This is a genomic window from Legionella dresdenensis (assembly GCF_042649825.1).
GTDB lineage: Bacteria > Pseudomonadota > Gammaproteobacteria > Legionellales > Legionellaceae > Legionella_C > Legionella_C dresdenensis.
Genome location: NZ_JBHSAB010000029.1, coordinates 1 through 57671 on the forward strand (window position 1 = coordinate 1; position 57671 = coordinate 57671).

The following is a 57671-nucleotide window of genomic DNA, read 5'->3' on the forward strand; positions in this document are numbered from 1 at the left end:
CTTAAATAAATTTAATCTGTAAATACATTAGACAATGCTACATGTCAAAATTAAATGGAAATAGTACTAGTTAGTTTGGCAAAAAACTTATAAATTCCTTCTGTTTGACGATGTTCACTTACTAAAAAATAATTAGTGGATATGCCATCTGATTTTTTATTTTTCCATTCATTAATAATTTCTTGTGGAGATTTTTTACCATACTGGTCCATTAGCATACTATTCAAATCGCAAAGTGCTCTAATTTTTTTATCTTTAAGATTATCCCGATCAAAATTGCTCTCTTTAAGCCTACTCATGTGCTCAGTTATATCATGAAGTTTTTGAGTATAATTCATAGGTACTTGAGTGTCAGATATAAAGTTTATTTGATTGTCACTTACCCGTTTAAACAAGTCCTCGGTAGATAATACACTGTTTATCTTAGAACATGTTTTGTGGATTTCTGAGGTTGTAAGATTTAGCTTATAAAATTGATAAGCTTGACACAAGACACTAACATAGTACTCTTCTATTCTAGAAATATAAGTATTTTTGTTGCTTAAACTAAGCTTGGGTAAATCCAATTCTTTAATTATTTGATGAGCTAATTGCTGAATTTGTTCGGGAGCTGTAATGTTATCTGGAAAACGAACCTCCCTAAAAGCTAATACTAAATCTGCAATATTTTTATCTGACAATGCTTGAAGATAGGTGCTCTTAAGTTTGTCGGCTAGATTTTTAATTGATTCATTTAAACTCATAATATTTTCTATAATAAAGTCAAGATAACATTATTGTACTATATTAATGCATAAAGAGTTAAACGTGGTCAGATAGATTAATTTTCACTAAAATATTTATTTGTTTATTATTTAGGGGTCCTGTGGAAGAACCCCTATTAGGAATCATTGTTTATACCTTATGATTTAAGCACCATTGTCAGACTGCAGTATACCCTAACCTGACGTCAGGCAAAGGCTTCAAAACACTGTCAGAAAAATATGCTTTTATCATTTGTTGACAATTTATCACAAACGTCATAGAGTTCAACCTGACATTTTTCATAAAGGAAGCACCGTGAGTGGAAAACGCGTAGGCTATATTCGGGTTAGTAGCTTTGATCAAAATCCGGAACGTCAGCTAGATGGTATTAAACTTGATAAAACCTTTATTGATAAAGCCTCTGGAAAAGATGTTAATCGACCCCAGCTTGAAGCCCTACTTGCCTATGTTCGTGATGGCGATACCGTTGTTGTCCATAGTATGGACCGGCTTGCCCGCAATCTCATTGATTTACGCAATTTAGTCAATGATTTAACAGCTAAAGATGTCAGCGTTGAATTTATCAAAGAGAATTTAACTTTTAGTAGTGATAATTCACCAATGGCTATTTTACTTCTCTCGGTTATGGGTGCTTTTGCCGAATTTGAACGTGCCCTGCTGAAAGAGCGGCAACGCGAAGGGATTGAGCTCGCGAAAAAACGTGGCGCTTATCCCGGACGGAAAAAGATTCTGTCTGATGAACAGGTTCAAGTATTAAAAGATAAGATTGCTAGTGGTGCCAAAAAAGCACATGTGGCCAGTGAGTTGGGTATTAGCCGGGAAACATTATATCAATACTTAAGAGCCGGTACTATTTAAATGAAATGGGAAGAGTTAAAAGCTGCTGGTGTTATTGAAATCGACAATCAATCATTTTCGTTAATCCATTTACAGGACAAGGTGTATCGATACACTATCGATGCTATTGGTAGCCATTCTCAATTATTTTTTGAAGTCCTTGTGCAATACAGTAGCCATTGCATCACGGAGGGGCAAAAGCGACATGAACCGCCTATAGAAAAACCTGATTTATATGATGATCGTCATGTACCGCGTGTATTTTCTCCTGAACGTTATAAACTTTCACTGCTTTTGCCCGATGTATTTACTACTTTTTTAATGAGAACCTGTTATTTTACGGGTTATGATAATTGGTTAACCATTGAAATTATTGATGAGCAAGGAGTGAACCGTGATTATGAAATTTATTTTAGAGTTCACCAGGAAACAAGCCGATTCCTTAGGCTTTATGTAGAAAGCGCCTATGTTCGTTCTGAGGAAAATATGAGCCGAAAACCTAAGCATTTTACTCGTCGTGAGAAAGTTAAGGCAAAAACTTTATTAACGAAAAAATTAAGGAAGGAGTCGTTGTTTGCACCGAGGCGGAAGTAAATATAGAAAAAGCCCAATAGGGCTTTTTCTCTCGGGTACGCTTAAATATTTCAGCACGGCTGAAACCGGCTAAGCCGGCGGTCAATGGACATCACTTTAAAAGCAACCCCGCACATATCCATCTATATATAGTTTAATAGGTTTGTATTAATTTGTAAAATATTTCTCCAAAAAAAATTTAACAATAATTCAGCCTAATATTTATAATTAATAAAAACCGCCCTTTTGTCTCCTAAATCGATTAATAGAAACGGTTGCCTACTAACTATTGTTTAGCGATTTAAAAGACGCTCTAAAGGGGGTTAAAATGAATGTCTATCAATTTATAAATTAATAGACATCCAACTTGGCTATAATTAACATAAGGAGTTGAGAATAGGACAGATGAAATGGATTTATTTGAGAATGCTATTGCCGCTATCCAAGTTGGAATAGAGGACTTTGAGTCTACGGATGAGAGAAGAGCCTTATCGTCAGTAAGAAATATTTTTTCAGGACTTGTGTTGTTGTATAAATCAAAATTATGGGAACTATCTCCACAAAATGATGAATATCTTCTAATTAAAACCGATCTGTTATATCAAATTCAAGATGATCGTGTTTTTGTTTCATCAAAGAAGCCGAAAGACAGGCCAGGAAAAACGGTAACTATTCATCAAATACAAGAGAGATTTGATTCTTTATGTATAGATGTAAACTGGGAGTTGTTTGATAAACTAAAAAAAGAACGAGATAATATCGAGCATTTCTATAGTTCTCGCGATAATTTGTTGTTACGCAATACTGTTAACGATGCTTTTTCCCTAATATCCAGTTTTATTGAAAGTCACCTTGAACTAGATGTTAAAGAAACTTTGGGGCAAGAATATTGGCAAGCTCTCATAACAAATAAAAATGTATATAATGCCGAAAAAGAAAAGTGCGATAGATCAATAGAGAGCATTGAATGTAGCTTTGATTGGGTAAAGCCTTATTTAAATAAGATTACTTGTGAATTCTGTGGTTCTGATCTGGTTTCTATTTCAGAAGGTAGTCTATATGAGTTCAACTGCGTTGAGTTGAAATGCAGAAATTGCGATAAGTCTATCACAGACATACCTGGGTATGTTGTGAATATGATTGCTAGAGAGCGTTTTGATTTTGAAGCTTCAAAATTAGGTTTGAGCGATATTGCTATTTGTCCTTCTTGCAGTGAAGAATGTTTTGTAAAAGGCGAAAATGTATGCATAGCCTGCGATTATGAACCTGATAACTTAGTCTGTCGATATTGTGAAGCGGAAACAGATATTGAAGATTTAGATGATAGCTCGATTTGTGGCTACTGCAACCACCAACTCTCCAAAGACTAGGCGTTACAAAATTCAAGGAGTAAAGATATCCATTAAGTATATAAATTGCTCAACACTGATAAATTAACTCGATTTCTTAACGAATTTCTTGTTGATCTTTCGTTGCTCAAGGAAGCAGGGTAAGGAGTAATAAAAACCCTCGTTTATTTAACCGTGCCTCGAATCCCGGAATATTATGAAATTAAACTATACTTAAATTTAAATGTCTAAATGAAAAGGAATTGATATGACTAAATACCAAACCGTATATGAAGACGAGTTAGACACTTTCATAAAGATATGCCATGAAGAAGGATATGATCCAAACGAATTCAATTTTAATGAACATAATGTTCAAAATCCTAGTAGCATTGGTTCGGTTTATGGAAAGGTAACAATATCGAGAAATGGAAAATCTAAAACCTACAATACAGGAAATGGAAGTAGTTGGAACGCTGACTTTGAAAATGATCTAAAAAACAAATCATTTGATTGATGATTCAAATCAGATCATAAGGAAACTATTGTGGGTAATAGTAAGTTCAAAATTTTTCTAAAAGAAAGCTCTAACCAGAATCATGACTTATCTTGGTGGTTACAAGAAGAAAATCAAGAGAATAAAGCTGATGTTTTTGTTCCTTCGAAAGAGTATTTAGCCTTTACGCTTAAAGAACTTCAACTTATTGATGGTTTAGAGATAAGCACCTACTTTGATGAAGAAAATAAAAATGACAGAGATGTAACCAAAAGACAAGGTGTTATTCTTGCAATAATGAATATTAAAAAGGATTATAATAATCGCCAAATTATAATGTTTGGAAGTGGTGGTGAAATAAATGAATATAATCTTTATATCAATAAAATTGAAAACCCAAATGAAAATCCGATATGTACTGTAAAAGATAATTATACGGGAAATGGCTTAAATATTCGCCTTACTTTAATGCCTGCACAATTTGATTATATTGCTGGTCTAATAAAAATTAATCGGTTGGAAAGGTTAGAACTAGAACTATTAGAGCCACCAGGATTTTATTCATCACCTAATTCAGATTTCATTAAGGTGTTACCTAATTCAAAAGAGCTTGAAGTAGTTACACCAGAGAATTGCAAAATAAAACCTCCACGTTTAGGAAAATCATATTTTACTATATACGCCTATCGTCATGACAACCTAACTAAAGTTACCGAGGAAAACGCTTCCTTAGAAAAGGAATATGAGAAATTCCCTGAATACAAGGAAATTCTCGAAAAAATATTGAATCGGCTTGATAGTCTTGAAAAATATGTAGGTCTTCCGCTATGGCTATTCGTGGGTGCATTTTTTGGGGCATTCATTATGCCATGGATAATAAAAGTTGGTTCTGTTATAAAAGAAATCATTTTCAATTTTTTTTCTTAATTACCTCATCATTTAAGCCCAGCTACAATGTCCTATCATGAGTTATGGCTTGGTCAAAAAGGGAATTTGCTTTTTAACGAAATCTTATACATCTCAAACTATTTATTTTTATCTACGCATCAAAACTAAAAAATCATAATAATTTAAGTAATATGCAAACTGTTTAGGTTAGATAAGAGACGTTATCTAGCTCAAAGTAGAAGCCCTTCCTAATTACGGGTAAATGTGTATAGTAAAGAAATAAATTAGAATGAAAAATAATAATATTTTTTTACCAAAGTCGGTTGGCCGTTCCATTACTTCCCTAGCCCCTCTTATTTTAAAAAATAAGAGGAACTTTTCAGCCTGCGCTGCATCAAGGCTTGCATCTACGTCGGCTGTCTTAAGCTGGAATAAAACTAAACTCCAAATTTTCTAGTTTCTGGCTCATCTTGTGTAATTCCTGTGAGAGGAGTATTACCTTTTTGTTTTCCCTGTGAAGGAGTAAGAATAGGAGGAAAATGTGTATTATCGAGCATCATCTCATTCAATGAGTCTTGCGGGTTCCCAAGCATTTGCATTGACGCTAGAGGCCTAACTTGCGCTACATTTTCAGCTGATGGGTTAAACTCTAAACCTGAACACCATTGAATGATATTTTGTATAAATTGAGGAAGGGAATGTAAAAATTTCCAGATTAAGCTTGTTTTTCTATATGTATTTACAGCTGCAAAAAGATGAGCTTGTGCGCTAGTGCGTTGTTCATTGTTTCCAGCTGTAGTTTTTTTTAACATTGCCTTTATTTCATTTAATGACGCTTTTTGCACAATGTCTTTGGCAAGCTGAGTCGGGTTATCACACCCTTCTACTAATACTTTGATACCTGTATGTAAGCATATTTCTTTATAGGACTTTATTAATACTACTCTCCGTAGCTTGTCATATATTCCTTCACTAACCCCGTTTGGTAGCATAAGCCCTATTCCAGGACTGTTAAAAAAGCCTCTTGGAGAAAGGAGGTTTCGATAAGATGGAATCCCTATATCAGATATATCTAAAAATAAGCTACTATTATTGCGGATCACTCTTTCAATAACTGGTATAATGATATTTTTATTTTTAGTAAGGCACGCGAGCAAAATAGTGCTGGCTTCAAAATGAGTATGTACCGTGATAGGCATTCTAGCATCTTGAATCGGCGGAGTACTGTCTCGGCCAAGCTTCGCAGCTTTTTTAACTGACTCTACATTTTGTGTGTATATAGCTTGTAAATAAGCTTCCCTTTGAGGTGTGCTCATAATAATCTCCAACATTGAGTATTCTATAGGATCGTTTAAAAATGTACTTACTTGTTAGGCTGTTATTTTGTACTGCGCATATATGTTTAAATATTGTACCATGTGATCTGTATTTTGCATATAGCAGGTATTGATTAGCTATAGATATTTCTCTTTGAAATATCTCTGCCCATTACCACCGGCCTTTTCTTTAGTATTAAAATATTTAATCCTATGTTTTGACAAGAATAGGATGATGACCAACTCACTACATTCTTAAATATCTATCTTTTAATGGCTTTATAATAATTTGATTTGAATATGAGTTTTTAATAAATAAGACTTTTAAAAAGATGTTTATTATTAAGGATGTATTAAAATTAATCTAAATCAGTTTTCTAGTATCAAAAACGGTCGTTTTCTAATAATTTCAATTATTGAATTATTTCTGGCCAATAGCATTGTCGGATTTAAGGCTATTAAATAATCCCTTAAATCGATTGCCCCTTTTAATTTCGCTTTATGCCATCAATTCCTCTATAGAGTCTAGAGATTATTATGAACCCAAAGTCTTTCCAGTATTATTAATGTTTAATTCTTCAAGGAAAGGTTTTATGTTTTTATAAACCTCTTTTAATTTTCCTTGTCCAAGTGCTTTAGCATGTTTTTCTTCAAGCTCTAATATTGACATATCACCATTTAGTGCTTTCTTTATATCATTAACCGCCGCCTCTTTCTGGTTTAGCGAGCATCCACCAAAAAACCTATCTAAACGGCCGATATATTGTTCTGGAGTAATGGATTTACGAGCAATTAAATAATTATCGACCCAACTATTATACTCTTCTCGCTTAGAAGTAATTGCTTTATTAACTTCCTTGGAAATTAATGGCTTAAGCGGATGCGTAAATATATCATCTACATTTGTTCCTTCTTTAGCACTGGTTTCAAGATAAGAAAAACCCTTGCTCTCAGCAAAAGCTTGTGCTCTTTTTGCTGCAACCACTCTTCGGTTTTCAATATCGATTTTAGCCCCCACCACTATTATTTGGCACCCTTCAGAAATTAAGTATGCTTCTTCGGCATATATCTCTTCTATCATTTCAAAACTTTTAGCATTGTTAACATCAAATACTAAGAAGATTGCATCTGCTTTTCTCATTATCGCATTTTTGGCGCTTCCCCATTTGGAATTTACATAACCAAAATCATAAATATTTAAATTTGCAATGCTTCCCTGGCAGGGTATTTTATGTTTGACTGGGTCGAAATTAAATTGAGTATGCTTATTTTGATTAGAAAAAGATTTTTTTGTAAATCGCTCAATTATCGAACTTATTCCCGTGCCTGCTTGGCCTAAAATAGCATAATTAAATGTGTAAGAACTTGAATTTGATGGTAGCTCAGGCTCTTTAATATTAGTTTCATTCTCCCTTTTCCAATTATTGAGTTTTTCTTCAAATTGCTTGACTGGGCTAAATTTTTCGCCTGGTAAAAGCGCTGATTCATCAATAATCACCGAGCTATTATTAACAACAACGTTTACTGGATTATTAATAAGTTGTCCCGTACGAAAACATTTAAACTCTTCAGGAATTGTCTTTTTGGTCATCGCTATTGTCAAAAAGTAATTATGGTGTAATTATAACACAATTAGATTGATGTGTAATCTTGTATTGCTTTAAAATTAACAAGCTCAACATATTTATGCAAAATGCTCATTAAATATGATTTAATCCGAATTAGTTTTATTGCCGATAAGTGGGTTAACCAGGCTTAATCGTAGGATTTTGCGTCAGGGCGCGAGTTCCGGAGCGCAAGCCCATCGAAGACAGATACCGCACAAAAAATGGATGATGTATAGTAATTACGCCATCTCAGGCAGTAACCGCTGCAGAAAACGTGCGCCCAAAATCATAACGAATGCGAATGCTAAGGTAATCAGTCCTATCCCGAGAAATACTTTGGTGTACAACATCAATGATTCCATTCCAGGCTGCGTATTACTGGGCAACGCCGTAAGCGAGGCAACCCAGGCGCCTATAAAACCGGCAATAGCGGTAGTCAGTAACCACATGCCCATTACAAAGCCAGCAATATGCCTGGGCACCAATTCTGCAACCATCGCCAAACCTAAAGCCGAAACCAAAAGCTCGCCTGCGCTCTGAAACAAATAACTGGCAACCAGCCACCAGGGTGAAACCAGCCAGTTTTCATTATGATAAAAACGAGCGAAATACAACAGGGTAAAACTGATGCCGCAACACAACATGCCGGCAGCAAATTTGTAGGCAATAGGAAAACGTATACCATTTTGGTCAAGCTTTTTATAAAACCAGGCCAGTACCGGACTTAAGGTGATTATCCAGATAGGATTAAATGCCTGGTAGCTCTGAGGATCAAGCGAAATACCTAATATTTCGGGATGGACATTATTAACCGCAAATAAATTGAGTGACGTGGGCATTTGCTGATAAAGGGTAAAAAAAGCCACACCTTCTACCATCAATACCAGTGCAACAATCATTTTAGCAACGTCTGCCCTGTTTTCAAAACGCATGTAATTAATATACATCAACAAAATGGACACACTAATCAACCACAGCAAGAGCCGGGCTATGGTGATATGGGACAGCAAATAAGCAGCTGCCACGGTAGCGGCAGCGATTCCCAGAAATACAATGATCCAACCGGCTGCTGAAATGGATTTATGATCGCTGGCAGTAGGAATAGCGCGTGCATATTCGCGCTGGAACCAGTAATTGGCAATTCCAAGAACCAAGCCAACGAAACTCAGAAAAAAAGCATAGAAATAGCCATAATTTGCCGCGAGCGCAGGCCCCGCTAATAGCGCGCATGTGGAACCAAGATTAATAGCCATGTAATAAAGAGTAAAACCACTATGCAAGCGCGGATCATTTTCCTGATAGCATTTGGCAAGCAAGCTTGAGGGATTGGCTTTAAATAAGCCATTGCCGACACAGATTAATCCGAGGGCATAATACACTTCACTTTTACCGGCAAGAGCCAAGGACAAATAGCCTGCAGCCAGGGTAAACAACCCCAATACCAGCGTCCGCCGTGTTCCCAGCACTTTATCGCCCAGATAACCGCCCACGGCAATCAAACCATATACCAGAGCAAAAAACGCACCGGAGGCATAATAAGCCTCGGCTTCACTCATCCCGATGAAACGAACAAAGTAAAGCACCAGAATGCCTTGCACGGTGTAATATCCAAACCGCTCCCAGATTTCCAGCATAAAAATCATCTGAAAAGCACGTGGCTGATCTTTAAACAAGGCCAACATACGATATTCCATTTTCAGTAGGGATTTTATCAGGTTATCCAAGTTGCGGCTGGAATTCAATATGTTGTTTATTAATGGAAAAATGCGGAGGTTGGGTCGTTTGATCCAACATGGTCCTATTCATCATCTTTTGTTGGGTTAAACGACCCAACCTACGGGCATGGCCATTAAATGAAGGAATCCGTCTCTCAGGTCGGCGCTTTACCTTATTTGATGGATGGATCCCCGCCTTCGCGGGGATGACAAATTTTCTCGGAGTACTGCCGGGCGTTTTCAATACTCTTGTCATCCGCGGTGCCTGGTGAAGAGAACAAAGGCCGCGAACTTATGCCTTGTGGTTCTTGCCTGTATTTCATATCAGTTCCTTGCTTGTTTTGTAAGCTATTCATAATAAGAGGTACTGATTCACCGCCGTCAAAGCCGGGTTCCTCCGGTATCTCGTCATCTACATTTTCAGATTGTATTCCCTCTTTTCTTTTAAATTTCTCGATAAAATAAGGCACAGAGAAGGCCAGCACGCCATATATAATGCCGGCTGCGGCACTGCCGGCCAGCATGCCAAGCCCAACCGGAGGCATGAAAAATATTAACACCAACGAAGTCAGCGCCAGCGTAGACAGCAATATTCCAGCACTGCGATTAATTAATTGCCCAAGGCCTCGCTTATCGATTTTTTGCTCATAAATATATTTTTGATCATGCAAAGTTTGCAGGGTAGCAAGCTGTTGCTGATAATTTTTGTGCAACTGCTCTATTTTTTCTATAAGCGCAGGATCTTTTGTCGTTGCGAACTCATTCTCCAGATCTAAAGCCTTTTGCCTTAATTCATCAAGACGCGCCTCCTCCTCTTGAAGCTGCTGTTCTACTTTCTTGAGACCATGCCGATTTTGCCGGCGGAGATAAAAAAAGCGCCCGAGCGTATACAGGTTAACAGCTAAAGCAAGAGCGGCTCCAGTGACGGCAAGCGGTAACGATACCGCTGGCACCGCAATAGAAACAGCTCCCAAGGCCAGCAACACGCCGGCATAGAGCCATTGTGCGTTTTTTGATAAAGAAACCGGCGATTTTTTTCCAAGCACAAAAGAGGCGATATAAATTGCCGGAATACGGAGGAAATCCAAAGCAGCGAGAGCAATAGAGCCAAACTGAAAACCACGTACCGCTTCTTTCATGGGGGCCGTGGGAACCCCTTGCAACTCATACAATTTGCCTATTGCTGTCCCGGTACCATCCATTCCATGCAGCAATGAACTGACAAAAGGAATTTGTTTAAGAGCACTAAGTATTGCGGTATCTTTGGTTTTTTTATTCGGCTTAAAAGTTACAGGGCGCTGAATATCTTTAAGCATTTGCAGAAGACTCTGCTCATGTGCAGATGCAGCCTCAGGTATTACAGAGTGGTTCTGCTTTGGTTCATGCGCCATTTCGTCTCGCCTTTTGTACTCTTTGCTTCTTTATATAGCAAGTATAGCTTACAAAGCAGGTTGGGTAGTTTGCTCCAACATTTCTTTTTTCTACCAGCTTTTGTTGGGTCAAACGACCCAACCTACTCTGAATTTTCTTGCCATGGCTTCCCTGATCCGGCTATAGTCAAATAATCTTTTCTAACTTGCTGAATTAATGACGAAAAAAGCGCTTTATCTCGCTGGCGGTGGTGCTCGTGGTGCTTATCAGGCTGGAGTGCTGAAAGCTATCAGTAATCTGCTTGGAACAAAAAATATACCGTTTGCAATGATCAGCGGTGTCAGCGTCGGCTGCATTAATGCCGCGATTCTTGCTGAAAATGCCCATGACTTTGCGTCAGGAACGGATAAATTGGAAGCCTTGTGGAGCGAAATTCATTGCCAGCAGGTTTTCAACTCCAGCAATACAGCCTTAAGCGCATCGGTGTTGCGAAATGTAGGCTCGATATTGATGAAGCAACGGCAATCCGGGCATTTGCTGGATACATCGCCGTTGAAAAAACTGATCGGCCAGGCTATTGATTTTCAGGCTATTAGCAAGAACATCAAAGAAGGCTATCTGGAAACAGTGGAAGTGCTCAGCAATTGCTATGAAACCCAGCAGACGATCTCGTTTTATCAGCATCATGAGCCGCATTTTGAAGACTGGAGTTATCCTCGTCACATCAGCAAGCGGGTCGATCTGGAGGAAGATCACATACTGGCCTCAAGCGCCCTGCCATTATTCTTTCCGACGGTGGCTATCGATGGCCTGCATTATGGTGATGGCAGTATGGGACTGGTATCGCCTTTGCGAGGCGCTATCCGGTTTCAGGTGGAGAAAGTACTGATTCTGGGAACCCGGCATTTACCTGTTTTTGCTGATCCGGCAACGTTACGCAACGGCGAAATCGGATTTGCCCATATTTTGGGTAATATGCTTAATGGATTATTCCTGGATAACCTGGACCGCGACATTGAAATGGTTAACCGGATGAATGAAATTTCTCATTTAATTTCACTGTGGAAAAAACGCCGCTCGCCATGGCGGCCTGTGGAAACGTTATATTTACGCCCCAGTATGGATATGGGCGCGATTGCTCAGGCACAATATAAAAGCATGCCAGCCCTGCTGCGCTTTTTACTCAATGCCCTTGGCGCCAAAAGCCGTTCTGGCGATCTGGTGAGCTTCCTGTTATTTGAAAAAGAATTTACCCGCGAACTTTTTCAACTCGGCATCAGCGACACCATTGCCAATCGTGAGGCCATCCTTCAGTTTTTTGATGATTGATTCAGAAAAGCAAGCACAGGCCGGGTATCTGGTTTGAAGCCATGCCAGATATAAAATGCTTCCGCCGCCTGTTCTACCAACATCCCCAAGCCATCATAAACCTGACAGCCATGACGTTTGCCTAAAGTAACAAAAGGCGTTGGCTGGCCAATACGGTATGCCAGATCATAACAAAACGGTTGTTGCTCAAACACCGTTTCCGGCAACGCCAAATCTTGTTCATCAAGGCTTGCGGAAGTCGCATTAATAATTAACTGATAGCGTGCCAGGCTGTTAAATTCAACGCTTTCAGCGCTGGCAAATTCTACGGCAAGTTGTTCAGCCTTATGGTAAGTACGGTTGGTGATTGTCAATTTCGCCAGTTGCATGTCCAATAATGCCGGAATAATCCCCCTTGCCGCTCCGCCCGCACCAATAATTAACACGTGTTTATTTTTAAGATCAATATATTGCGTCAGATCACGTATCAGGCCGACTCCATCGGTATTATCGCCATGAAGCAGGCCATCTTTCAGCCATAACGTATTGACAGCCTTTGCTTTCAGGCAGCGTTCCGTTTTTATGTCAGCCGTGGCATATGCACGTTGTTTAAAAGGCAAAGTTATATTTAATCCCTTGCCTTGGCGGTTAAAAAAATCCGATACTATAGTTTCGAAAGCCGAATCATCGCTAAGAATCTTGTCATAAGTTAACTGGATCGCCGCCTGTTCAGCAAAACGTTGATGAATAAAGGGAGATAAACTATGGGCAACCGGATTACCCACCACAGCAAATTGATTAGTCATTTTCTACTGGTTTCCGTTATCGCGTTAATGATGATGCTGAACGGTGCTTGTTTTGCCCAGACCTTGCCGATTAACGTTTATTTAAAACTGTCGCCGCATAATCGCATAAGCGAACAGATTACACAATTTGGCCGGAAACTTGAACAAACATATGGCGATGCAATTACGCCTTATATCAACCGTTATCCAGTCCATATTACTCTTTATCTTACCAGATACGATGCCAGAAACCTTACAAAAATCATTGCAAGGGTAAAAAATCTGGCCGGACAACAACCACGTTTTACTATTACCACAACAGGTATTGAATTAAACTCACATCTTTACGCCAGTCTGGCTGTCAAAAAAAACCCGGTTTTACAGCACTTGAGCAATCGAATTGTCATGTCGCTTTCGCAATTACGTGATCATAAGACTCAACTGCCATCGTGGACACGAGGCAATCCTGAAAAAACGGCTTCATTTTCCCGTTATGGCAGTCCTAATACCTTTGATTGTTTTGAACCTCATATTTCCCTGTTTGATGGTAATCGAGCAGATAAAGCGATGTTTCAGAAACTTACTGCGTTTATCGCGCAGTATAATATGCAAAATGAGAGTGTTCAGGTTACGGGTATTGGTGTAGGGATTGTAAACAGGGAGGGGCAGATTGTTAAAGAGTTGTTGAGTGTTGAACTGGGAAAGAATTAGAAGAGTGTTGGGCTTTACAGCCCAACCTACGCTAAAATCATATAAACCCCTGTAGGTCAATACCCAGTTCGCGCGCCCAAATAGTCGCCAGGGCCTTGGAATTCCGAATCAAATGACGCTTCTCGTGCAGGCTCTGCTTTTACTCTTTGATTAATCTGATAAATATTTAATTTTCTCAGAGCCTGAAGGGTATTTTCATCTACACTGCGGGCGCGATAAGGAGTTGCATCTGGGGCGCAAAACTGGAGATCATATTTTCCATCCTTTTTAACAGCATTTACCATCATATTTTCGTAATCCTGATGATGCAGCTTTCTAAATTTCTGACACGTCATTTTTTTCTGGGAATCAAGCTCTGATTCTAATTCCAGCTTGTTAATATCCGCCATTGTTTCTTCAGCTTTTTTATGAGCCATGGCATATACACCATAGGTAACCGGTAATGTAATTAAAACGGTAGCCAGGGATAAAACATAACGTAAAGGGGTAAACAATACTTTACTGAATGGAATTAGCGATTCCAGGGTAAACGGAATAAACAAAGTGATATAGTCATAAATACCCATACGCCAGAGTTTAGGTTGTGCCTGCTTTTCCATTTGCAAGTCATCACCAGCTTCTGAAGATTCCCAACCACCTTTAATAACACTGAAAGCATCCTTTATTTTCGTCCAAAAACCGGTACGCAAAGTCCGTGCATGCGGATAATCTGTCGGTTCAGGAATATTTTTAAAGGAATTGAAAATTAAACGCGGAAATTTGGAAGACGCCACTTTGCACTCCACTGCAAATAAGTTTGCTGTATTATAAAGCAACCCGACAGGGATGAAAAGAACATTAAAATCTAGTATTCTGCAAGATTAATATGGCTGCCGCCATCAACAAACATAATATCACCGGTAATATAATCTGCCTCGGCCAGATATAAAACAGCTTTTGCAACATCTCCCGGTGTTCCCCAGCGTTTTAACAGGGTACGGTTAGCCGATTTTAGCTGTTGTTCTGCAGAATATCGCTCAGGCGGAAGCACCGGACCGGGCGCGATGGCATTCACCCGGATTGTCGGACCAAGCTCAACGGCCAGGTATTGGGTCATGGAGGCCAGCGCGGCTTTTGATATGCCATGAAACATCATGTTTTTTTGCGGATAAAAAGCAAATAAATCAATGATGTTAACAATTGCGCCACCGCCATGCTCTAACATCCTTTTTGCTGCCTCATTAGCACAATACAGGCTGCCGTATACGGCGACACCCAACACATCGTGAAATAATTGAAAATCTTCACAAGGAAATGGATTGCTTGGATAAAGAGAAGCGCTGTTAACCAGTAAATCGAGTTTGCCAAATCTGGCATCAATTTCGCGGAACATGGCTTGAACGGCTTGTTGGGATTGAATATCCGCCTTGATAACCAGACAACGGCGGCCTGTTTGTTCGACCATTTGTTTTACTTCATCAGCTTGCTCGTCAGACGCATGGTGGTTAATCACAACATCATAGCCGTTTTGCGCCAGTTTCTCGACAATACTTCGGCCAACCCGCTTTGCGCCGCCAGTTATTAATGCGATTTTATTATCTGCTTGCATTGTACTTTCCTTGCTACAGGGAATATTCCATTTTATTTTCGTTGCCGATCTGATACTGCTTCAGGAAAAAAGAGCAATTCAAACAGGCAACGGGTTTCACGTTTACTGGCATCAAGCCCTAATTGTTGTTCAAACTGTTTAATATGCTGCAGCGCCTGTTTTTTTCGGGCTTTGCAACTTTCTATTTCCATTACATAAACTTCACGATCCTCACAGGCTGCCTGATATAAAACGACCTCAGCCTCAGCAAAATTAAATACTTTCAGGTGTTTGGTCAGTCTGTATTCTTCATAATCGCCAAAGACAGCCAGAAATTTTTCCACAGCCGGCAACTGATCGCCTTTCTCCTGTGCGAGCGGGATATCAATTTCCATCCGCGTTTCGGCATCCTTACCTAACTCAAACGCTTTAAGGGTTAAGGATTGTTTGTCGTCATCCACTTTATGGCGAACGACAAAATTTCTGAGGCCATCGATTATAAAATAGCGTTCAGCCACATCAACTTCATAGTCTTGCAGCGGATGCAGCTGCATAATAGCAGCCTCCTGACTTTTAAGGCTTTGTTCGTCGCTGAAACAAAATTTATGTTCAACTTCAACAAATTTAACCATTTTAATCTCGGCTCTCGTTTTGATTAAACGCTGGGAATGTGCAACTTACTCCAGGTAGCCCGGGTGCAGGTCCCTAGGACCGTAACCCGGGTTTCACTTATGCTTATAAATAAGTATTGATAGAACACAGCCATTTTGCAAGGCAAACAATAAGATTGAATATTATTCAATAAGCTTTACTTTAAACCACAACAGAATGATTGGGTTGTGGTTCAACTGGCGGCGCAGTATCCGCCTGCGAGGCAGCTATATATTCAGATGTTCCCGACTGGCTGCGCTGACCAAGCTCCCCGAGAGCCCATACGAATAAGTTAGTGCCTGTATACACCTGATTCACCAGATTCTGACTCAGACAAAACCAGAGTTTAAGAGTTTCACCACTGTTTTCGCATTTTTCATCTTTAACCGCCGTAATAATTTCAAAGGTCAGTAATGAAAGCAGTAGTCCGAACTGAAAACTATGAAACAATTTTTCACTATAACTGGTATCGGTACGAAATAACACATGAATCAAAGCCAGCAATTGCGCCGATCGGATCGTGATATTAGTGCCAGTCTGATTTTCAATATTTGTTAACAGGTTATTAATCAGCGTCAGCCCGGCCTGTAATTTTTGGACATTTAGATTACTTTGTGTCGAGGTATAAGGGATAGTCTTGCAAAATTCCCGCGCTCGTTGAAAAAAACCGGGCATAATTCCTCCTGAATTGTTATTCCATGTACCGAGCTTGTAAAATACCACATTTTTTTAAACAACACAGGGAATGTTAATCTATTCAGAGTAAAATAACACTTAGCCAGTTTGTGAATAAGAAATCCCGTATTAATACGGTAAAAAAAATACAAAAATATTCTTATAATGCACAAAATGATAAATTTTTTTATGAGGATATTATGTATAATATCAATGATTTTACTATTTTAGACTGTAAAACTGCGATTGATCTTTCCGAAATTAATCATTTAGCAGCTAGCGTAGGATGGGGAAAAGAGTTTTATAGAACGGAAGAACAATGGCAAACAACTCTCGCATCATCTTCCCATATAGCCTATATCAAAAAAATGGGCCAGTTAATCTGTTTTGGCCGGCTTGTCGAAGATGGGCAAATGTGTATGTTTTATGATATCTGCGTGCATCCTGACTATCAAAAACGATATCTCGGCACCAACCTGATGAACCATCTAATCGATAAAATCAAACATAAAAACTATGTTTCAATCGGCTTATTTGTATGGCAGGGCAATTCAACAGCCGCGGAATTTTATCGTAAATTTGGTTTTGAAATATCGCCCGCCATGGAACTTAAAAAATACATGAAACAGGTATAATCTGGAGGTTATTATGAACAACTTATTTCACAACCATCCTTCTTTTATTGAAGCCGATAATATCAAACAATTATGTGAGCCGCTCCATTTACTGGATATTACTACATTTTCTCATCTTCGCGTTTCCAACACTAACCAATTGACCGTACAATGTAATAACCCGGTATTTCTGGCGAATTATTTAACAAAAAATACTACACGGCCGATCCATGCGTTAATCTGAAGCCGGAATCAACAGATTTGGGCGACTATCTGATCTGGGATGCGATCGATTGCTCAGGCAAAACCGCTCAAATGTTGGCTGACTCGGCTGCTTTTGATTTCAAGCACGTCTTTACCCTGATAAAAAAGCAGAATGAACACACTAATTTTTATCATTTTGGCACTCACCTGACTGATCCGGCTATTCATCAAACCTATATTAATAACCTTGATCTGCTGGATCGGTTCATTACATTTTTTAATGCAAAAGTCGGGCAATCAAAAGCCTTGTCACGCGCCTATGATACTATTCTTAATGCGGATCAGACCACTTCAAAGGTTGAATTAAATAATCGCTCAGCAGCCTTATTTAATAACCAGCCCAATCGAGAGATCATTTTGCAAACTTTGCTCTCCCCTGCTCACCAGCTTTTGACCGCTAGTGAAATTCAATGCGCTGAATTGATCTTGCAGGGTAAAACTGCCAAGGAAATTGCCAAAGAGATGTGTTTATCTTATCGGACTATTGAGGACCGAATTGATTCGTTAAAAAACAAATTTAATGCGAAAAATAAAGCGGAATTAATTGTTAAGTTACTGGGAACTGAATTGTAGTTTGGGTCAAACGACCCAACCTACCTGCTCACACGGTGTAACAGGAGATATAGCATGCCCAGCAATACGCTTATTACTAACATAGTCAAAGCCAGCGGCAATTGTGTGGTGTTGGCAAAATTGGCAATACATTGGCTGACAATTCCGACAATAATCATCTGACAACTGGTTAATACTGAAGAAGAGAGGCCAAAATACTGTTTTACACTATCCATAGCCAGACCAATTGCATTGGGAAAGACAAACCCCTGACCAAAGACAATTAAAAAAACCGGTATAATCACTGCCAGGCCAGTAAAAACCTTCATTACCGCCAGATAAACCATCGCCAGTGCTGATAAAAATGTAAGCAGCAAGCCGCCCGAGATAATACGGTTAACGGAAAAGTGATTTAATAAGTAGCTATTACCGGCAACACCCAGCAGATAACTGCCCGAGACAATAAACATTAACCAGCCAAAACGAATTTCACTGAAACCCAACTGTTTCTGAAATAAGAACGGCGCTGCGGTGCAAAAAGCGATTGTTAAGGAGAAGCTTAGACCGGTTGCGATTACATAAAAAATAAAACGGCCGTTATGGAATAAATAATTGAAACGGGTAAAAGCCTCATAAACAGATAAACGTTCGCAGCGGCGGTTGGTTTCGGGCAGATACCTGGCAACAAAATAAAACACCGGCACCGCCCAGACCAGAATAAAATAGAAATTGCCGCGCCAGCCTAAATAATTTTCGATATAACCGCCAATTGCCGGAGCAAGTATGGGAATAACAGACCAGACCAGCGACATATAGGACGATAGCAGCAGCAACGATTTACCAGTAGTAATATCACGCGCCATTGCAGAAGTAGTAATCTGCAAACCGCCGCTGGCGAAACCTTGTATGGCCCGGAATACTAATAACCAAAGCATGGAATTGGTTATAGCGCAGGCAACTCCGGCAATGACGTAGCCCACAAGGCAAGCCATTAGAATTTTCCGCCTGCCGAAACGGTCAGATAAAATTCCCAGGAAAATCGGCGACGCGCCAAAGCCCAACAGATAAACCGTCAGGCTTGATTGAATTATTCGGGGGGTAACATCAAAATGATCTGCCATTTCGGGGAAAGAAGGCAAATAAATATCAACAGGAAGCTGTTGCAGTACAATGAGCAGAAAAATGCTGATTATTATTACAAATCGCCCCATCCCTGGCTCCTTAATGGCGCTCAATAACAGCCGGCAGCAAATGTAGCCTGGGTGCAGATCCGCAGGACCGGAACCCGGGTTTTCCTTATACCCAATTCCTAAGTTCTATAATGTCGCGACATTAACTGTTCAGTAAATTCTTTTCTCTTAGCCTCATCGGTTTCGAGCAGCCCTTTAAAGTGCGCTGTGACCATATAGGGATTCTGCTTATTAACTCCGCGCGCAACCATACACAGATGCTGGCATTCAATCATAACACCCACTCCTTTAGGATTTAAATGCGTCTGGATAGCATCAGCAATTTGTACTGTTAAGTGCTCCTGAATCTGAAGGCGGCGCGAAAAACAATCAACCAGTCTGGCGAGTTTGGATAACCCAACCACTTTAGTATCTGGAATGTAACCAATGTGCACACGGCCAAAAAATGGCAACATATGGTGTTCACACATGGAAAACATTTCAATATCCCTAAGCAGGACAAACTGATTATAATTACCTTCATTAGTAAACGATGTGCTTAACACTTTGGCTGGATCAATTGAATAGCCTTCAAATAATTCCGACCAGCTATCGACTACCCGCCTTGGCGTATCTGCTAACCCCTCTCGCTGGGGATTTTCGCCAATTAAGGTCAACATATGCCGGATAGTATCCAGAGCATCTTTCCTTGAGGTTGGCTGTTCTTCAAGTTTGTCGATCTGATATTTTTTTATGGCTTGCATAGCGGCTCTCCTTGCTAGGTCTATTATTAATCATAGACCATATTTTTTTGCAGATGCCGGAGCAAGCAGAGGGTTGGGCTTTGCAGCCCAATCTACATGGTTTAATTCAGGCTTTTGGAAACAATTTCGTTTAAATCCCTTGACAATTTCTGACTTGCCAGGCGTTGCAACTCATTTTTCATTAGCTGCTGCCGATTGTGGTCATAACGTTGCCAGCGGGTGAAGGGCGTTGCCAGTCTGGCGGCAATTTGGGGATTAATCTTATCCATGGTAATCAATAGTTCGGTCAAAAATTGATAACCGCTGCCATCCAGTGCATGAAAATTACGTGCATTGGCCTGACAGAACGCGCCGATGAGCGAACGGACTTTGTTAGGGTTCTTTAATGAAAACGCTGGATGCTGCATTAATTCCCGAACCTGATTTAAGGCCGTTGGCAATTCGGTGGTCGCCTGGATAGCAAACCATTTATCCAATACCAAATCATCCTGAGCCCATTGTTGATAGAAACTGTCTAAAGCCTGCTGGCGTTTAGCCTGATCTTTTATATTGTTAAGCAGCGATAAACCCGCAATCTGATCGGTCATGGTTCTAGCCTGCTGATATTGCTGTTCACAAATTGGCAGCGCTTGCTGCTCATTGGCCTTCATCATTAACCACAAACAGGTATTGCGTAATTTCCGCCGCCCGTATGCTGTTCCATTCATCTGATGATCTTCTGCCTGCCATAATTGCTGATAGAGAGCTTGAGCCTGTTCAAATAATGCCTTCCCTAGTTCCTGGCGGTAAAAATCACGCGCCGCCTCGACCAAATCAACATCGATTTCGGACAGATTATTCGCGATCTCTTCAAAGCCGGGCGGTGTCAGCAAATCTGCTTTTAAGGATTGATCAAGCGTTTTATCCATTAATATATGGCGATAAGCCTCAATTAACGCGGATGAAATTGACCAGTCACTACGTGGAATAGCAAGTAACCCCGTTAAACTGGCAAGCGTCAGACGCTGGGCTGCATCCCATTTGGCATAGCCATTGGTTTCATAACGCATTAGCGCGATTAGCTCTTCCTGCTCAACATCACGCACCAGTTTAATCGGGGCAGAAAAATCCCTGAGCAGTGAAATGATAGGCTTGCAGGGCAAATTATTAAATACAAACCGCTGTTCTGGTTCTTTCAACTCCAGCACTTCGTTTTGCAGCGCAATTTGCGTGCCATTGGGATCAAAAAGCGCAATCCGGATTGGAATCAGGAATGGCTGTTTCTGCTTACATTCCGGTGTTGGCGGGCAACTTTGCTTCATAGTCAACGTCAGACAATTATTAGCGTAATCGCTACTGACTTCTACTTCTGGCGTTCCAGCCTGACTGTACCAACGCTTTAACTGGCTGAAATCGACCTGATTGGCATCTTCCATGGCAGCGACAAAATCATCGATAGTCACGGCCTGCCCGTCATGACGCTCAAAATAAAGATCCATTCCCTTTCTGAATCCCGCAGCCCCTAACAGGGTGTGCTGCATCCTGATTACTTCCGCACCTTTATTATATATTGTCGCGGTATAGAAATTATTGATTTCCTGATAAGACTCCGGGCGCACGGGATGAGCCATGCTGCCAGCATCTTCAGGAAACTGGGTTGCCTTTAGCGCTTTCACATCGGCAATCCGGTTAACGTCGCGTGAATTCATATCACGGGAAAATTCCTGATCCCGGAATACCGTAAGCCCTTCTTTCAGGCTCAACTGGAACCAGTCGCGGCAGGTAACCCGATTGCCAGTCCAATTGTGGAAATATTCATGGCCGACTACCCCTTCAATATCGGCAAAATCCTGATCGGTAGCGGTATCCGGACGGCCAAGGATGTATTTGGAGTTAAAGATATTCAGTCCCTTGTTTTCCATTGCGCCCATGTTGAAATCGCTTACCGCTACAATCATAAAAATCGACAAATCATATTCACGGCCATATACCTGCTCATCCCACCGCATGGAATTTTTCAACGACTCCATGGCATGGCCGCATTTATCTTCATTGCCAGGCTCTACATAAATGCGCAAATCAACTTCTTTGCCGGAGTTGGTAACGAATTGATCTTTGACACAGGCCAGATTACCTGCCACCAATGCAAACAGGTAGGATGGTTTTTTAAATGGATCCTGCCAGATAACCCAGTGCCTGCCATTTCCGGCATCGCCTGAATCAATCAGGTTACCGTTTGACAGCAAAATTGGATATTTGGCTTTATCCGCTGAAATGCGGGTAGTAAATATCGACAGAACATCCGGCCGGTCCGGATAAAAGGTAATCCTGCGAAATCCCTCCGCTTCGCACTGGGTGCAAAATAATTGATTGGACCGATATAAACCCGATAATTTGGTATTATCCTGCGGTTTAATCCGGGTCGTGATGGTAAGGGTAAAATGCTCCGGGCAATTATCCAGCCATAAATCAGCGTCAACTAACCGATACTCGGATGCCGAAAGCGGAGTATCATCAAGCTCGATACTGACCAGTTCGAGTTCATCGCCGTTTAACTGTAACGCTCCAGGGCGTATCCGATTAATTTTCATCCTGTTTTTGACCAGGGCATGATCATCATACAACTCGAAATCCAGCTCGACCTGCGCTATCTCAAACGCAAGCGGTTGATAGTCTTTTAAGTAAATTGTCTTGTCTGTCATACTGCCTACTCCGGTTAAAATCGGTTTTGAACCAATCAGTTACGATTAGAAGATTGATTCTAAGGAATTTTTTTTTAAATTATTAGTTCTAATTCGTGGTCATTTGGTTCTATACTAAATTTAAAAGTAGCCTAAGTGTCTCGCTTTTACGAGCGAAATGCAAAAGTGTGTTTAATAATAAGAAAAAGCGTCTGCCCGGCAGGGATTAGTAAAAGGGGATAGAGATGAGTACGCAAGAATTTTTAAGCAGTTACACCAAACGATTTGTCGATAACAAAGAAGAGGAAATGTCGCTTGATGAGTACCTTGATCTTTGCCGACAGGACCCTTCTGCGTACGCAAATCCGGCTGAACGGTTGCTGATGGCCATTGGCGAGCCGGAAGCCATCGATACTCGCCATGACCCGGTATTATCGCGGATCTTCTCAAACAAAGTCATTCACCAATACCCGGTGTTTAAAGATTTTTATGGCATGGAAGAACCGATAGAGCAAATTGTCGGTTTTTTAAAACATGCAGCCCAAGGCCTGGAAGAAACCAAACAGGTTCTTTATCTGCTTGGCCCGGTAGGCGGCGGTAAATCCTCATTGGCCGAGAAACTCAAAGATTTAATGGAAAAAACGCCTTTTTATGCCATTAAGGGTTCGCCGGTATTTGATTCGCCTTTATCCTTGTTTAATCCCGATGAAGACGGCGATTTGCTCCAGGAGCGGTTCAATATCCCAAAACGCTACCTGCGCTATGTCATGTCGCCTTGGGCAGTTAAACGCCTGCAGGAATTTAACGGCGATATCAGCAAATTCCGGGTAGTGAAAGTCAAACCATCACGCCTGAAACAGATTGCCGTTGCCAAAACCGAGCCGGGCGATGACAATAATCAGGATATTTCTTCTCTGGTTGGTAAAGTTGATATCCGTAAACTGGAAGAATTCTCTCAGGATGATCCGGATGCATACAGCTACTCTGGCGGCTTATGCCGTGCAAACCGCGGTATGCTTGAGTTTGTTGAAATGTTCAAGGCCCCGATCAAAGTCCTGCATCCGCTGTTAACAGCTACTCAGGAAGGCAATTACAATGCTACTGAAGGTTTGTCGGCAATTCCGTTTGAAGGACTTATTCTTGCCCACTCGAACGAATCGGAATGGCAATCTTTCCGCAATAATAAAAATAACGAAGCGTTTATTGACCGGATTAATATTGTCAAAGTTCCTTATTGTCTGCGGGTTTCAGAGGAATTAAAAATTTATCAGAAATTGATTGATAACAGTTCGCTGAAAAACGCACCCTGCGCACCCGGCACCATCAATATGCTTGCGCAGTTCTCGGTACTAACCCGGCTGAAAGAACCACAAAACTCAAGCATTTATTCAAAAATGCGGGTCTATAATGGTGAAAGCCTGAAAGATACTGATCCGAAAGCAAAATCCTATCAGGAATATCGTGATTTTGCTGGTGTTGATGAAGGGATGAGCGGTATTTCGACTCGTTTCGCATTCAAGATATTATCCAAGGTATTTAACTTTGATCATTCGGAAGTCGCCGCCAATCCGGTTCATTTACTGTATGTACTGGAACGCCAGATTGAACAGGAACAACTGCCGCAGGAAATGCATGAAAAATACCTGACTTTTATTAAAGAGCACCTGACGCCCAAGTATGTCGAATTTATCGGTAAGGAAATTCAAACTGCTTATCTGGAGTCTTACGCGGAATATGGCCAGAACATATTTGATCGCTATATTACCTATGCCGATTTCTGGATTCAGGATCAGGATTACCGCGATCCCGATACCGGTGAAATATTCGATCGCGCTTCATTAAACCTGGAACTGGAAAAAATCGAGAAACCAGCGGGCATTTCCAATCCGAAAGACTTCCGTAATGAAGTGGTTAATTTTGTCTTGCGCGCCCGTGCGAATAATCACGGTAAAAATCCAATATGGAACAGTTATGAAAAACTGAAAACCGTGATTGAAAAGAAAATGTTTACCAATACCGAAGACTTGTTACCGGTGATTTCATTCAATGCCAAAGCCTCGGAAGATGATAAGAAGAAACATGAGGAATTCATCGCCCGTATGGTTGATAAAGGCTATACCAGGAAACAGGTGAGATTGCTTTGTGAATGGTATTTGCGGGTTCGCAAATCTCAATAAGGATGATTTATGTCGCAATTGATTGATCGCAGACAAAACGCCGGCAAAAAAAACACGGTAAACCGCCAGCGTTTTCTGCGGCGTTATAAAAACCAGATAAAGCAAGCGGTTTCTGACGCTGTTGGCAAACGCAGCATTACTGAAATTGATCAGGGCGAGAAAATCAGCATTCCTGCAAAGGATATTTCTGAACCACGTTTTCACCGCGGCCAGGGCGGCCGCGTTGATCGGATATTGCCTGGAAATGATCAATTTATCACTGGCGATAAAGTAAAGCGGCCGGACAGTAATGGCGGCTCAGGCAGCGGCAGCGGCGAAGCGAGCAATACGGGTGAAGGGGAAGATGAATTTGTCTTTTCTTTATCGCGTGAAGAATTTCTTGAGTTGTATTTCGAAGATCTGGAATTGCCGGATCTGATTAAAAAAGAATTAAGCCGCTTAAACACGCTTAAAACGGTACGCGCCGGAATTTCAACAAGCGGTATTCCAACCAATATCAATGTTCTCCGCTCCATGCGGCAGGCAACCGGGCGCAGAGTAGCGCTGGCCTCGCCCTATAAACGGCAATTACGGGAAGCCGAAGACGAGTTGGCACAACTTGAAAGCAGCGAAAATCCCAAGCGCTCAGAAATTAACAAGCTGAAAAAACAAATTGAATTTCTGCAACGCAAAATCAAGGCTGTACCATTTATTGATACCATCGATTTGCGTTACAACAACAGAATCAGGATCCCGGCCCCTTCAACCCAGGCGGTGATGTTCTGCGTTATGGACGTTTCCGGTTCCATGGATGAGGCTAAAAAGGACATTGCCAAGCGCTTTTTTATTCTTCTATACCTGTTTTTGACTAAAAACTACGAAAAAATTGAACTGGTTTTTATTCGTCATCACACCTCAGCGAAAGAAGTCAATGAAGAAGAGTTCTTTTACTCACGGGAAACCGGGGGTACTGTTGTTTCGAGCGCCCTGGAATTGTTGAATACCATTATTGAAGCCCGGTACCCGGCATCAGCCTGGAATATTTATGTGGCTCAGGCATCAGACGGCGATAACTGGAATGCTGATTCCCCTTATTGTCAGGAACTGCTGATGGACAAAATTATGCCGCAATTACAATATTTTGCCTATATTGAGATTATGCCCAGACACCATCAGAGTCTGTGGGAAGTGTACCAACAGGTTGCAGAAATCTATTCTAATTTTGCAATGGAAAATATTGATACGGTTGCTGATATTTATCCCGTATTTCGCGAGTTGTTTAAGAGGAAGACTACGGCATGAAGAAGAGAAAACCTATTTCCACCGGAGCAGAATGGACTCCTGAGTTAATTCAGGCTTATGATGCCGAATTCGCCAGGTTGGCAAAAGATTTTCGCCTTGACACTTACCCTAACCAGATTGAAATTATTACCGCTGAACAAATGATGGATGCCTATGCGTCCGTCGGTATGCCGATTGGCTACCACCACTGGTCTTTTGGCAAGCATTTTGTCAACGTTGAAAAAAGCTATAAGCGCGGCCAGATGGGGCTGGCGTATGAAATGGTCATTAATTCCGATCCCTGTATTTCCTATCTGATGGAAGAAAATACCATGACCATGCAGGCGCTGGTAATTGCCCATGCCTGTTATGGCCATAACTCTTTTTTCAAAAACAATTATCTGTTTAAAATGTGGACTTCGGCTGATGCCATCATCGATTACCTGGTTTTTGCCCGAAACTACATCAGCAAATGCGAAGAAAAATACGGCATTGATGAAGTAGAAGCCGTGCTTGATGCGTGTCATTCCCTGATGAATTATGGCGTTGATCGCTATAAACACCCATCCGGTTTATCCATCCAGGAAGAAAAAATCAGGCAACAAAACCGCGAAATTTATTTACAATCACAAGTCAACGAATTATGGCGGACCATTCCCCAAAACAAACAGGTAGACAGTAACGGCAAGAAAAAACGTTACCCAGAGGAACCGCAGGAAAATATTTTATATTTTATTGAAAAAAATGCGCCGTTGCTGGAGTCATGGCAACGGGAACTTGTTCGTATCGTGCGTAAAATAGCGCAGTATTTTTACCCTCAGGGCCAGACCAAAGTGATGAATGAGGGCTGGGCCTGTTTTTGGCATTATACCTTATTGAATGCACTATATGACGAAGGTAAAGTTACCGATGAATTTATGCTCGAGTTTCTGCAAAGCCACACCAACGTCATTATGCAGCCATCGTTTAACAGCCCCTACTACAGCGGAATAAACCCTTACACGCTGGGCTATAACATGATGCAGGATATCAAACGCATCTGCCAGAATCCGACTGAAGAAGACAAGCAGTGGTTCCCTTATCTGGCGAATACCGACTGGCTGACTTCTCTGGATCAGGCCATGCGTAATTTTAAAGATGAAAGCTTTATTGCTCAATACCTGTCGCCATCATTGATTCGGGATCTGAAACTGTTTCATGTACTCGATGATGATCACCAACCTGATTTGGTAATTGGCGCAATTCATGATGAACAAGGCTATCAAACCATTCGCGAAGCCCTGTCGAGACAATACAATCTGGGTTACCTTGAGCCGGACATCCAGGTATTCTCGGTTGACACCGAAGGCAATCGCGGCCTTACCCTGCGCTACACTCAAAATAACCGTATCCCGCTTGGCGATTCAACGCCAGAAGTATTAAAACACTTGTACCGGCTCTGGAAATTCCCCATTACTCTCCAGGTTATCGATGCCAACGGCGAACTGGCAACAGAATACCACTGCCCGCCCAAGCCGTCTGAGACAGAATAAAAAACGTAGGTTGGGTCGTTTGACCCAACAAAGATGCCGCCTGCCAGAGTAGCCTTGATGCAGCGCAGCGTAATCAAGGTTTTTCATCCTGTGAAATAGCGTGTTGGGCCTTTAAAGAAACGATAAATCGATTGACAAAAAATACAACATTATGATAAAATACCATCCAATTAAACCTGGAGTATTTAAATGAGTCTTATCCAAAAAGCAGTGCAGTTTGCAAATTATCATTATTATTCCAAACCGTTAAGTGTATTAAATTATAAATCTCTTCAGGTTCCATACCCATTAACGCTAAAAAAGGTTCATACGAAAGCAGCTCATGAGTTTCATCTGCGTATATCTCATGGTCCATTACATGCCTTGGCTGCTATGGAACTTATTGAGCGGATTGACTTTTTTTACAATCAATATGTTAGTAGCTACGCAACAGCAATCGAAGCTATTTCCAAATTATATACCCTACAAAAACAAGAATTATTGGAATTAATCAAAGTCGCGGTCTTTTTTCATGATGCAGCACGTGAGGGTGATGGTTATGATCTTTGGGATCCTCAGAGTGCAGAAGCGTGTTGCGCGTTTCTCGTGAATCAAGTTGAAATTCCATTAGAATTAGCAGAATTAATTTCAGATACAATCAAATATAAAGATGAAAGTGAAAAATTTATTGCCAAACATGGCGAGCAAAAAGATTTCTTACGACAGTTAGTTAATATGTGCGATACCTTGGAAGTTATTCGGACCCGGGATAAATTCAAACCTGAATATTTGCCTATTGCTCAGCATAAGACAGTTACAGCACAAATCATGGTCGAAAATATAATACCAGGTTTAGTTGTTCCTCACCGGGAAAAAATTATTAGCGAAGGCCGTTTGTCCAGGGCAGGAAATATTGAATATAAAAAAGATGGGTTTGCATTTGATGACAGGAGTTATAAATCAAAACCTGGCTATAATTTTGCACAAATAGCAGAAACTTATCAGGAAAAAAGTGCGCTTTATGGTTTGGCTGTTCTTGAAATTAATGCAGGCAATTTTGATAATGTATTGGCTCTTGCAGTTCGCGGCATGGATAGTTACATAAAAGAATATAACTCTAATGCCAAAACCGGCATACAATGGTTTCATGATGGTTTTTTTAGTCCTCGTTACCATGGAACTACTGGAAGAAAAAGGGCTCAATTTTATAAAGACATATTCGAAGATAATCAACCGGAAAATGAAAAAGCACTTGCTTTATATGCTTTATTAACCAATAAGGCCGGTTGTACTCTTAAAGAGTATATATTGAAAAGTTTTAGTCAATTTAATACAGATAAATTACTTGAACAATTAGAAAATCATTTAATTAATAATTACGGCTACTCTAAGGAGTCCATTATTAACAATATGGAAAAATGGCGCTTTAATGAGAATGCGCCCGATTATATACCTTATCAAAGTCATCCTTGAAAAATAGGCAGAGTAGCCTTGATGCAACGCAGTGTAATCAAGGGTTACATTCTTTGAAATTGAGTGTTGGGCTTTACAGCCAATCTACGCGAGGTTTAATTAAACGTTGGGCTAAACAAAGTGCAGCCCAACATTTTCTTTTGGAAAACCGCCCTATATTTACCTCTTCGGTGTTGCATCTAATAAGAGCCAGAGTAGTTACTACGGTTGAGGGGTTATTTTAACAACCTCGAAAACTATGCTTTAATCATAACCCCGAACTAAATTAAAGGATGAATGGTAATGGGTTTAATGAACGGTATGCTAACGCTCAAAGACGGCACTCAAATTTACTATCAAGTAACTGGCAATAAAGCAGATAATAAACCTTATATTTTACTCATCCCTGGCGGTCCCGGTTTTTCCCATATCGCAATGAAAGATTTAGTTGCGAGCCTGGAACAGCAAAATAAGGCAGCAGAATCCCCTTATCATTTTATTTTGTTTGATCCTCTGCATTGTGGCCGAAGTGATAAAGCGAAAGATTTTGAGGCTGAATTTACGGTTGAGAATTACGCAGAGATTGCAGCTCAGGTAGTTGAAGCTGTTCAAGAGAAACTAAATCTTGAAAAAATGGATTTACGCATTATCGGACGTTCATTTGGTAGTATGACGGCAATGTCGATGCCTGCATGTCGGCCACAATGGATACTAAAGGCAGATTCCCAAATTGTCTTAAATCAATTAATTTCAATCGCTGGGCCTATAAACCATCATTCTATAGAGCAAAGTATTGCCTATGTCAGGGAACATTATAAAGATCGCCCGGATTATAATGAAATAGTTGAGTCAGTTGAGAAATTAATGACTGGAAGCATTCAGAACTCCCTGGATTATCAGCAAAGCATTGTTCGTAACCTGGCTCCTTTATATGCCGATAAATACGAAACCCTAAAAGAAGAAACAGAGGGTAAAATGTTGAAAGATCATCCTGATTTGACCCGCCATTTTTTATCCTTCATGAGTTTATTTTCATCAAAACATGCGGAAATGTATGATTCTTTAACCGGTTGTTCTATTGAACTTCTTAATTATTTTTTTAAGCATCGGTTTAATCAATTTGATTTGCAGGAAAAAATTGCTAAATATAAAGAGGTATATGAAAAATTAATGATAATTTGTATTTCGGGTTCCAGAGACTATGCAGCAAACCCTGCTAACAATGCAAGTTTATTACATAAACAATTACCGCAATCACTTACTGAAGTTAATTTCGATAGCAAGCATTCTATTAATGCTGATCATCCCACAGATTATCCGGATCTGATTAATAAAGCACTTCAAGGGAGACTGACCGCGAAAAACCTAGACCAATATAATAAGAGCAATAAAAAAGTTATTGATAGTTATAACTTGGCAATTTTTTTTGACCAGCAGGCAGCGACAATCAAAGCGCTATACCCAACTAGCCCGCCTCCAGCTGAATCGTTTTTAAATTTCTTTTTACCTTGCGCATTAACAGGAAAAACTGGCGCGTTATCTCATAAACAGCCAGTTTCAGACGATAACCCAGTTCTTAATTAAACTGGAGTAGCCTTGACGCAAAGCAGTGTAATCCAGGGTTTCACTCTTTGAAATTGAGTGTTGGGCTTTACAGCCCAACCTACTCTGGTTTGATTAAATTACGAGCTTGAGCCATAGCCCATTGTAGTTGGCTTGTCCGTATTTTGCTGTGTTGGTTGCCCTCTGAAAAATCTTGCAGTCCCAGTTTGAGAAGTATGGTTTTGGGATCGAGTAGTGGCCAAAAGGAATTTGGTCGATTCCGGGTTCCAGGCATTGGGTGCGCCGTTGGCATTGGCTGCTTGGGTTTTTTCGTAAGAAGATTGCCACTGTTTCAATTGCGTCAAATCGCATTTGGCAAGATAACCTGCACTAAGCACTTTTGTTTTATAAGCCGCGATCATGACCGGTGTGGATAGTATCTCCAGAAATCCTTTTGGCAAAGGCCCATTTTTTAATCGCATAACCTCGTAGAGAAGAGGTAAAATCTCAGGCTTAAAGGTGCGTTGTTCGGATAAACGGCAATATCCTCTTTTATGGCACTCTATGGCAGGGATAGTTAAAAATGCTGGCCCACACGCATTTAATTCCTCGACTGTTACCTTTGCATACAGGACGAACATCAGTACAGGATTTTCTTTAATCGGTCGACTGGTCATTTTTAATAAATGTTTATCACTAAACAAAAAGGCTATTCGCTCTTTATCGATAGTTTGCGGCGATTTTGAAACCTCTTTGATAAACGTAACCCACTGTTCATGCAATTCTTCAGAAAAAATATTTCTGGCGCTTGGAGGTAAATCAAACAACCATTTTAAAGCATTTTTATCAAGAGAAAATTTTATAAAGCTTTGCGCCAGGTTTGGATAAGTTAATAAAAAAATAAGCAAATCGATATCGCCGCTTTGAAATAAATTTTTAAGAGGGGTATACCAGTTAGTTTCTAATGTCTTGGCAGGAAAAAGCTCTTTTAAGCGATAGTGACCAAAATGACGCCAGACACGCTTTAAATTAGCAACTTTCCCAAATTGTACTATGTCATCAGATTTCAACAAATCAATGATATTCTCACTCCAAAAGGAGTCCTGTCTTTCCGGAAAATGCCGCATTAAAAATGTATTTGGGAAACGCTCAAGAACCAGACCCAATTTTTTGCTGGAAAAACCTCGCATGCATTTATATTCTATACGGCCATATTCTCCCTGAGGCACCTCTAACTCTAATAGCCTGGTCAGGTTATCTAACATTGCCAAATCAAACAAGTGGATAGGGAGGGTAAAATATCCGCTTTTCAATAGATTATATAAACGATCCTTGCTTGAGACTTTCAAATTTGATAATTGCTCAAAAGATAATGTAAGGCCATGCCTCCTTATCTCTTCCTGAATATAAAAGTCTTTTTTTAAGGAAACAAAACAGTCTATTTTCGCTTTTAAGAGTTTATTGGAATCAGCACTTACATTCATCACCAGAAGATCGATAAGATCCAAATCTTTTTTGAAGAGATAAAGCTCCGGCATAGCCGTAAACTGTGTTAATAAGGCTATACCTTGCTCAAGCCGCTGGCCTAATATTACATAAGTTCCTCTGCTTTTTTTCCTGCCAGTATGGCAAAGTTCGGCAATATTTTCTTCGGCTGTAATAAAATCAAGGCTTAGTTCCAATTGCTTGCCCGAAAAATTTCTTAAACTGGTATAATCCAGGCGTGCCTTTCCATAAGTACGCGTTATCTCTAATATTCTTTTCAAATTATCGAACATTGCAAAGCTAAATAGTTCTAAAGGAACAGAAAAATTACCGTCTTTTAACAGCTTATATAAAGTTTCCTTATTATCAGGCCGGAGTTTTGATATTTGCTCAAAAGATAAAGGAAGGCCATGCTGTATCGACCATTTTAGAATAAAAAAATCCTGTCTTAATGAAATATATCTGCTTAATTGAGCTTTCAAATTTTCATTCAAATCAGCTCTGCGCTCTGTTAACCAATTATCCGAATATATCCAAATCCTGGAAATTATATCGGGATTGGTACTGAATTGTGTTAATAACGCAATACCTTGTTGAAGCCACTTTCTTAACGGCTCATCATCCTGAGGCTCTCTTTTAGTACGAGCTCTGGAAAAATGGTGAATATTTTGTTCGACAGTACGAAACGTTTCCGTGGCATTAGCCCGTGCCAGTTCTGCATCCTTTTGCATATGCCTCCTGCGATGGATGATTTCTTCCCATCGACGATTGGGTTCTGCTTGCTTTTCTTCCGTTAAATAGTGTGCTTTTAGGGTAGTTAAATCAATTTTTAAAGAATTGGCTAACTGATGCATTGTATTGATAATATGCTCTGTCAGCACGAGAACATATTGACTAATATCTTCCAGTAATGCTTGCCGTTTATTGTTATCGATTAAGTTCAGGCTCATTTTATTGAAATACAAATCAAAAACAGAATAATCATAAGTAAAAATACTCATGATATGAGCAAGCGCTATTTGAAGATGATAGGGTTGGTTATCACTTTCTGGATTAAAAAAATCGTTATTGGTAAATGGATCAGCCAAGGCGATTCTGGAGATTTGTTCTTTAAATAAAGTATGATAAGAAATATCTTTACAAGCGAGAATGCTTTCAGCAAAAAACAGTGCAGCGCCCAGACTCTTGATATCAGTGATATGAACAAGAGGCCCTATAACTGTCTCGGCGATAATTTGTCTTAATCCCAAAGGGCATTCATAATCCTCAAGGTGTCCGCTTAAATAGGATTGTTGCCGTAAACTCTCATAAAGGGCATTTTCGAGAGTATCGCCAAGCGAAACAGGAGTAGAATTCAGCAAAACTGAAAATTCGGCTTTCTTTTTTTCCATTTCAGCCAGAATTGCTTTTTGAGCGTCCTTTGATCGGTTTGAAGGTTTTTGTTCAGATTTATCAATCAGCGGCATAATGTAAGTCCCTTTAAACAACAGGCCACAATTTTATGTGAAAATCACCGTGTCTTCAAATGCAAGATTAAGAGCAACGCTTCACATGCACTGATCTTGCATTAAGCACTGCTGTTGGGTCAAACCACCCAACCTACGCCCCCAGGTTTCACTTCGTGTACCCAGCTTGCGCTTGCTATAACTGAATTTCGTCCTATAGTAATAAATTAAAAGCTTCTTTATCTGAAATGGGGCAAATTATGACAAAGCTTGCAAATCAGGAAATACCGAATAAAAAACCGATTGAAGAGCCGCCGCTTCCGGATTCTTATGAACCAGGGCCTGACAAACAGCCGGAGCCGACTCCTGATCAGAGCCCTGAACCTGAACCGGTAAAAGCGCCGGAGCCGCTTCCGGGTGATTCGCTAACATGATTTCCGATACCGAGGGCGCCACCTGCTCGCTGTATTCGGCTGAGGAGTGCGAACGCATAGCGCGGGAGGCGGCATTGCGTTATGTAAAAAATGGCACGCCAGGTATAACCCGGAAACGTTCCGGGAAAGGTTTTGCCTATTATTATCCGGATGGCAGTCTGATTAAAGATAAAATGGTACTAACGCGAATCAAATCGCTGGCTATCCCGCCAGCATATCAGCGCGTGTGGATCTGTCCTTATGCCAATGGCCATATTCAGGCAACTGGTTACGATGCCCGCAATCGCAAGCAATACCGCTATCATTCGTTATGGCAACAGGAACGGCAGAAAAATAAATTCCAGCTCATGGTTTATTTTGGGCAAGCAATTCCTTTAATACGTGCACATATAGATGAGCAATTAAATAAAACACTTACCCTGAGCAAATCACAGATAATCTGCGCCATAATTTATTTAATGGATAATTATTATATTCGTATCGGTAATACAGTATATGCCCGGGAAAATAAGTCCTATGGTTTGACGACCCTGCGTAAAAAGCATATTAGACTCGAGAAAAACAAGGCAACGCTTAAATTCATTGGTAAAAATGCCAAGCCCTGGCACATTGTGTTAAAAGACCGGAAGATTTTGCGGGTTTTGAAAAAATGTGAAGAAATTCCAGGCTATGAGCTTTTTAAATATAAAGATGAAAATAATGCCTTAAATGTGATTACGTCTCAGGAAATTAATGCTTACTTACAAGCACTAACCAACCATTCCTTTACTGCCAAGGATTTCAGAACCTGGGCCGCCTGCCGGGAAACATTTAAACGGCTGATTATGCTCGAAGAGTTATCGGAAAACTCGAGCCTTAAACAAGTCATAGCCGATGTGTCGCAATTATTAGGGCATACGCCTGCTATTTGCCTGAAAAGCTATATCTTCGGCGATATTATTACATGTTGGCAGGAAGGGATGCTCCAGCTGTGGATAGAGGAAATCCGGCGGAAAAAAGAGAATTATGATGATGACCAGCTCTTACTGTTATGGTTGCAACAACACCTAAAGTAGCTTTGAGGCTGTGCAGCGTAAACCGGTTTATCCAGGTTAAGAGGAAGGATATTCGGCAAATCTAAAAAATCATATCGGAAAATCTCCAATTACATAATATGCAAGGATTTTAGGACTGGATTCGGGTTCTGATAGCTTTTCAAATAACAACCTTGATTATGGACGTAATCAAGGTTGTTGTTTTTAAAAACCAGGGTAACTATTGTGGGTTTCGATAAGACTTTTTACTTGGTCTAGATTTTGGTTAAGTGACTGAATATTAGCTTCAGTAAGACCAAAACGCGAATTGTTTTGATAATTATTTAATGCAGTTGTGATCCGATCTACCACTCGAGACTGGTCAATCTTATCAGCCATTTTTTTGATTAAATCAATGGGGGTTAGCCCTTTACTATCACGCGCAAGAAGTTGTTTCAATAAACCATTGCTGGGATTAAGTTTGTCATCAAGCAAGATTGACACGATCAAGGTTTTACCAGAAGCAATGGCTCTATGCAGCGCATTTTGCCCGGAAGGCTGGCCTTGAGCCAGCAAATTTATTGAAGCTTCTTTACAATTAGGCGCGGTACGACTCAATAAAAACAATAAGCAATCCTTGCAAGTATCAACTGAAGCTGCTGCGCGCAGGGCAAATTCGCGATCATCTTGTGTTGCGCTCACTAGCCACACCATTAAATCTGATATTTCATTCGCCTTAAGGATCGCTTTTACGCGCTCACGAGGATTAGCAAACAGTTTAAAATTACGCTCAGGGATAGCTAGACGAGTTTCTTTTAAAATATCACATAATTTATCGAGAGCAGCTTTATTGCTCGAAGTCCGTTGTTGCGGGTTTGTTCTAAAAAAATCATAAATATTATCTAACGGCGTACAGACATCTTTCCCATGTGGACCTGTTCCAAAATATTCACCAATATTAATTAGCCCAGTAAGGTTTTCAACATCATTTTTGTTGATTAATTCAGTACAGGTTTCTTCAAAATCTAGTTTTTTTATCATTTGCTGATTAGATTCGTAAAGAGACTGTATTTTCCCTTTAAGAGCATCTGTTAATACTTCATATTGCGCAAATAAAGGCGAATTTTGCTCAAAAGCATTAGGTAAGTAATTGTTTAAAACATCATTCAATTCATTTTTAATTGAATGATGAGAGATATATATTGCACTAGTACTGCGCTGATTTAAAGAGTTGAGTTTATCAATTGCTTCTTGTAATTTCATAAATCTTCCAAAAGATAATGATAATTTGCACTATTGTGTCAAATAATTGGTAGCATGGTCAATAATTGTTTTTGACTAAATTGAATTTAGCTAATATTGGTTTAAATTACAGAAATGAGGCAAATGCGAATTAGCTCTTCATTTGATGCAATCAGTGACTATTCTGAGTTATAATAATTCCATACGTCGTTTATAAAACTAATAAATGAGGGTAAATTCAGCTTTTCAGATAGTTATCGTCAATGACTATTTCACCCGCTGAAAATTAACCAAAACATCAGCCTTTATCCCTGGAGCGACCGTTAGCGTACCCTTGGCCTGCCCATTATTTTCACTGAAGTTGCCAGCCAAATCGCCATATTCAGTAATAATGGTGATTATGCCATTTAAGCAGGTTCCCGTTAGTTGTTTTGCGGCATGGGCAGGGCACAGTAAATTGCCCGAATCTTTATCAGCACTCACTTTGACAGAGAATCGGCCATTACTATCAACAGCCGAAATTGTCCCTGTGCCGTGGTAAGAACAAGTACCAATTATCCAGTTGCTGGCCTTACCTGAACCGGCCCAATTTCCAGCAAGATTATCACAAACATTGGGAGTAAATGACTGAAACATAAAATTGGCATGACAGGCGGTGCTAAGCAGAAGCGCGGGGAATAAAAAACCTTTTGATTTCATAGTTAATCCATTAACGTAGGGTAAATGTGGAATACTAATAATTTTATGTTGATAAGAACTTGTTTTCAATATCAAACCTAAGACATACTCCCCTTGCCGCGTAATTGGATTAATTACCGCTGCAAAATAGATGTGGATTAATTAATTAGGGAGTATAAATGGAACTAATTGAGAATGGTTTTGCCGCCTATAAGATTGTTTTAAAGTCACAGTCTTTATCAGACATACTTAGTGAAATCGACAGACTGCCGAGAGGAATAACGGCACTTTACCTGGAAGTAGAAGAAAATAATTATAGCGGAACCGATCTAGAGGAAATTTTTAAGCGGCTCAATTCTTCAATAAAGTTTTTGGATTTCAAATGTATAGCTCAAGCTTATTTTAAGAAGGAATTCACATCTGCTTTTCAGTATTTATCGAATATTGATCACCTTGACCTAAGAAATAACGCTCTTCCCGATGCACTGAGTGGTAAGGAAATGAAGGAGTTCCTTGCAAGCATACCACCCAATGTAAGACATATTAATCTACGAAATAATCAAATTGGTTATCTATATCAAAGCCCGGATGAGTTTATGCAAGCTTTATCCGGATTTTATGCCAATATTTCCAGCCTCGATTTGGGTCATAATTATCTTGATAAACAAAAACCAGAGGCATTAAAGGAGGCATTTGGAAAATTTGATAAATCGCTAACGCATATCAATTTATGTTTTAACGAGTTATTACTGCTGGGGCAAAAGCTTGCAATAGTGATTAGCGGACTTTGCTGTGCAACTCATGTTAATCTGAGAGGCAATCTCATTGGCAATTTAACAGACACCTCTTTAGCAAAGGCATTTGAGGCATTTAAAGATTCGGTTACTTTTATCGATTTCAGCAAAAACCACCTTGGCGCACAAACGGCTCCTGGTTTAGCTAACGCATTTAGTAAACTTAAATCGGTTACCCGCCTGAATTTGGAAGAGAATGGTTTTAATTGGTCAACTGCCGACAAGTTTGCCAAGGCTTTTTCCGGATTCAAGGATACTAAAGTTTATTCATTAAGATTAAGCAAGAATAATCTTGAAACAAAATCGGTTGAATTTTTGAAAGAAGCGTTTAGCGGTTTGCCGCCTACGATAACTGAACTCGATTTTAGTGAGAGCAATCTTCATATCCTGACGCCAGGACAGTTAATTGATTTTTTAGAAACTATTCCTTCACATGTTAAAAAAATTAATGTTTCAAAAAACAATCTCTTTACTAATAAATCGCCGCGGCAGCGTGAAGAACTTATTTCAGCTTTAAAGCAAACCAAAATTCTTAAACGCCTGAATTTATCTGATAATGATATCAATGCATCGGAAGAGGCAGAATTATCTTCCCATTTGCTAGGGCAAAAACAGGCAACGTTAATTGAGAAACAACGGCGTTTAATGGAAAAACAACAACGTTTAATGGAGAAGCAACAACGTATAACAGGATACGGGGAGACTATGCAGGAACGGGTATTTACAACTAATGCCGGTACACTACCTACTTTCTTTCTAAATACACTTCCAAATGCAAATTCTGGTGAACGAAGAGTTAATTTCTGGCCGCCTTTACAATGCGGGCAAGGTTAGCAAGTAGCTTTTGAAATATCTACTCCCTCTCCCGTTATCGGGAGAGGGTTGGGGAGAGGGAAAAAGGCTACAATTCCGGTGAACTCACACTCGCTGTGTCCGCTGCAGTGAGGTTATCGTCTAAATCCGGTTCCGGTTTGGGCTTTTGGGATTGACCCACCCTATCACGATATCTGTCTTTAAAAGATCTTCCTTCCACTTTCTCGACTACATTATACCCCTGATTTTTATTTATCAAATTTCTCAAGCTCTGCACAAGAGATTTAAAGCACTCTACTAATCTTGCCAGAGCACTCAACTTTTCACCCACACTTGCTGGAACATGTTTAGCCATTTCAGCCTGTTTCCTGGGATCATTGGAGTCGATACACTCATTGACGTGTGCTGCATCCCTCTCGGAGAGCTGTTTATTGCCAACTGCGCTGACTACGCTTTTATAGGTTTCCTCCCGTGCCGCTTCGATCTTATCCTTTACTTTAAGCAGTTCATCGTGGGTGTTCACAAATTCATCGCATTGGGTTATTGTACTTTTAAGCGCGTCTAGCTGTTCAGTATTTATCTCGCCTATGTTCAAATTTTTCAGAAACGCTTTTTCGTTAACCGCCTTCATGTATTCAGTTTTTAGCATGGCCGCAGCATTAATCAGGGTTGTGGCTTTATCCAGATTAACAGGCTGCATAGCCTCCAGAGATGGCATTATTTCCTGTTGAGTTTGTTGAACTTTTTTAGCCAATTGTTCGCAGACTTTGACTTGTTCAGGAAAGTTTTTTGCAAAACCATAGGCAACCGTATCTGCCACAAGTTTTTTATTATTCATTACTTCACAAAAATCATAACCGGCATGTTTGACGATGGTCGCCTTAACATCCTCAATGGCTTTGTTATCGGGTTTCTCCTGCGATTCGAGCCAGTTGAGCTTAAGCAAACGATACAACTGCTCTTGTTTTTGCTCTTCAGTACCCGGCATATTAAAGCGCTTGATTCGTGCTTCTTGCACCAGCTTTATCACCGCAGTCTGTTTTTCACCATCGTTTTTGGATGAGTCGGCAAATACTTTACCAATTTGCTCCACATGATAAGCTCTATTGGCTTTCATATAGTCCAGATTTTTTTGCTCAATTTTTAGCAAACCAGATTCATATTGTTTATAATCTGCTTGAAACTCGCAAAGCTCCATCAAAGTTGAATGACTGCTCACCGCATGATTTTCAACAAGATAATTAACTTCCGTTAATAACTCCGCCCGCTGAATATCAAAACTGAATGCAGACTGACAATCCTTACTCACATGTACGTTGTAAAAATTTTGATAAAAATCATTCAACTCCATTTCAAAAATTGGATTATTCGAAGACTTTGTCTTCGGCGCCGCAGGATCGCCATTGTTGTTAATATACTCAAGCCCTCCGTCACCCCAAGGATTACGCAGTTGGACAAAACGATTACCCTTTTCATCCTGACGGACGCCTAAAACAGTATAGGCATGCGGCCCAACAATCCCTTCCAGATGAATCGAGTCTTTATGGCCAGTACCGGCAGTTACTATTTGATTATTTTTTAATGCAGATTCTATCGCCTGGTAGACTTCCATGGTCTTCTGTTCATATGGACTGTCTTTTTGTATATTGGTAATAAAATTTAAGCCACCTTGTACACCCTGCTCTTTTGCAAGCTTCTGTAAAGCCGCCATTTTTTCTTGTCTGTTAAGTATGTCACTACTGGTAATTGCGCTACAGGCTTCCTGATTTTGCTGATAAAATTTTGCATAAGCCACTAAATCGGCTGTAAGCCCTTCCTCATTCTCCTGATAAGAGCTTAAACTCTGGGCGGCATCGAAATTTGCCATCAGCACACTCTTGAGCAGCTCTCCTTGCCTTTCTGGCGGCAACGCATTAAGCGCACCCAGCATCATCAATTCATCTTCGCTAATATGATAAAGCTCTGATCTGACGCCACGCAAATTATTCTGTATAGCCAAATTATGCGTTTTTTGATTATCAATACCTGCAAAAACAGTCAATGCAAAATCAATCTGACCACCGCCGCTAAACACGCTGCCTGCAGAGGAATCAACCGTTTCAGCGATAAAGCCATTTTTTGCCTTGCGTTTGCCAAATGCTGCATAAGCATTTTCTAAAACATGCACCCATAATTCAGAATGTCGGCTCAACGCCTCACCATGCTGATCCACAAGTTTGGCCGTCTGAACACGCATATACACGGGCTCAAGGTTTTCAGGATCATAAAGACGTACTGTTACTGTGCCGTCGTCATTCTGGCGCATCATACTTTTTATGACCAGATCGCCATTTTTCTGACTTAGAATACCCTGAATTGCGGCAAGAGCAAAACAGTTGGGAATCGTACCCTGAATAATATCAGCCAATTTTGGAGAACCTGGCGAGAATAAGGGCTGTTTAGTAATTTTGTAATGCTGATCAAAAATAAAATTCTTCGAAGGGTTGATCCCGGATACCTGGTAAGACTGAATAGGAACGATATCATTTTGCGCTTCAGGTAAATCAGAACCGCCAAACAAATCTTTGCGTTCATAGGTAGTAATTTTGTAGGTACCGGCCTTTTGATCAAGCGGTTGAATAATGATGTCTGAGCCTGCAGGAATTACTTCATCACCTACAATAATATTGCGGGCTGCCCGACCCCGGACACCAGGTAATACTTTGACTTCTTTTTGCGCGACTATGCCGCCAGCCTGATCCAATTGCGGTTTAAACGGTTCGCCCATGTCATTTACCTAAATGAAATAATTAATATTATTATAACCCATAATGATTAATTTAAAAACAAATAAGACGCCTATTATTCATTTCCAATGTAACTATAGGAGGAAGCTTGGCATCTTACTTGCAAACATTCTACTACAACCATTTAAAATCGCGCCTGCAGTTTCCGGCACTCTAAGGGGGAAATTATGTCTAACCGACTGTTTTACCAAGGAATTCAAATCGCACTCGTTGCCGGAGCCTGTTATTTGCCGATGAAAATTATTGCCGGCAATAATCCGAATGATGAAATCCCCATGGAAGATGTACAACGTTTTTCCAATGCGTTGTATCAAATCAAGAAAAACTATGTTTCTTCCACTAAAGACGCTGAGTTATTTGATAATGCGATTAAAGGCATGGTGAGCAGCCTTGACCCGCATTCAACTTATTTAAATGAAAAGGAATTGACTGAATTAACAACCGCAACCAGCGGCAATTTTGCAGGATTGGGTATCGAGATTACGATGGAAAATGGTGTTGTGAAAGTTATTACGCCTTTAAATGATTCGCCTGCTTATAAGGCAGGCATCAAGGCCGGTGATTATATTATTAAATTAGGCGCACAATCGGTTCAGGGCATGACGCTGGATGATGCAGTCAGTCTCATGCGCGGCAAACCAGGTTCTACTATTCAGTTGGTGGTATTGCGTAAAGGCCAGGACAAACCGCTTAACTTTAATGTGGTAAGGGAAACAATCCAGATAAAAAGCGTCGATAGCAAATTGATTGACAAACATTATGGTTATGTCCGGCTTTCGCAGTTTCAGGAGTTAACCGGCAAGGATATGGTTAAGGCGATTGAGGCATTGAAACAGCAATCAGGCGGCAAACTGACCGGCCTGGTGCTTGATCTTCGTAATAATCCTGGCGGTTTGCTGGATAGTGCTATTGAAGTGGCAGACGCGTTTTTGGATAGCAAAAAGTCTGGTGCGAAAGAGATCATTGTATATACCAAAGGACGTTTGCCTGATTCAAAATATACCGCTACGGCGACACCTGGCGATATCATGAATCACGCGCCCATTGTAGTGCTCATCAATAGCGGTTCGGCTTCAGCATCAGAAATCGTCGCTGGCGCGTTAAAAGATAATAAACGGGCTGTTACCATGGGAACCCGAAGTTTTGGTAAGGGTTCGGTGCAAACTGTATTGCCGCTTGATGATAAACGGGCGATTAAATTAACGACCGCACTGTATTACACACCATCTGGCACATCAATTCAGGCCAAAGGCATTACACCTGATATTGTAATTGAAGAACTAAAAGTTTCTGGTCAACCCAAAGCCGACAAATTAGGTGCAGAGTTCAGTGAAGCAAGCCTGAGCGGCCACTTGGCAAACGGCAATAAAGCTGATCAGAACAAAGGGGGTGAAGAGTCATCACAAGCCGATATGCAGAAAATTATGCAGGAAGATTACCAGTTGTATTCAGCATTGACGGTATTAAAAGGGTTAGGGATGAATCAGTAATAGATTGTAGGGTGGAGTGTTGGGCTTTACAGCCCAACCTGCGCTTAAAACTAGACTATAGCTACGTCTTTGCGAAATACATTAAACAGGGTATGAGCCTGAGTATTATTTTCCATCATATAGCAGTAATTCTGTCTCTTAACAGGATCCTGCTCTTTGGCGCACAATTCTTGGTAAACAGTCACTTTATTATTTTCTTTTGTTGTTGCTGCAAAGCTGATTGCCGGGAATATAAAGCATAATAAGATGATTTTTTTCATAAAATTACCTTGTTTAGCCTGCAGCCATGCCATTGAACGCTGTACAACCAATGGCATGACATACCGGGTGAATGAATTAGTTCTCTTCACTTGCTGCTGCAGCAGCTCTTTTAGCTTGTTTTGCCTGCTTTTGGAAAGCTTTCCAGTCTTTGTCTTTAGCAAAAACGTAGCATGCAGCTTCTTCAAAGAAGAAACTGATGTCATCAACCTGAGACCAGCGGCAATAATCTTCAATTTTACGCAGAACTTCGCTGCTTAATTCAACTTTAACTTTTTCTTTTTGGTTAAAACGTGCTTTCGATATGAGAGCCATTGCATTCCTCTTTCAATATTTAGTAACGATAGGGTTGTAAATGTGTACAGCTTTTCTGGCATTTATCCATATACGAATCAATGCCGCATCCTTTTTACTACAAATTTCATAAAATGTCACGAGTTTTCTGTATTTTTGCTAAAAAAGTGTACCACAATTTGTTTTTTTTCTTCTGCATGACCAGGATTCTTTTTTGCCGGGATTTCAGCGAAAATCTACGATAAACCACATAAAGTTTTTTTAAAGCCTAAATTTTTTATCCTGATAAATATCAGCGTGTTAATCAGTCTGTTCGAAAAAAACATATTCTGTTATTCTGAGAAAAATCATATTTTTAACCGAGGGGAATATGGAGAATTCATTAGAGAAAATAATCGTTGAACTTGAAACAAAATTACTGCTGAAAGCGACTCGAGTTCAGGCGATGCATGAATTGCTTGCGGAAGATTTTATTGAGGTTGGCCAAGGGAATAAACCAGCTACAAAAACCGATGTACTCTCTCACACCGATTTTCATCAGCAGGATGATATTCCAGCAGAAGAATTCCAGATAAAACCAATTACAAAACACTGTGTTTTATTAAACTACATAACCCGCCATACCGACCGGGATACGGGGGGAATGAAAAAGATGATTCGTTCGTCGATTTGGCGGTTGCGGGATGATCAGTGACAATTGGTTTTTCATCAGGGAAGTGTTGTTAAAGCAAAGTAGGTTGGGTCGTTTGACCCAACAAGATGTAGCACAAAATTCAAAGATCACAGGGTTTAAAATTGCTAATGTTGGGTCAAACGACCCAACCTGCTACTCCAAGCCCAGTTCTACTGCGAATGCCAGACCGAGTTTGGTGAAGTTAACCATATGCTCGGGTGTTAAGCGATCAACTGTGTCGCCTGAAGTATGGATCTTGGTGTTGTGATTTTCAAAATCGGTTTCACAGGGGAAAGCTGCCGGAATGCTTTCTTCCATCCAGGTTGCGTGATCGCTGCAGCCATAACCGCATTTTGATTCCGCCACTGGCACACCGATATATACCTTAATCAGATCAGCAACAAAATCAGTCAGGTCAGGATCGGTATAATCACGATAGACCCACATGGTTGGATCATTGCGGTCATTGCGAAACCCGGTCATATCAAACTGGATAACGCCTCTGACTGGTATTGCATGCACCATAAAATGATCAACAACATGCTGTGAACCAATCAGTCCGCGCTCTTCAGCCGCATACCAGATAAAATAGACCGGGCGCTTCAATTGCAGATCTGAACTCAGCAGCACTCTCGCCATTTCCATAACGCTAGATGAGCCGCTGCCATCATCGCCAGCGCCTGGCATTATACCATCGAGCGTATCCATATGAGCGCCAATAACCACTGCCGGCGCTTTAATGTCTTTGCCGATTACCGTAACCAATGAAGGCTGTTTATAAGGCGAGCGGGTTTTTACAAAATACGCATTGGTATCTGTGCGATTGTATTGTTTAGCCATATCCTCAAACGTTGTTTTAAGCCATTGTGCAGCTTCAACCCCGGTATCCTTGGTGGCAGAACGGTTTTTATAGCTGGTTAAATGGTTAAGCGTCGCCATAATGTTCTTGCGCCCAACCTGCTCGATTGCACGAAATACTTCAGACGGGTGCTTTATTTCATAAGGCCTGGACTTGAGCGGCGCTTTTGCTGCCGGTTTCTTCAGGAGCTGGCTGGCTATAGCCGCATTATTCTGCATTGATTTTTTAAAATGAGTGCTGACATTAATAAAACGGCCGCATTTTTCTTCATCTGCAAGCAGCACAATGCTATCAATATCAGCAAGCGGTACTTCAATAATCCGATAATTATTGTTTTCAGCCAATATGGGATAGTCTTTAGTCAATTTGGCCGCCAGACATTGCGGTAATTGCAATTGCTCAGTTACAACCTCTCCGGCATAAAGCGAACTGCAAAATAGCCCCAGGCCAGCCGAAATTGTTGCCATCCATCGTGAATAACGCATTTTTGCTCCTGTGTTGTAAAATCCCTTTGATAGTACCTGAGAGCCAGTAAGAAACAACCCGGTTTCCAAAAATTATTTTATGTCACTGATCTTATTGATTAAAAAATATTCACGAATTTTATCCAAGACAAAAATGATCTATTTTTGCCCTTATTATTATTGATAATCATTTTCATTTGTTATAAAGTTACAATTCCTGAAAATAGTTTATGCTTTGGTGAATAATGAGTTTAAAAACAAGAAAAATCCCTTATTACCTGGTCCTAACCCTGTTAACCGGCGGCGCCAGCATCATGTTGGGATTCCTGAGTTTTGGCGGAATGTTTGCGTTATGGGCCTTCTTGCCAGTTGCACTGGGGGCTTTTGGTTTATCTGTCGCTTATGAGGGTGAGATCTATTTACAAAATGTGCGCGGTGCGCTTAACAAACTGTTTTTTAAACCGAATTACTTAAAAGAACACTTCGCCAGAGAATATTTATTAAAACAGATTAAAGACGGTAACCTGCCTGATCCGGAAAATGAAAAATGCCCTCTATTCTTCAGAGATTACTTTGCCCAGCTCAAACGTGTTAACGAATTCAATCATGATGATCGCTATACTAAAGAAGGTGAAAAGCTTAAAAAGCGCGAGTTAAAACGCTTACGGATGATGGATAAATGGTTTGCACAGGAATTTTTTGCTGATGATAATGAGGAAAACCTGACGGCTTATCAGCAGGATTTACGCGCCTGGTTTAATGCTGGCGAACGCGAAAAACTCAAACAACAGTATAAAACCCGCACTCGGGTATTCTACGGTGCTGCGGCATTTAGCGTCATTGTCGCGGCCTTCGCTTCGCTGGGTACTATTTACCTTGCGATGGACACATTTCTTGCCATCCCGTTACTGGCTGGAATTTCAGCAGCGGCACTACCCTATATTATCGTACCGATGGCAATTATCGCCGGTGTGGCTTATGGTTTTCTAACCTATAACGCCATTACGGATATGATTAACAATGACAGCATCAGAAAATGGTACACTAAAATCCGCGACAGCTTTAAAGATGGCGTTAGTTTTCGCAATGTCATAATTGCCGCACTGGCTGTTACCCTCACCGCGCTGTCAATTGCATTAACCATCTGCACCGCGGGCACGTGGTGGACAGTGGCTAAAAACAGCACGCCCCTGTTTGCCTGGATGGCTAAAGTGCCCAGCATAATCATCGGGGTAGTCACTGGGTTATCCTCATTGTTTTTTAATGTTGAAAACATCGGCGAATCGCTGAAAATATTTTGGGAGTTGAGCTGGGAAGTTATCAAGAAACAATTTGCCAACGCCATAGAAGTGACGAAGGCATTATGGGCAAGTGAAGGCGCCATTCAGTTATTAAACCCTTTCCGTATTATTTTAAAGCTCACCATTACTCCGTTGCGCATCCTGCTGTTTTTAGGTCACCTGATAAGCATTGGCGTGACCGCTGATCGCGTACCGGGTATTTCTCAGGTTGCTTCAGCGCTGTTAGGAATCATCAGTGAAGGATTTGAAGACTTACACTATTTCTTTGGCCATATGCATGACGAGCATAAGCACACCGCTGAACAGGGCGCAAAAGAACAGTTTGAACATCTTTTAAAAGAGCATGTCAAAGAGCCAGGCGGCCATAACCATGATAAAGATATTCCAACCCAATTAATGATACTTCCCGCTTACCCTATATATCTTCTTGCCGCGCTATGGGATTGGACTTTTGATAAAAACCGCACTGAACGCTTTGCATTCGGCAGCCTCTGGCAAAATCGGCATGCGCTCTGGAAATCATTTGTTAAATCCTGGAATAAACAGCATGGGATCCTGGAGGAACAGGAATTCGCGGAAGAAAAGGTGCAGCAGCACAAAGTATCTCCTCAATGGTCGCGTGAATCGACTGTACTTCGCATTGACAGGCATCAGGAAAAATACCTCAATAATGCCTGGGTAAGCCCTAAGCTTGCGAAAGAGAAAAAAGAAGCGCTGACGCAATTAAAGCAGGTGGTACGGGAAAATCAGCAACAAAATCTGCAGCAAATACTGCAGACAGCGAAAGCTGATCCGACTTATAACAAGCAGCGTTTTTTCAGTTTCTCAGAAGATGCGCAAGCAAGGACAGCCGAACTGTTGCAGGATCTGGAAGCCGAGTCTTCTGCTGTTGCGATCACGGCATAGATTCACTGCCATTAAGTTAAAAATTTGGTCATTCCCGCGAAGGCGGGAATCCATATCTCAAGTTGGTTCCTTACTTTGTTTGATGGATGGCTCCCCGCCTTCGCGGGGATGACAACTTTTCTTAACTTAATGGCAACGCGCCAAAAATTAATTGTATCACCATAACGAACGCGCGATAATGCCGCTTTTTTGCACGAGAACTAATAATGCTTAATCCCCAGCAAATGGCAGCTGTTAAGTATATTGATGGACCATTGTTGGTACTGGCCGGTGCAGGCAGCGGAAAAACGCGGGTGATTACCCAGAAAATTGCTTATCTTATTGAACAATGCGGCTATGCCGCAAATGCTGTCTGCGCGGTGACGTTTACCAATAAAGCCGCCAATGAAATGCGCGCCCGGGTTGCATCGGTTATCCCAGCCGACAAGCGCCGCGGCTTAAAGGTTGCCACTTTCCATACGCTGGGGCTTACTATCTTAAAGCGGGAGCTGAAGCATTGCGGCCTGCGTTCAGGCTTTACTATCTTTGACAGCGAGGATTGCCAGCAATTGCTGCGATCCTATCTATCGCCGGGCAAGGCCAGCGATCGCGACTATCTGATGCAGATTCAGCACCAGATTTCACGCTGGAAAAATGATCTGCATTCGCCGGAAGATGCCTGCCGCTTAACGCCTGATAATGCAATATTTGAAGAAGCGCTCACCGTTTATGGCCGTTATCAGCAAGCGTTAACTGCTTATAATGCGGTTGATTTTGATGATTTAATCCGTATTCCGGTTAATCTGCTCCAGCGTCATGATGAAGTCAGGGAACGCTGGCAGAATAAAATCCGGCATTTACTGATTGACGAATATCAGGACTCGAACACCAGCCAATATCTGTTGGTAAAATTGCTGACAGGTATAAGGGCGCAGTTTACCGTGGTTGGGGACGATGATCAGTCTATCTATGCCTGGCGCGGGGCGCGGCCGGAAAATCTGGCGCAGTTGCAGCACGATTACCCGCAGTTAAAAATCATAAAACTTGAACAGAATTATCGCTCCACCGGCCGGATTCTGCACGTAGCCAATACTTTGATTGCCAATAATCAGCATTTGTTTGATAAAAAATTATGGAGTGAGCTTGGTTATGGCGAACCATTGCGGGTAGTGTGCTGCAAGGATGAGCAAGACGAAGCCGAGCAGGTTGTGGCTGATTTGATCAGTCATAAATTACGTCACGGAAAACGGTATAGCGATTACGCCATCCTTTATCGCGGCAACCACCAGTCACGTATTTTTGAGAAAGTCCTGCGTCATCATAGTATCGCCTACCGCTTAAGCGGTGGTCAGTCATGGTTTGCCAAGGCCGAAGTCAAAGATGTGTTCGCTTATCTTAAATTATTATGTAATGAGCAGGACGATGCCGCTTTTTTAAGGGCGGTTAATACGCCTAAGCGCGGGATTGGCGATTCCAGCCTGGACGCGCTTGGCCATTATGCCCAAAGCCGTGGCCAGAGCCTGTTTCAATGCGCTGATCACCTTGCCTTGGCTGATCGCATTGCGGAAAAACCACGGGCGGCATTACTTGGGTTTAAGCAATGGCTATTCGGCGTTCGTCAGGCTCTGGCGGCTGACGGCGCTACCGTGGTGGAAACATTACGGCAAATGGTTGAGGACAGTGGTTATGAAGCCCATGTTTATGAACAATGCGATACTCCGGCCAAAGCCCAGAAAAGAATGGACAACGTCTGGGATCTGATTGATTGGGTTGGGCGTCTGCTGGCTAAAAAACCTGAGCAATCATTGCACGATGTAATTAATAAGCTGATTCTGATTGATATTCTCGATCAGGCTGATGAGAATGATGGCGAGCAGGTACAGTTGATGACATTACATGCTTCCAAAGGACTGGAATTCCCCTATGTCTATCTGGTTGGGATGGAAGAGGATTTACTGCCGCATCGGGTGAGTATTGATGAAGACCAGATTGAAGAAGAGCGACGGTTAGCTTATGTAGGAATAACCCGCGCCCAACGGGAATTATGTATGACCCTGGCCAGACAGCGCCGGCGGCTCGGTGAACTGCAAGATTGCCAGCCTAGCCGCTTTCTTGATGAATTACCGTCTGACAGCCTGGAATGGTATGGTAAAAATGTTGAGCGGGATGAGGTTAAGTCTAAAGCGTTAGCCAAGTCGCATCTGGCCGGGCTTAAAAATTTATTGGGGCAGAATGAGTGATATAATAGAAATATGGTAGAATAACGGTTTTTATTTCAATATCAGAAATCCAACTTATGAACGAAAAGAACTCCCTGCAGCACTTTATGTTCCAGCATGCAGCTATTCGCGGCGAAATAGCTCATCTTGACTCAGTTTATACCACTATTATGGAGCAGAGAGATTACCCCCCTATCGTCCGGCATTTGCTCGGCGAAGCATTGGTTGCCTGTATGCTGATTACCGGCAGCATTAAATTTGAAGGGGAATTAAGTCTGCAATTTCAGGGGGACAGCCGATTGCCGTTATTATTGGTTCAATGCGATTACCAATTAAATATGAGAGCGTTTGCCAAATACAAGGAAGATCTTGAAACCCGTGATTATGCCGAAGCATTTCTGAGCGGCCAAATGGTTTTAACCATTAACCACTACAACCAGACGCAATCCTATCAAAGCATGGTACCGCTGGAATCCACTTCAATGAGCGAAAACCTGATGAATTATTTTGCTCAATCAGAGCAGATTCCCACCTGGATACGATTAGCGGCAAACGAGCATGGCGCTGCCGGCATGTTGTTGCAGCTTATGCCGGATCAGGATGTCGCCCAGCGGGAGAACTTTTGGGAATATGCAGTTCAGATCGGGCAGACCATTACTGATAATGAATTGTTTACGCTTGATAATGAGACGGTATTATATCGGCTTTATAATGAAACCGACGTCCTCGTTTTTGATCCCAGGCCAGCACGATTCAAATGCCGCTGTAATGCTGAAAAAATGAAGCAGGTGATTAAGATTTTAGGCGAGGAAGATGCTAACAACCTGATTACAGAGCGTGGGAAGCTGGAAATTACCTGTGATTTCTGTAATAGCCATTACGCTTTTGACGCGATTGATATTACGATGATGTTTCATCATAACAAGTAGTCCTACATAGCTTTGATGTAACGCTGAGTAATTTGTCATCCCACGAAGGCTGGGATCTGTCCATCAGACAAGGCAAGGTACCAACTTGAGAAATGGATTCCCGCCTTCGCGGGAATGACAGAATTCAAGACTGTATCTCCTCACGGCATTAAGCTAAAAAATTGTCATCCCCGCGAAGGCGGGGATCCATCCATCAGACAACGAGGTACCAACTCGAGAAATGGATTCCCGCCTTCGCGGGAATGACAGCTCTACTGTAAATGCGTTTCCCCTGAAAGCAGCGTGGGGTCTATATTACTTGCCTGCAGGTATTCCCCCCGCATTGCCTGTAATATCCGCTGCAGGTTGCCAAATTGCTCGCTTAATTCATAATACAAAGCGGCAGATTGGTTATCATGGCGTTCGCTGATTGTTAAATAAGCCGCTTTTCCCATGCCGGTGAAATAGCTCAAGTTTAAATGGCGCCGTTCGGCAATGCCAGGGAATAAGCCGCAAAACAACAGGCTTTTATCGCCGACATCTTTTAAGAGCTCAAGCTGGCGGGCATAAGAAGAGTGCATTGAATTGAGAAAATCAAGTGCGACTACTGATTCAATTAATCGGGCTCCCTGAGCAAAACGCATCAGTAAAAAAACCAGATAACTCTCAGTATTCTCATTAAGGACAAGCCGCGTTGCGACCTGTGCATCATTAACCAATGCATACCACTGGCTAATATCGGTGGGATGTAAAATCAGCTTCTTCATAGCAATCCCCTCTTTTCTTTTACTTCTCACTTTAATTTTAGCAAACACTGTGCCAAGCAATCAGAAAAGAAAAAAATTTATTCTCTACTCTCTTTATCGGTTTAAAATTAATATCACCTTACCTCTGTTCACATAATAAAAACAAAAATGATGAAAATTCTGATAGTTAATGATCTGAAATAACCGCAACCGGCTCGAACAACGCCGTCTCCAATCCGATTGGCCGGTCAAAAGCCAACGGTTGAACAATATTGCGCACCAGCGCCTGCCAGAATCCCTGATATAACCATTGCTGCAGAGGATGGGTAGGCTCAACCGGGAAACAAGGTCCATGATTGGCTTCCAGCAGCCAGACCTTGCTATTGGCATCAAGCATAAAATCCATCCCGAACAGGGCAATATTTTTTTGCTCTTTTTGACTGAACAGATTAGGGAAATCTCCCTGCAAGGCCTGCATCAGGTTTACGGTTATTTGCCGGATTTGGTCATACAGCGAAGGAAAGAAATCGAAACGATCAGAAGGGATCTGAATAACATTCGATTCGGAATCGTATAAGTGCTCGTTAGTTAAATGAGGCCGCAATTCAATAAAATTTTCGGGATTATACCGATTACATGCGACATTAAAATAACCATGACGATAAAGAAAAGCGCCGGCAAAATCCGTCAGCACCAGAAATAATCGGATGCTGAATTTGCGATCATCACGCAGCAGGTAAGGGTTTGTAATATATTGTTGTAATACATGCTCGCCGCCTAGTCGGTTCCGCGATAAAAAATGCTGTTCGATTTGCTCCGGGCTGGTAAAAATTTTAATGTGCTGACCATTATTCAGCAAAGCAGGTTTTAATATCCAAATCTGATCGGCCGCGCTGACTTCAGTCAATATCTGCGGCCAATTGCTGTCATTAATACAGTATGTGGCCGGCATAATCCAGTTGCAACGGCGGTTTATCAGATCAGCCAGCAAATGCTTATACTCCAGGGTCTGTGCCGCCTGTGGATTAAAAGAAAAATTACTGTCGCTGAAATCAGCCCGCCACCGAAAGCGAGTGCTTCTCCAGCCGGATTCCGTCAGATACCGGCTTAAATTATAATAAGCCGGCGACTGGTGTTCGGGAAGATAAAAACGTCCTGTTTGAGAAGGCAGCGCCATATTGCTCCCTGTTAATTAGTCGGTGCGCCTGCCAACTGCCGTGACAAAGAACCCAGGAAGAAAGCGGCGATTATGCCAGCAAGCAAGCCCCAGAAAGCGGCGCTGACACCGAACAGATTAACACCTGATGCGGATACCAGAAAAGTAATTAATGCCGGTTCACGTTGGCTTTCGTCATCAACAGCAACCTTCAGGTTTGCTCCCAGCGTACCTAATAAGGCAATGCCGGCAATACCTGCGATCAACTCTTTAGGAAAGGCGGTTAAAATACTGACTAATGATGCACTGAATATGCCAATTAATAAATAAAACACGCCTGCCCAGATCGTTGCCCGATACCGCCTGGATGGATCAGCTTCCGCATGTTCGCTGGTGCAAATGGCGGCAGTCATTGCCGCCAGATTTACTGAAAAACCGCCAAATGGGGCAATCAGCAGATTAATAAACCCCAGTAGTGTAACCAGCGGCGAAACAGGCGGATAATAACCGGCGCTATGCAATACGGCAAAACCGGGAACCATTTGTGAGGTCATAGTCACAATAAACAGCGGTACGCCGACACTGATTAATACTTGCCAGGAGAATTCAGGCTTTACCAGGATTGGATAAGCAAAGCTCAAATGGAAATCCGGGATGTGAACCAGATTTTGGCTGCAGGCTATGCTGGTTCCGACTATTAGCACCATCAGTATTGCCAGACGCGGAAAAAGGCGCTTGCCTATCAGATAGGTAATTAGCATTAGACAGATTAACAACATCTGATCTTGCATCGCAACAAAAACATTCAACCCAAAATTCAATAAAATACCGGCAAGCATTGCAGAGGCCAGCGAGCGCGGGATATGCGCCATCAGCCGGGCAAAGCAGCCAGTCGCCCCAGCGATAACTACCAGCAGAGCAGAGAGAATAAACGCCCCGATTGCCTGCGGCAGGCTTACGCCAGAAAGACTTGCTACCAGGAGCGCTGCCCCTGGCGTTGACCAGGCGACCAGGATCGGCATGCGGTAATATAATGAAACAAAGAAACAGCCGAAAGCTACGCCGACCCCCAGCGCCAGCAACCATGAACTGACCTGTGCCGAAGTTGCCCCCGCAGCGGCCGCTGCCTGAAAAATTATTACAGCGGAACTGGTAAAACCGACCATAACAGCGATAAAACCGGCTGTAATATTGGCAATAGAAAAATATTTTGACATGATAAACCTATTTTTGCAGGTTGAAGCGAGTAATGACAGGTAGCGTATGGCAGTCGTGCCAGGCTCGGGCGAAGAATAACATTGTTTTACCATAAAGCACAAGCGGTGAACACTGTAAAATCAAAGCCTATTGTATGAAGCAAGCCACAAAACAGACTGTAAAACTTCTGTAAAAATTTTAACTAAAATTCAGGTCAATGATTCTGATTATGCTAAACTTAACAAGAGATAAATAGAGGATTAGGAAGTTATGGCAGATGAAGCAGAAAGCACAAGCCCAGCAGTAGAGGCATCAGCTCCTGAGGAAGCTCCAGCGCCAGAAGCAGCGGCTCCAGAGGCAGCGGCGCCTGAGGCGGCGGGTCCTGCCGCAGCGCAGACTCCTGGCCCGGCAAAGCCCGCGCCTGCAGCTTCAAAAAAAGAAGAGCCTAAAGAAGCGCCTAAAAAAGAAAGTGTCGCCTCTGGCCTGGCCAAAAAAGAAAAGGACGATGATCTGTTAATGAAATGGATCAAAGAACTTCTGCGAATGCTTATCGAATTATACGAAGCACAGGAAGCGGCGCAGAAGAATATGAAAGGGCTGGAGGATGCCAAAGAGCAACAACAGGAAGCGCAGCAAGAGCAGCAGGAACAACAGCAAGAAGAACCGGAAGACATTCTCGGCGATTCCTTCATGCAGGATCTGGATAACGAAAATGATCAGACGCCGGAAATGGCAGGGCCTGAGCAAGACAACCAGGATCCGGCAGTAGAAATGTCAGCTCCTGCCAGCTCCATTAAAGCGGAAAGTGTTAACAATCCCGATTTTTTGCAAGGCGTGGATGCACCAGCATCGGGCGCAGAATCATCTTCCCCAGAAAAATCGAACGACTTGGAAGAAACAGCAGAAAATGCAAATTCCATGGCTATGGGTGGTTAGAACCCGGTCTTTGCGAACGCAGTGAAACTGGATAGTTTCGCTATCGCTCGCAAAGGCGTGGTTTATGGTCATAGATAAAATTTGCTCACAGAACCTGGAAGCATATGATTTCAGCGTTATTCAATGTATAATAGCAAAACAATGAGCTCAGCTAATTGATTTGCATTATCTCACGGTACACCAATAAGGTTTCTTATGATTACAAATATTCGTAATATCGCCATCATCGCGCACGTTGATCATGGTAAAACAACATTAGTCGATAAACTACTGCAGCAAACAGGTACTTTAAATGAACGAGGCCCGCGCGTAGAGCGCGTCATGGACTCCAACGATCTGGAAAAAGAGCGCGGAATTACCATTCTGGCTAAAAATACCTGCGTTAACTGGAACGGCTATCAGATCAACATCGTTGACACCCCGGGGCATGCCGACTTTGGCGGGGAAGTTGAACGCATCCTGTCTATGGTTGATTGCGTATTACTGCTGGTTGACGCGGTAGACGGCCCTATGCCGCAAACCCGCTTTGTTACCCAGAAAGCATTTGCTCAAGGCTTAAACCCCATCGTTGTCATTAATAAAATTGATCGTCCAGGCGCACGTCCGCACTGGGTTATGGATCAGGTGTTTGATCTGTTTGATAACCTTGGCGCAACTGATAAACAGCTTGATTTCCCGGTTGTATACGCATCAGCGCTGAATGGTTATGCCAAACTTGATCTCGATGATGAATCAAGCGATATGAATCCTTTACTGCAGACAATTGTTGATCAGGTTAATCCGCCGGATGTGGATGAAAATGGTCCTTTCCAGATGCAGATTAGTTCCCTGGATTACTCTTCTTATGTCGGAACAATTGGTATTGGCCGCATTACCCGCGGACGGATTAAAGCCAAGTCGCCAATTAAAATTATTGATAAAGACGGCAATATTCGCAGTGGCCGTATCCTGCAATTGCTCGGCTTTAAAGGGCTTGAGCGGGTTGAAGTGGAAGAAGCCGGCGCTGGCGATATCATAGCGGTAACGGGTATTGAACAGCTCAATATTTCAGATACTTTATGTGATCCCAATCAGGTAGAAGCCCTGCCCGCATTGTCTGTCGATGAACCTACCATCAGCATGACTTTCCAGGTTAATGACTCACCTTTTGCTGGTCAGGAAGGTAAATTTGTTACCAGTCGTAAAATTCGTGAACGTCTTGAGACTGAACTGTTGCATAATGTCGCGTTACGGGTTGAAGACACTGCTGATCCGGATAAATTCCGTGTTTCCGGCCGTGGCGAACTGCATCTTTCCATTCTAATTGAAAACATGCGTCGTGAAGGCTATGAGCTTGCGATTTGCAAACCAGAAGTCATTATGCGCGAAGAAAACGGTGAATTGCAGGAGCCTTATGAGCGGTTAACCGTGGATGTCGAAGAAAATCACCAGGGTTCTATCATGGAAAAACTGGGTGAACGCCGAGCCGAGATGCAAAATATGCTTCCTGATGGTAAAGGCCGGGTTCGACTCGATTATATCGTTCCAACTCGCGGTCTGATTGGTTTCCACACTGAATTCCTGTCAAGCACGTCAGGCACCGGATTGATGTATCATGTTTATGATCATTATGGTCCCGCCGTCAAAGGCCGTTTGGGCAAACGCAATAACGGCGTACTTATCGCCAATTGCCAGGGTACTGCACGCGCATTCGCCCTGTTTAACCTGCAAGACCGCGGCCGGCTGTTTATTGATCCCCAGGTAGCTTGTTATGAAGGCATGGTGGTTGGTATCCATTCGCGCGATAATGATTTGGTTGTTAACGTCACCAAAGAAAAGCAACTGACTAACATTCGTGCATCAGGCAGTGACGAAAATATTCTGCTGACACCGCCAATCAGGCTGTCGCTTGAGCAGGCGCTTGAGTTTATTGATGATGATGAATTGGTTGAAGTGACACCGCAAACAATCCGCATCCGCAAGAAAGAACTGAAAGAAAATGAGCGTAAGCGTACATCGCGCGCCAATGCAGAGGACTAAAATAAACGGAGGTCAGGGTCAACCATGAAACAGAAATTTCAACGCGCTATTCTGTATGCACGCCAGCATCGTGCCAATCAGGGCGTCAATGAAAGCCTGCAACGCCTGATAGATTTTTTAAAAGGCCGGCAGGTTGAAACCTTTGTTGATGTTGATACCGCCTCGTTCTTTCCAACCAACATACCTGTACTTGCCCGCAGCGAAATGGGCAAGCAGCAGGATATCATTATTGTCATCGGCGGCGACGGCAGTCTGTTATCAGCCGCCCGTATGGCAATCAGCGTTGATGTGCCGGTTATAGGCGTTAATCGTGGACGGCTGGGCTTTTTGACCGATATTTCACCGCAGGATATCGAGACGCAGCTTGGCGCTGTTCTTGATGGTCAATATCAGGAAGAACAACGTTTCTTATTAAAAACCAGCATTCACGACAATCAAAATGTTTATTTTCAAGGTAATGCCTTGAATGATGTCGTGCTAAGCCGGGGTACTGAAACTCATTTAATTGAATTTGATGTGTACATTGATCAGCAGTTTGTCAGCCACTACCGCTCTGACGGAATGATTTTAGCGACACCGACAGGTTCCACCGCCTACGCTTTGTCGGCTGGCGGGCCGATTATGCATCCGCAACTTAGCGCGATCGTGTTGGTACCCATGTTTTCTCACAGCTTAAGCTCAAGACCATTGGTTGTTGACAGCCAGGTTTCCATCGACCTGCAGATCAGCAAACGCAACGAATCTGATTTGCGCATCAGCTGTGACGGTCATGAGTCTAGGCTGGTAAAACCAGGGCAACAGGTTACTATTGAGAAAAATGCCCAGCGATTACGCTTGCTGCACCCCCTTGATTACCATTATTATGATACCCTAAGAATTAAACTTGGCTGGGAATCCAAACACCAGGGATAACATTATGCTCACCACCTTGCGCATTGAAAATTTTGCTATCGTTAAACAACTTGAACTCGATTTTTCAAAAGGAATGACCGCTTTCACCGGTGAAACCGGCGCGGGC

The 57671-nt window shown here is 41.6% G+C and carries 51 protein-coding genes (1 of these 51 running past the window's edge); 28 read left to right on the forward strand and 23 right to left on the reverse strand.

What is annotated here, in order from left to right:
* Positions 1-50: 50 nt before the first annotated feature.
* A complete protein-coding gene (locus ACFORL_RS11615; RefSeq protein WP_382344203.1) occupies positions 51-743 on the reverse strand; it encodes a hypothetical protein in 693 nt (230 codons plus the stop codon).
* 316 nt (positions 744-1059) lie between these two features.
* On the opposite strand from ACFORL_RS11615, the gene ACFORL_RS11620 reads away from it, so the two are divergent.
* The 5 genes from ACFORL_RS11620 to ACFORL_RS11640 all read left to right on the forward strand — a co-directional run bounded on the left by ACFORL_RS11620 (position 1060) and on the right by ACFORL_RS11640 (position 4926).
* Positions 1060-1623 carry a recombinase family protein gene (locus ACFORL_RS11620; protein WP_382344205.1) on the forward strand — a complete coding sequence of 188 codons (564 nt, stop codon included), beginning with the start codon at positions 1060-1062 and terminating at the stop codon, positions 1621-1623.
* Positions 1624-2196 carry a hypothetical protein gene (locus ACFORL_RS11625; RefSeq protein WP_382344207.1) on the forward strand — a complete coding sequence of 191 codons (573 nt, stop codon included), beginning with the start codon at positions 1624-1626 and terminating at the stop codon, positions 2194-2196. It abuts the gene before it with no gap.
* A 389-nt stretch (positions 2197-2585) separates the two neighbouring features.
* On the forward strand, positions 2586-3545 hold the full coding sequence (locus ACFORL_RS11630) for a hypothetical protein (protein WP_382344208.1): 960 nt from the start codon (positions 2586-2588) through the stop codon (positions 3543-3545).
* Between the two features lie 226 nt (positions 3546-3771).
* A complete protein-coding gene (locus ACFORL_RS11635; RefSeq protein WP_382344210.1) occupies positions 3772-4020 on the forward strand; it encodes a hypothetical protein in 249 nt (82 codons plus the stop codon).
* A gap of 30 nt (positions 4021-4050) precedes the next feature.
* Positions 4051-4926, forward strand: coding sequence for a hypothetical protein (locus ACFORL_RS11640; RefSeq protein WP_382344212.1), 876 nt, complete (start codon positions 4051-4053; stop codon positions 4924-4926).
* A gap of 398 nt (positions 4927-5324) precedes the next feature.
* On the opposite strand, the gene ACFORL_RS11645 is transcribed toward ACFORL_RS11640, so the two are convergent.
* From ACFORL_RS11645 to ACFORL_RS11660, 4 genes are all read right to left on the reverse strand, one after another.
* Entirely contained in the window at positions 5325-6203 is an 879-nt protein-coding gene (locus ACFORL_RS11645) for a hypothetical protein (protein WP_382344214.1), read from the reverse strand.
* A 535-nt stretch (positions 6204-6738) separates the two neighbouring features.
* Positions 6739-7794 (reverse strand): hypothetical protein, encoded by a 1056-nt coding sequence (locus ACFORL_RS11650; RefSeq protein WP_382344216.1) that lies wholly within the window; start codon positions 7792-7794, stop codon positions 6739-6741.
* A gap of 255 nt (positions 7795-8049) precedes the next feature.
* On the reverse strand, positions 8050-9492 hold the full coding sequence (locus ACFORL_RS11655; protein WP_382344218.1) for an oligopeptide:H+ symporter: 1443 nt from the start codon (positions 9490-9492) through the stop codon (positions 8050-8052).
* A 206-nt stretch (positions 9493-9698) separates the two neighbouring features.
* Complete coding sequence (locus ACFORL_RS11660; protein WP_382344221.1) at positions 9699-10916, reverse strand: hypothetical protein; 1218 nt, start codon at positions 10914-10916, stop codon at positions 9699-9701.
* Positions 10917-10929: 13 nt separating this feature from the next.
* Between ACFORL_RS11660 and ACFORL_RS11665 the strand changes: the two genes are divergently transcribed.
* Together ACFORL_RS11665 and ACFORL_RS11670 are read left to right on the forward strand one after the other, a co-directional pair.
* The gene (locus ACFORL_RS11665; RefSeq protein ID WP_382344223.1) at positions 10930-11082 is read left to right on the forward strand and encodes a hypothetical protein; all 153 of its coding nucleotides are present in this window, start codon (positions 10930-10932) and stop codon (positions 11080-11082) included.
* A gap of 30 nt (positions 11083-11112) precedes the next feature.
* On the forward strand, positions 11113-12225 hold the full coding sequence (locus ACFORL_RS11670; protein ID WP_382344225.1) for a patatin-like phospholipase family protein: 1113 nt from the start codon (positions 11113-11115) through the stop codon (positions 12223-12225).
* On the opposite strand, the gene aroE is transcribed toward ACFORL_RS11670, so the two are convergent.
* The gene (gene aroE, locus ACFORL_RS11675; RefSeq protein ID WP_382344227.1) at positions 12207-13010 is read right to left on the reverse strand and encodes a shikimate dehydrogenase; all 804 of its coding nucleotides are present in this window, start codon (positions 13008-13010) and stop codon (positions 12207-12209) included. The two genes, ACFORL_RS11670 and aroE, sit on opposite strands and share 19 nt — an antisense overlap.
* On the opposite strand from aroE, the gene ACFORL_RS11680 reads away from it, so the two are divergent.
* Complete coding sequence (locus ACFORL_RS11680) at positions 12969-13700, forward strand: 2'-5' RNA ligase family protein (protein WP_382344229.1); 732 nt, start codon at positions 12969-12971, stop codon at positions 13698-13700. The two genes, aroE and ACFORL_RS11680, sit on opposite strands and share 42 nt — an antisense overlap.
* A 56-nt stretch (positions 13701-13756) precedes the next feature.
* On the opposite strand, the gene ACFORL_RS11685 is transcribed toward ACFORL_RS11680, so the two are convergent.
* The 4 genes from ACFORL_RS11685 to ACFORL_RS11700 form a co-directional block, all read right to left on the reverse strand.
* A complete protein-coding gene (locus tag ACFORL_RS11685) occupies positions 13757-14473 on the reverse strand; it encodes a hypothetical protein (RefSeq protein WP_382344231.1) in 717 nt (238 codons plus the stop codon).
* A gap of 71 nt (positions 14474-14544) precedes the next feature.
* On the reverse strand, positions 14545-15288 hold the full coding sequence (locus tag ACFORL_RS11690) for an SDR family NAD(P)-dependent oxidoreductase (protein ID WP_382344232.1): 744 nt from the start codon (positions 15286-15288) through the stop codon (positions 14545-14547).
* A gap of 32 nt (positions 15289-15320) precedes the next feature.
* Positions 15321-15899, reverse strand: coding sequence for a hypothetical protein (locus tag ACFORL_RS11695; RefSeq protein WP_382344235.1), 579 nt, complete (start codon positions 15897-15899; stop codon positions 15321-15323).
* A gap of 181 nt (positions 15900-16080) precedes the next feature.
* The gene (locus ACFORL_RS11700) at positions 16081-16593 is read right to left on the reverse strand and encodes a hypothetical protein (protein ID WP_382344237.1); all 513 of its coding nucleotides are present in this window, start codon (positions 16591-16593) and stop codon (positions 16081-16083) included.
* Between the two features lie 200 nt (positions 16594-16793).
* Here ACFORL_RS11700 and ACFORL_RS11705 point away from each other — a divergent pair, with 200 nt between their 5' ends.
* The 3 genes from ACFORL_RS11705 to ACFORL_RS11715 are packed head-to-tail and all read left to right on the forward strand — an operon-like array spanning position 16794 to position 18044.
* Positions 16794-17228 (forward strand): GNAT family N-acetyltransferase, encoded by a 435-nt coding sequence (locus tag ACFORL_RS11705; RefSeq protein WP_382344239.1) that lies wholly within the window; start codon positions 16794-16796, stop codon positions 17226-17228.
* A 13-nt stretch (positions 17229-17241) separates the two neighbouring features.
* Positions 17242-17451, forward strand: coding sequence for a hypothetical protein (locus ACFORL_RS11710; RefSeq protein ID WP_382344241.1), 210 nt, complete (start codon positions 17242-17244; stop codon positions 17449-17451).
* 17 nt (positions 17452-17468) lie between these two features.
* Positions 17469-18044, forward strand: a complete 576-nt coding sequence (locus tag ACFORL_RS11715) for a helix-turn-helix transcriptional regulator (RefSeq protein WP_382344243.1) — start codon at positions 17469-17471, stop codon at positions 18042-18044.
* A gap of 20 nt (positions 18045-18064) precedes the next feature.
* Here ACFORL_RS11715 and ACFORL_RS11720 read toward each other — a convergent pair whose 3' ends face one another.
* From ACFORL_RS11720 to pepN, 3 genes are all read right to left on the reverse strand, one after another.
* Positions 18065-19234, reverse strand: coding sequence for a multidrug effflux MFS transporter (locus ACFORL_RS11720; protein WP_382344245.1), 1170 nt, complete (start codon positions 19232-19234; stop codon positions 18065-18067).
* A 98-nt stretch (positions 19235-19332) separates the two neighbouring features.
* Positions 19333-19956, reverse strand: a complete 624-nt coding sequence (gene folE / locus ACFORL_RS11725) for a GTP cyclohydrolase I FolE (protein WP_382344247.1) — start codon at positions 19954-19956, stop codon at positions 19333-19335.
* Between the two features lie 101 nt (positions 19957-20057).
* Complete coding sequence (gene pepN, locus ACFORL_RS11730; RefSeq protein WP_382344249.1) at positions 20058-22637, reverse strand: aminopeptidase N; 2580 nt, start codon at positions 22635-22637, stop codon at positions 20058-20060.
* Positions 22638-22861: 224 nt separating this feature from the next.
* On the opposite strand from pepN, the gene ACFORL_RS11735 reads away from it, so the two are divergent.
* From ACFORL_RS11735 to ACFORL_RS11755, 5 genes are all read left to right on the forward strand, one after another.
* The gene (locus tag ACFORL_RS11735) at positions 22862-24793 is read left to right on the forward strand and encodes a PrkA family serine protein kinase (RefSeq protein WP_382344251.1); all 1932 of its coding nucleotides are present in this window, start codon (positions 22862-22864) and stop codon (positions 24791-24793) included.
* A gap of 9 nt (positions 24794-24802) precedes the next feature.
* Entirely contained in the window at positions 24803-26074 is a 1272-nt protein-coding gene (locus ACFORL_RS11740; protein WP_382344253.1) for a YeaH/YhbH family protein, read from the forward strand.
* Positions 26071-27585: a SpoVR family protein gene (locus ACFORL_RS11745; protein WP_382344255.1), complete on the forward strand. Its 1515-nt coding sequence runs from the start codon at positions 26071-26073 to the stop codon at positions 27583-27585. The genes ACFORL_RS11740 and ACFORL_RS11745 overlap by 4 nt, the downstream gene beginning before the upstream one ends.
* 189 nt (positions 27586-27774) lie before the next feature.
* Complete coding sequence (locus ACFORL_RS11750; protein ID WP_382344257.1) at positions 27775-29037, forward strand: hypothetical protein; 1263 nt, start codon at positions 27775-27777, stop codon at positions 29035-29037.
* Positions 29038-29319: 282 nt separating this feature from the next.
* Complete coding sequence (locus ACFORL_RS11755; RefSeq protein WP_382344258.1) at positions 29320-30600, forward strand: alpha/beta hydrolase; 1281 nt, start codon at positions 29320-29322, stop codon at positions 30598-30600.
* Between the two features lie 98 nt (positions 30601-30698).
* Here the strand turns inward: ACFORL_RS11755 and ACFORL_RS11760 are convergent, their stop codons facing one another.
* Entirely contained in the window at positions 30699-33509 is a 2811-nt protein-coding gene (locus ACFORL_RS11760) for a hypothetical protein (RefSeq protein ID WP_382344260.1), read from the reverse strand.
* 239 nt (positions 33510-33748) lie between these two features.
* On the opposite strand from ACFORL_RS11760, the gene ACFORL_RS11765 reads away from it, so the two are divergent.
* Positions 33749-33922, forward strand: coding sequence for a hypothetical protein (locus ACFORL_RS11765; RefSeq protein ID WP_382344262.1), 174 nt, complete (start codon positions 33749-33751; stop codon positions 33920-33922).
* A complete protein-coding gene (locus ACFORL_RS11770; RefSeq protein ID WP_382344264.1) occupies positions 33919-34977 on the forward strand; it encodes a DNA topoisomerase IB in 1059 nt (352 codons plus the stop codon). Before ACFORL_RS11765 ends, ACFORL_RS11770 begins: the two co-directional genes overlap by 4 nt.
* Before the next feature lie 183 nt (positions 34978-35160).
* Here the strand turns inward: ACFORL_RS11770 and ACFORL_RS11775 are convergent, their stop codons facing one another.
* Both ACFORL_RS11775 and ACFORL_RS11780 read right to left on the reverse strand, forming a co-directional pair.
* A complete protein-coding gene (locus ACFORL_RS11775) occupies positions 35161-36198 on the reverse strand; it encodes a hypothetical protein (protein WP_382344266.1) in 1038 nt (345 codons plus the stop codon).
* A gap of 246 nt (positions 36199-36444) precedes the next feature.
* Positions 36445-36876, reverse strand: a complete 432-nt coding sequence (locus ACFORL_RS11780; RefSeq protein WP_382344267.1) for a hypothetical protein — start codon at positions 36874-36876, stop codon at positions 36445-36447.
* Positions 36877-37034: 158 nt separating this feature from the next.
* Here ACFORL_RS11780 and ACFORL_RS11785 point away from each other — a divergent pair, with 158 nt between their 5' ends.
* Positions 37035-38483, forward strand: coding sequence for a hypothetical protein (locus ACFORL_RS11785; RefSeq protein WP_382344269.1), 1449 nt, complete (start codon positions 37035-37037; stop codon positions 38481-38483).
* 67 nt (positions 38484-38550) lie between these two features.
* Here the strand turns inward: ACFORL_RS11785 and ACFORL_RS11790 are convergent, their stop codons facing one another.
* The gene (locus ACFORL_RS11790) at positions 38551-41229 is read right to left on the reverse strand and encodes a C2 family cysteine protease (RefSeq protein ID WP_382344271.1); all 2679 of its coding nucleotides are present in this window, start codon (positions 41227-41229) and stop codon (positions 38551-38553) included.
* Positions 41230-41415: 186 nt separating this feature from the next.
* Here ACFORL_RS11790 and ACFORL_RS11795 point away from each other — a divergent pair, with 186 nt between their 5' ends.
* Complete coding sequence (locus ACFORL_RS11795) at positions 41416-42738, forward strand: S41 family peptidase (protein WP_382344272.1); 1323 nt, start codon at positions 41416-41418, stop codon at positions 42736-42738.
* Between the two features lie 50 nt (positions 42739-42788).
* Here the strand turns inward: ACFORL_RS11795 and ACFORL_RS11800 are convergent, their stop codons facing one another.
* Positions 42789-43088, reverse strand: a complete 300-nt coding sequence (locus ACFORL_RS11800) for a hypothetical protein (protein WP_382344274.1) — start codon at positions 43086-43088, stop codon at positions 42789-42791.
* Complete coding sequence (locus tag ACFORL_RS11805) at positions 43075-43311, reverse strand: hypothetical protein (RefSeq protein WP_382344276.1); 237 nt, start codon at positions 43309-43311, stop codon at positions 43075-43077. Before ACFORL_RS11805 ends, ACFORL_RS11800 begins: the two co-directional genes overlap by 14 nt.
* A gap of 349 nt (positions 43312-43660) precedes the next feature.
* On the opposite strand from ACFORL_RS11805, the gene ACFORL_RS11810 reads away from it, so the two are divergent.
* Positions 43661-43984 carry a DUF4440 domain-containing protein gene (locus tag ACFORL_RS11810; protein ID WP_382344278.1) on the forward strand — a complete coding sequence of 108 codons (324 nt, stop codon included), beginning with the start codon at positions 43661-43663 and terminating at the stop codon, positions 43982-43984.
* A 132-nt stretch (positions 43985-44116) separates the two neighbouring features.
* On the opposite strand, the gene lapA is transcribed toward ACFORL_RS11810, so the two are convergent.
* Positions 44117-45307, reverse strand: a complete 1191-nt coding sequence (gene lapA, locus ACFORL_RS11815; protein ID WP_382344280.1) for an aminopeptidase LapA — start codon at positions 45305-45307, stop codon at positions 44117-44119.
* 224 nt (positions 45308-45531) lie between these two features.
* Here lapA and ACFORL_RS11820 point away from each other — a divergent pair, with 224 nt between their 5' ends.
* The 3 genes from ACFORL_RS11820 (at position 45532) to hslO (ending at position 50620) form a co-directional block, all read left to right on the forward strand.
* Positions 45532-47493 (forward strand): hypothetical protein, encoded by a 1962-nt coding sequence (locus tag ACFORL_RS11820; RefSeq protein WP_382344282.1) that lies wholly within the window; start codon positions 45532-45534, stop codon positions 47491-47493.
* Between the two features lie 206 nt (positions 47494-47699).
* On the forward strand, positions 47700-49712 hold the full coding sequence (locus ACFORL_RS11825; RefSeq protein WP_382344284.1) for a UvrD-helicase domain-containing protein: 2013 nt from the start codon (positions 47700-47702) through the stop codon (positions 49710-49712).
* Between the two features lie 56 nt (positions 49713-49768).
* Positions 49769-50620 carry an Hsp33 family molecular chaperone HslO gene (gene hslO, locus ACFORL_RS11830; RefSeq protein ID WP_382344286.1) on the forward strand — a complete coding sequence of 284 codons (852 nt, stop codon included), beginning with the start codon at positions 49769-49771 and terminating at the stop codon, positions 50618-50620.
* 251 nt (positions 50621-50871) lie between these two features.
* Here the strand turns inward: hslO and ACFORL_RS11835 are convergent, their stop codons facing one another.
* The 3 genes from ACFORL_RS11835 to ACFORL_RS11845 form a co-directional block, all read right to left on the reverse strand.
* Positions 50872-51366: a hypothetical protein gene (locus ACFORL_RS11835; RefSeq protein WP_382344289.1), complete on the reverse strand. Its 495-nt coding sequence runs from the start codon at positions 51364-51366 to the stop codon at positions 50872-50874.
* A 166-nt stretch (positions 51367-51532) separates the two neighbouring features.
* Complete coding sequence (locus ACFORL_RS11840) at positions 51533-52522, reverse strand: tubulin-tyrosine ligase (RefSeq protein WP_382344291.1); 990 nt, start codon at positions 52520-52522, stop codon at positions 51533-51535.
* A gap of 11 nt (positions 52523-52533) precedes the next feature.
* Positions 52534-53811 carry a benzoate/H(+) symporter BenE family transporter gene (locus tag ACFORL_RS11845; protein ID WP_382344293.1) on the reverse strand — a complete coding sequence of 426 codons (1278 nt, stop codon included), beginning with the start codon at positions 53809-53811 and terminating at the stop codon, positions 52534-52536.
* Between the two features lie 157 nt (positions 53812-53968).
* On the opposite strand from ACFORL_RS11845, the gene ACFORL_RS11850 reads away from it, so the two are divergent.
* The 4 genes from ACFORL_RS11850 to recN form a co-directional block, all read left to right on the forward strand.
* The gene (locus ACFORL_RS11850; RefSeq protein WP_382344295.1) at positions 53969-54634 is read left to right on the forward strand and encodes a hypothetical protein; all 666 of its coding nucleotides are present in this window, start codon (positions 53969-53971) and stop codon (positions 54632-54634) included.
* Between the two features lie 195 nt (positions 54635-54829).
* The gene (gene typA / locus ACFORL_RS11855; protein WP_382344297.1) at positions 54830-56653 is read left to right on the forward strand and encodes a translational GTPase TypA; all 1824 of its coding nucleotides are present in this window, start codon (positions 54830-54832) and stop codon (positions 56651-56653) included.
* 24 nt (positions 56654-56677) lie between these two features.
* Entirely contained in the window at positions 56678-57565 is an 888-nt protein-coding gene (locus ACFORL_RS11860) for an NAD(+) kinase (protein WP_382344299.1), read from the forward strand.
* A 4-nt stretch (positions 57566-57569) separates the two neighbouring features.
* Positions 57570-57671 carry the start of a DNA repair protein RecN gene (gene recN, locus ACFORL_RS11865; protein ID WP_382344301.1) on the forward strand. It continues 1563 nt past the right edge of the window, so 102 of the gene's 1665 nt are visible here — the first part of the coding sequence; the start codon lies at positions 57570-57572; its stop codon lies off the right edge, out of view.

Bases quoted from the DNA above. Each gene is read 5' to 3' on its own strand.
- ACFORL_RS11615 (WP_382344203.1), bottom strand. From the start codon at position 743: ATGAGTTTAAATGAATCAATTAAAAATCTAGCCGACAAACTTAAGAGC.
- ACFORL_RS11625 (WP_382344207.1), top strand. From the start codon at position 1,624: ATGAAATGGGAAGAGTTAAAAGCTGCTGGTGTTATTGAAATCGACAAT.
- ACFORL_RS11630 (WP_382344208.1), top strand. From the start codon at position 2,586: ATGGATTTATTTGAGAATGCTATTGCCGCTATCCAAGTTGGAATAGAG.
- ACFORL_RS11635 (WP_382344210.1), top strand. From the start codon at position 3,772: ATGACTAAATACCAAACCGTATATGAAGACGAGTTAGACACTTTCATA.
- ACFORL_RS11645 (WP_382344214.1), bottom strand. From the start codon at position 6,203: ATGAGCACACCTCAAAGGGAAGCTTATTTACAAGCTATATACACACAA.
- ACFORL_RS11650 (WP_382344216.1), bottom strand. From the start codon at position 7,794: ATGACCAAAAAGACAATTCCTGAAGAGTTTAAATGTTTTCGTACGGGA.
- ACFORL_RS11655 (WP_382344218.1), bottom strand. From the start codon at position 9,492: ATGTTGGCCTTGTTTAAAGATCAGCCACGTGCTTTTCAGATGATTTTT.
- ACFORL_RS11660 (WP_382344221.1), bottom strand. From the start codon at position 10,916: ATGGCGCATGAACCAAAGCAGAACCACTCTGTAATACCTGAGGCTGCA.
- ACFORL_RS11670 (WP_382344225.1), top strand. From the start codon at position 11,113: ATGACGAAAAAAGCGCTTTATCTCGCTGGCGGTGGTGCTCGTGGTGCT.
- ACFORL_RS11680 (WP_382344229.1), top strand. From the start codon at position 12,969: ATGGGCAACCGGATTACCCACCACAGCAAATTGATTAGTCATTTTCTA.
- aroE (WP_382344227.1), bottom strand. From the start codon at position 13,010: ATGACTAATCAATTTGCTGTGGTGGGTAATCCGGTTGCCCATAGTTTA.
- ACFORL_RS11690 (WP_382344232.1), bottom strand. From the start codon at position 15,288: ATGCAAGCAGATAATAAAATCGCATTAATAACTGGCGGCGCAAAGCGG.
- ACFORL_RS11695 (WP_382344235.1), bottom strand. From the start codon at position 15,899: ATGGTTAAATTTGTTGAAGTTGAACATAAATTTTGTTTCAGCGACGAA.
- ACFORL_RS11700 (WP_382344237.1), bottom strand. From the start codon at position 16,593: ATGCCCGGTTTTTTTCAACGAGCGCGGGAATTTTGCAAGACTATCCCT.
- ACFORL_RS11705 (WP_382344239.1), top strand. From the start codon at position 16,794: ATGTATAATATCAATGATTTTACTATTTTAGACTGTAAAACTGCGATT.
- ACFORL_RS11710 (WP_382344241.1), top strand. From the start codon at position 17,242: ATGAACAACTTATTTCACAACCATCCTTCTTTTATTGAAGCCGATAAT.
- ACFORL_RS11720 (WP_382344245.1), bottom strand. From the start codon at position 19,234: ATGGGGCGATTTGTAATAATAATCAGCATTTTTCTGCTCATTGTACTG.
- folE (WP_382344247.1), bottom strand. From the start codon at position 19,956: ATGCAAGCCATAAAAAAATATCAGATCGACAAACTTGAAGAACAGCCA.
- pepN (WP_382344249.1), bottom strand. From the start codon at position 22,637: ATGACAGACAAGACAATTTACTTAAAAGACTATCAACCGCTTGCGTTT.
- ACFORL_RS11735 (WP_382344251.1), top strand. From the start codon at position 22,862: ATGAGTACGCAAGAATTTTTAAGCAGTTACACCAAACGATTTGTCGAT.
- ACFORL_RS11740 (WP_382344253.1), top strand. From the start codon at position 24,803: ATGTCGCAATTGATTGATCGCAGACAAAACGCCGGCAAAAAAAACACG.
- ACFORL_RS11745 (WP_382344255.1), top strand. From the start codon at position 26,071: ATGAAGAAGAGAAAACCTATTTCCACCGGAGCAGAATGGACTCCTGAG.
- ACFORL_RS11750 (WP_382344257.1), top strand. From the start codon at position 27,775: ATGAGTCTTATCCAAAAAGCAGTGCAGTTTGCAAATTATCATTATTAT.
- ACFORL_RS11755 (WP_382344258.1), top strand. From the start codon at position 29,320: ATGGGTTTAATGAACGGTATGCTAACGCTCAAAGACGGCACTCAAATT.
- ACFORL_RS11760 (WP_382344260.1), bottom strand. From the start codon at position 33,509: ATGCCGCTGATTGATAAATCTGAACAAAAACCTTCAAACCGATCAAAG.
- ACFORL_RS11765 (WP_382344262.1), top strand. From the start codon at position 33,749: ATGACAAAGCTTGCAAATCAGGAAATACCGAATAAAAAACCGATTGAA.
- ACFORL_RS11770 (WP_382344264.1), top strand. From the start codon at position 33,919: ATGATTTCCGATACCGAGGGCGCCACCTGCTCGCTGTATTCGGCTGAG.
- ACFORL_RS11775 (WP_382344266.1), bottom strand. From the start codon at position 36,198: ATGAAATTACAAGAAGCAATTGATAAACTCAACTCTTTAAATCAGCGC.
- ACFORL_RS11780 (WP_382344267.1), bottom strand. From the start codon at position 36,876: ATGAAATCAAAAGGTTTTTTATTCCCCGCGCTTCTGCTTAGCACCGCC.
- ACFORL_RS11785 (WP_382344269.1), top strand. From the start codon at position 37,035: ATGGAACTAATTGAGAATGGTTTTGCCGCCTATAAGATTGTTTTAAAG.
- ACFORL_RS11790 (WP_382344271.1), bottom strand. From the start codon at position 41,229: ATGGGCGAACCGTTTAAACCGCAATTGGATCAGGCTGGCGGCATAGTC.
- ACFORL_RS11795 (WP_382344272.1), top strand. From the start codon at position 41,416: ATGTCTAACCGACTGTTTTACCAAGGAATTCAAATCGCACTCGTTGCC.
- ACFORL_RS11805 (WP_382344276.1), bottom strand. From the start codon at position 43,311: ATGGCTCTCATATCGAAAGCACGTTTTAACCAAAAAGAAAAAGTTAAA.
- ACFORL_RS11810 (WP_382344278.1), top strand. From the start codon at position 43,661: ATGGAGAATTCATTAGAGAAAATAATCGTTGAACTTGAAACAAAATTA.
- lapA (WP_382344280.1), bottom strand. From the start codon at position 45,307: ATGCGTTATTCACGATGGATGGCAACAATTTCGGCTGGCCTGGGGCTA.
- ACFORL_RS11820 (WP_382344282.1), top strand. From the start codon at position 45,532: ATGAGTTTAAAAACAAGAAAAATCCCTTATTACCTGGTCCTAACCCTG.
- ACFORL_RS11825 (WP_382344284.1), top strand. From the start codon at position 47,700: ATGCTTAATCCCCAGCAAATGGCAGCTGTTAAGTATATTGATGGACCA.
- hslO (WP_382344286.1), top strand. From the start codon at position 49,769: ATGAACGAAAAGAACTCCCTGCAGCACTTTATGTTCCAGCATGCAGCT.
- ACFORL_RS11835 (WP_382344289.1), bottom strand. From the start codon at position 51,366: ATGAAGAAGCTGATTTTACATCCCACCGATATTAGCCAGTGGTATGCA.
- ACFORL_RS11840 (WP_382344291.1), bottom strand. From the start codon at position 52,522: ATGGCGCTGCCTTCTCAAACAGGACGTTTTTATCTTCCCGAACACCAG.
- ACFORL_RS11845 (WP_382344293.1), bottom strand. From the start codon at position 53,811: ATGGTAAAACAATGTTATTCTTCGCCCGAGCCTGGCACGACTGCCATA.
- ACFORL_RS11850 (WP_382344295.1), top strand. From the start codon at position 53,969: ATGGCAGATGAAGCAGAAAGCACAAGCCCAGCAGTAGAGGCATCAGCT.
- typA (WP_382344297.1), top strand. From the start codon at position 54,830: ATGATTACAAATATTCGTAATATCGCCATCATCGCGCACGTTGATCAT.
- ACFORL_RS11860 (WP_382344299.1), top strand. From the start codon at position 56,678: ATGAAACAGAAATTTCAACGCGCTATTCTGTATGCACGCCAGCATCGT.